53 protein-coding genes, 1 other RNA gene and 9 pseudogenes (2 of these 63 cut by a window edge) are annotated in these 56,323 nt (G+C 61.7%); 33 read left to right on the forward strand and 30 right to left on the reverse strand.

What is annotated here, in order from left to right; translation table 11 throughout:
* The 3 genes from RS901_RS33805 to RS901_RS33815 form a co-directional block, all read right to left on the reverse strand.
* A protein-coding gene (locus RS901_RS33805) for a glutamine amidotransferase (protein WP_316154992.1) crosses the window boundary here: on the reverse strand, positions 1 to 748 show its 5' portion. The gene continues 5 nt to the left of window position 1, outside the view; 748 of the gene's 753 nt are visible here — the first part of the coding sequence; the start codon lies at positions 746 to 748; the stop codon falls past the left edge of the window.
* Between the two features lie 99 nt (positions 749 to 847).
* Positions 848 to 1,726 (reverse strand): LysR family transcriptional regulator, encoded by an 879-nt coding sequence (locus RS901_RS33810; RefSeq protein WP_316154993.1) that lies wholly within the window; start codon positions 1,724 to 1,726, stop codon positions 848 to 850.
* 70 nt (positions 1,727 to 1,796) lie between these two features.
* Positions 1,797 to 3,275, reverse strand: coding sequence for an MFS transporter (locus tag RS901_RS33815; RefSeq protein WP_316154994.1), 1,479 nt, complete (start codon positions 3,273 to 3,275; stop codon positions 1,797 to 1,799).
* Positions 3,276 to 3,437: 162 nt separating this feature from the next.
* Between RS901_RS33815 and RS901_RS33820 the strand changes: the two genes are divergently transcribed.
* Entirely contained in the window at positions 3,438 to 3,905 is a 468-nt protein-coding gene (locus RS901_RS33820) for a 2,4'-dihydroxyacetophenone dioxygenase family protein (protein WP_316154995.1), read from the forward strand.
* Positions 3,906 to 3,919: 14 nt separating this feature from the next.
* On the opposite strand, the gene RS901_RS33825 is transcribed toward RS901_RS33820, so the two are convergent.
* Positions 3,920 to 4,594, reverse strand: a complete 675-nt coding sequence (locus RS901_RS33825) for a Crp/Fnr family transcriptional regulator (RefSeq protein ID WP_316154996.1) — start codon at positions 4,592 to 4,594, stop codon at positions 3,920 to 3,922.
* Between the two features lie 203 nt (positions 4,595 to 4,797).
* Between RS901_RS33825 and RS901_RS33830 the strand changes: the two genes are divergently transcribed.
* Positions 4,798 to 5,835 (forward strand): LacI family DNA-binding transcriptional regulator, encoded by a 1,038-nt coding sequence (locus RS901_RS33830; RefSeq protein ID WP_316154997.1) that lies wholly within the window; start codon positions 4,798 to 4,800, stop codon positions 5,833 to 5,835.
* Here the strand turns inward: RS901_RS33830 and RS901_RS33835 are convergent.
* Positions 5,832 to 6,335 carry a carboxymuconolactone decarboxylase family protein gene (locus RS901_RS33835; protein ID WP_316154998.1) on the reverse strand — a complete coding sequence of 168 codons (504 nt, stop codon included), beginning with the start codon at positions 6,333 to 6,335 and terminating at the stop codon, positions 5,832 to 5,834. The genes RS901_RS33830 and RS901_RS33835 overlap by 4 nt on opposite strands.
* A gap of 54 nt (positions 6,336 to 6,389) precedes the next feature.
* Between RS901_RS33835 and RS901_RS33840 the strand changes: the two genes are divergently transcribed.
* From RS901_RS33840 to RS901_RS33895, 11 genes are all read left to right on the forward strand, one after another.
* Positions 6,390 to 7,490 carry a tripartite tricarboxylate transporter substrate binding protein gene (locus tag RS901_RS33840; protein ID WP_316154999.1) on the forward strand — a complete coding sequence of 367 codons (1,101 nt, stop codon included), beginning with the start codon at positions 6,390 to 6,392 and terminating at the stop codon, positions 7,488 to 7,490.
* Positions 7,491 to 7,494: 4 nt separating this feature from the next.
* Positions 7,495 to 8,271: an SDR family oxidoreductase gene (locus RS901_RS33845; RefSeq protein ID WP_316155000.1), complete on the forward strand. Its 777-nt coding sequence runs from the start codon at positions 7,495 to 7,497 to the stop codon at positions 8,269 to 8,271.
* Between the two features lie 100 nt (positions 8,272 to 8,371).
* Entirely contained in the window at positions 8,372 to 8,902 is a 531-nt protein-coding gene (locus RS901_RS33850) for a VOC family protein (protein ID WP_316155001.1), read from the forward strand.
* Positions 8,903 to 8,933: 31 nt separating this feature from the next.
* A complete protein-coding gene (locus tag RS901_RS33855) occupies positions 8,934 to 9,440 on the forward strand; it encodes a 2,4'-dihydroxyacetophenone dioxygenase family protein (protein ID WP_316155002.1) in 507 nt (168 codons plus the stop codon).
* Between the two features lie 84 nt (positions 9,441 to 9,524).
* Positions 9,525 to 10,526 carry an aldo/keto reductase gene (locus RS901_RS33860; protein WP_316155003.1) on the forward strand — a complete coding sequence of 334 codons (1,002 nt, stop codon included), beginning with the start codon at positions 9,525 to 9,527 and terminating at the stop codon, positions 10,524 to 10,526.
* Between the two features lie 42 nt (positions 10,527 to 10,568).
* Complete coding sequence (locus RS901_RS33865; protein ID WP_316155004.1) at positions 10,569 to 11,546, forward strand: tripartite tricarboxylate transporter substrate binding protein; 978 nt, start codon at positions 10,569 to 10,571, stop codon at positions 11,544 to 11,546.
* Between the two features lie 124 nt (positions 11,547 to 11,670).
* Positions 11,671 to 12,624 (forward strand): Bug family tripartite tricarboxylate transporter substrate binding protein, encoded by a 954-nt coding sequence (locus tag RS901_RS33870; protein WP_316155005.1) that lies wholly within the window; start codon positions 11,671 to 11,673, stop codon positions 12,622 to 12,624.
* 123 nt (positions 12,625 to 12,747) lie between these two features.
* The gene (locus tag RS901_RS33875; protein ID WP_425476457.1) at positions 12,748 to 13,596 is read left to right on the forward strand and encodes an SDR family NAD(P)-dependent oxidoreductase; all 849 of its coding nucleotides are present in this window, start codon (positions 12,748 to 12,750) and stop codon (positions 13,594 to 13,596) included.
* Between the two features lie 769 nt (positions 13,597 to 14,365).
* A complete protein-coding gene (locus RS901_RS33885) occupies positions 14,366 to 15,376 on the forward strand; it encodes a CAP domain-containing protein (RefSeq protein ID WP_316155006.1) in 1,011 nt (336 codons plus the stop codon).
* Between the two features lie 197 nt (positions 15,377 to 15,573).
* Complete coding sequence (locus RS901_RS33890) at positions 15,574 to 15,849, forward strand: alpha/beta fold hydrolase (protein WP_316155007.1); 276 nt, start codon at positions 15,574 to 15,576, stop codon at positions 15,847 to 15,849.
* Entirely contained in the window at positions 15,843 to 16,232 is a 390-nt protein-coding gene (locus tag RS901_RS33895) for an alpha/beta hydrolase (protein WP_316155008.1), read from the forward strand. Before RS901_RS33890 ends, RS901_RS33895 begins: the two co-directional genes overlap by 7 nt.
* A gap of 401 nt (positions 16,233 to 16,633) precedes the next feature.
* Here RS901_RS33895 and RS901_RS33900 read toward each other — a convergent pair whose 3' ends face one another.
* A complete protein-coding gene (locus tag RS901_RS33900) occupies positions 16,634 to 17,521 on the reverse strand; it encodes a LysR family transcriptional regulator (RefSeq protein WP_316157355.1) in 888 nt (295 codons plus the stop codon).
* A gap of 135 nt (positions 17,522 to 17,656) precedes the next feature.
* Between RS901_RS33900 and RS901_RS33905 the strand changes: the two genes are divergently transcribed.
* Positions 17,657 to 18,646 carry an SLAC1 anion channel family protein gene (locus tag RS901_RS33905; RefSeq protein WP_316155009.1) on the forward strand — a complete coding sequence of 330 codons (990 nt, stop codon included), beginning with the start codon at positions 17,657 to 17,659 and terminating at the stop codon, positions 18,644 to 18,646.
* Positions 18,647 to 19,574: 928 nt separating this feature from the next.
* On the opposite strand, the pseudogene RS901_RS33910 reads toward RS901_RS33905, so the two are convergent.
* The 4 genes and pseudogenes from RS901_RS33910 to RS901_RS33925 all read right to left on the reverse strand — a co-directional run.
* Positions 19,575 to 19,817: pseudogene (locus tag RS901_RS33910) on the reverse strand (phasin family protein); the annotation flags it as partial.
* A 299-nt stretch (positions 19,818 to 20,116) separates the two neighbouring features.
* Positions 20,117 to 20,476, reverse strand: a transfer-messenger RNA (tmRNA) gene (ssrA, locus tag RS901_RS33915).
* A 72-nt stretch (positions 20,477 to 20,548) separates the two neighbouring features.
* A pseudogene (locus RS901_RS33920) lies at positions 20,549 to 20,803 on the reverse strand (transposase); the annotation flags it as partial.
* Positions 20,804 to 20,933: 130 nt separating this feature from the next.
* A complete protein-coding gene (locus tag RS901_RS33925) occupies positions 20,934 to 21,617 on the reverse strand; it encodes a hypothetical protein (protein WP_316155010.1) in 684 nt (227 codons plus the stop codon).
* 550 nt (positions 21,618 to 22,167) lie between these two features.
* Here RS901_RS33925 and RS901_RS33930 point away from each other — a divergent pair.
* Positions 22,168 to 22,326: pseudogene (locus tag RS901_RS33930) on the forward strand (DUF4158 domain-containing protein); the annotation flags it as partial.
* A gap of 277 nt (positions 22,327 to 22,603) precedes the next feature.
* Here the strand turns inward: RS901_RS33930 and RS901_RS33935 are convergent.
* On the reverse strand, positions 22,604 to 22,951 hold the full coding sequence (locus RS901_RS33935) for a cupredoxin family copper-binding protein (RefSeq protein ID WP_316155011.1): 348 nt from the start codon (positions 22,949 to 22,951) through the stop codon (positions 22,604 to 22,606).
* A gap of 36 nt (positions 22,952 to 22,987) precedes the next feature.
* Positions 22,988 to 23,932 (reverse strand): metallophosphoesterase family protein, encoded by a 945-nt coding sequence (locus RS901_RS33940; RefSeq protein ID WP_316155012.1) that lies wholly within the window; start codon positions 23,930 to 23,932, stop codon positions 22,988 to 22,990.
* Between the two features lie 232 nt (positions 23,933 to 24,164).
* On the opposite strand from RS901_RS33940, the gene RS901_RS33945 reads away from it, so the two are divergent.
* Together RS901_RS33945 and RS901_RS38950 are read left to right on the forward strand one after the other, a co-directional pair.
* A complete protein-coding gene (locus RS901_RS33945) occupies positions 24,165 to 25,862 on the forward strand; it encodes an adenylate/guanylate cyclase domain-containing protein (protein ID WP_316155013.1) in 1,698 nt (565 codons plus the stop codon).
* 9 nt (positions 25,863 to 25,871) lie between these two features.
* Positions 25,872 to 25,976 carry a hypothetical protein gene (locus RS901_RS38950; RefSeq protein WP_410054247.1) on the forward strand — a complete coding sequence of 35 codons (105 nt, stop codon included), beginning with the start codon at positions 25,872 to 25,874 and terminating at the stop codon, positions 25,974 to 25,976.
* Between the two features lie 75 nt (positions 25,977 to 26,051).
* Here the strand turns inward: RS901_RS38950 and RS901_RS33950 are convergent, their stop codons facing one another.
* The 8 genes and pseudogenes from RS901_RS33950 to RS901_RS33985 all read right to left on the reverse strand — a co-directional run bounded on the left by RS901_RS33950 (position 26,052) and on the right by RS901_RS33985 (position 31,256).
* Positions 26,052 to 26,279 (reverse strand): hypothetical protein, encoded by a 228-nt coding sequence (locus RS901_RS33950; protein ID WP_316155014.1) that lies wholly within the window; start codon positions 26,277 to 26,279, stop codon positions 26,052 to 26,054.
* A gap of 156 nt (positions 26,280 to 26,435) precedes the next feature.
* Positions 26,436 to 27,098 carry an anti-sigma factor family protein gene (locus RS901_RS33955; RefSeq protein ID WP_410054207.1) on the reverse strand — a complete coding sequence of 221 codons (663 nt, stop codon included), beginning with the start codon at positions 27,096 to 27,098 and terminating at the stop codon, positions 26,436 to 26,438.
* Positions 27,099 to 27,105: 7 nt separating this feature from the next.
* Positions 27,106 to 27,723, reverse strand: a complete 618-nt coding sequence (locus RS901_RS33960) for an RNA polymerase sigma factor (RefSeq protein WP_316155016.1) — start codon at positions 27,721 to 27,723, stop codon at positions 27,106 to 27,108.
* Positions 27,724 to 27,889: 166 nt separating this feature from the next.
* Entirely contained in the window at positions 27,890 to 28,411 is a 522-nt protein-coding gene (locus RS901_RS33965; RefSeq protein WP_316155017.1) for a dethiobiotin synthetase, read from the reverse strand.
* A 692-nt stretch (positions 28,412 to 29,103) separates the two neighbouring features.
* Positions 29,104 to 29,256: a hypothetical protein gene (locus RS901_RS33970; RefSeq protein ID WP_316155018.1), complete on the reverse strand. Its 153-nt coding sequence runs from the start codon at positions 29,254 to 29,256 to the stop codon at positions 29,104 to 29,106.
* Positions 29,257 to 29,390: 134 nt separating this feature from the next.
* Positions 29,391 to 30,235 (reverse strand): annotated as a pseudogene (locus tag RS901_RS33975) (IS3 family transposase); the annotation flags it as partial.
* Positions 30,236 to 30,432: 197 nt separating this feature from the next.
* Positions 30,433 to 30,660 (reverse strand): annotated as a pseudogene (locus RS901_RS33980) (ISKra4-like element ISBte1 family transposase); the annotation flags it as partial.
* Positions 30,594 to 31,256, reverse strand: coding sequence for a peptidase (locus RS901_RS33985; protein ID WP_316155019.1), 663 nt, complete (start codon positions 31,254 to 31,256; stop codon positions 30,594 to 30,596). The pseudogene RS901_RS33980 and the gene RS901_RS33985, both read right to left, overlap by 67 nt.
* Before the next feature lie 837 nt (positions 31,257 to 32,093).
* On the opposite strand from RS901_RS33985, the gene RS901_RS33990 reads away from it, so the two are divergent.
* The 4 genes and pseudogenes from RS901_RS33990 (at position 32,094) to RS901_RS34005 (ending at position 33,815) form a co-directional block, all read left to right on the forward strand.
* A complete protein-coding gene (locus RS901_RS33990) occupies positions 32,094 to 32,579 on the forward strand; it encodes a hypothetical protein (RefSeq protein ID WP_316155020.1) in 486 nt (161 codons plus the stop codon).
* A gap of 146 nt (positions 32,580 to 32,725) precedes the next feature.
* Positions 32,726 to 32,884: a hypothetical protein gene (locus tag RS901_RS33995; RefSeq protein WP_316155021.1), complete on the forward strand. Its 159-nt coding sequence runs from the start codon at positions 32,726 to 32,728 to the stop codon at positions 32,882 to 32,884.
* 153 nt (positions 32,885 to 33,037) lie between these two features.
* Positions 33,038 to 33,121, forward strand: a pseudogene (locus RS901_RS34000) (IS5/IS1182 family transposase); the annotation flags it as partial.
* A pseudogene (locus RS901_RS34005) lies at positions 33,120 to 33,815 on the forward strand (MBL fold metallo-hydrolase). The pseudogenes RS901_RS34000 and RS901_RS34005, both read left to right, overlap by 2 nt.
* A 26-nt stretch (positions 33,816 to 33,841) precedes the next feature.
* Here RS901_RS34005 and RS901_RS34010 read toward each other — a convergent pair.
* Entirely contained in the window at positions 33,842 to 34,993 is a 1,152-nt protein-coding gene (locus tag RS901_RS34010; RefSeq protein ID WP_316155022.1) for a citrate synthase family protein, read from the reverse strand.
* Between the two features lie 108 nt (positions 34,994 to 35,101).
* Here RS901_RS34010 and RS901_RS34015 point away from each other — a divergent pair, with 108 nt between their 5' ends.
* The 4 genes from RS901_RS34015 (at position 35,102) to RS901_RS34030 (ending at position 39,891) form a co-directional block, all read left to right on the forward strand.
* The gene (locus RS901_RS34015; protein WP_316155023.1) at positions 35,102 to 36,055 is read left to right on the forward strand and encodes a 2-hydroxyacid dehydrogenase; all 954 of its coding nucleotides are present in this window, start codon (positions 35,102 to 35,104) and stop codon (positions 36,053 to 36,055) included.
* Positions 36,056 to 36,192: 137 nt separating this feature from the next.
* The gene (locus RS901_RS34020) at positions 36,193 to 36,951 is read left to right on the forward strand and encodes an SDR family oxidoreductase (RefSeq protein ID WP_316155024.1); all 759 of its coding nucleotides are present in this window, start codon (positions 36,193 to 36,195) and stop codon (positions 36,949 to 36,951) included.
* An 84-nt stretch (positions 36,952 to 37,035) separates the two neighbouring features.
* Positions 37,036 to 38,010, forward strand: coding sequence for a tripartite tricarboxylate transporter substrate binding protein (locus tag RS901_RS34025; RefSeq protein WP_316155025.1), 975 nt, complete (start codon positions 37,036 to 37,038; stop codon positions 38,008 to 38,010).
* A gap of 528 nt (positions 38,011 to 38,538) precedes the next feature.
* On the forward strand, positions 38,539 to 39,891 hold the full coding sequence (locus tag RS901_RS34030) for a dicarboxylate/amino acid:cation symporter (protein WP_316157356.1): 1,353 nt from the start codon (positions 38,539 to 38,541) through the stop codon (positions 39,889 to 39,891).
* A gap of 119 nt (positions 39,892 to 40,010) precedes the next feature.
* On the opposite strand, the gene RS901_RS34035 is transcribed toward RS901_RS34030, so the two are convergent.
* The 3 genes and pseudogenes from RS901_RS34035 to RS901_RS34045 form a co-directional block, all read right to left on the reverse strand.
* Complete coding sequence (locus RS901_RS34035) at positions 40,011 to 40,169, reverse strand: hypothetical protein (protein WP_316155026.1); 159 nt, start codon at positions 40,167 to 40,169, stop codon at positions 40,011 to 40,013.
* A 103-nt stretch (positions 40,170 to 40,272) separates the two neighbouring features.
* A pseudogene (locus RS901_RS34040) lies at positions 40,273 to 40,524 on the reverse strand (H-NS family nucleoid-associated regulatory protein).
* Between the two features lie 17 nt (positions 40,525 to 40,541).
* A pseudogene (locus RS901_RS34045) lies at positions 40,542 to 41,600 on the reverse strand (DNA-binding protein).
* 196 nt (positions 41,601 to 41,796) lie between these two features.
* Between RS901_RS34045 and RS901_RS34050 the strand changes: the two are divergent.
* From RS901_RS34050 to oiaK, 6 genes are all read left to right on the forward strand, one after another.
* A complete protein-coding gene (locus RS901_RS34050) occupies positions 41,797 to 42,120 on the forward strand; it encodes a hypothetical protein (RefSeq protein WP_316155027.1) in 324 nt (107 codons plus the stop codon).
* 183 nt (positions 42,121 to 42,303) lie between these two features.
* Positions 42,304 to 43,032, forward strand: coding sequence for a transcriptional regulator NanR (locus tag RS901_RS34055; RefSeq protein ID WP_316155028.1), 729 nt, complete (start codon positions 42,304 to 42,306; stop codon positions 43,030 to 43,032).
* 371 nt (positions 43,033 to 43,403) lie between these two features.
* A complete protein-coding gene (locus RS901_RS34060) occupies positions 43,404 to 44,675 on the forward strand; it encodes an MFS transporter (RefSeq protein WP_316157357.1) in 1,272 nt (423 codons plus the stop codon).
* A gap of 48 nt (positions 44,676 to 44,723) precedes the next feature.
* Positions 44,724 to 45,554 carry a D-apionate oxidoisomerase gene (apnO, locus tag RS901_RS34065; protein ID WP_316155029.1) on the forward strand — a complete coding sequence of 277 codons (831 nt, stop codon included), beginning with the start codon at positions 44,724 to 44,726 and terminating at the stop codon, positions 45,552 to 45,554.
* A gap of 77 nt (positions 45,555 to 45,631) precedes the next feature.
* Positions 45,632 to 46,876 (forward strand): ribulose-bisphosphate carboxylase large subunit family protein, encoded by a 1,245-nt coding sequence (locus RS901_RS34070; RefSeq protein WP_316155030.1) that lies wholly within the window; start codon positions 45,632 to 45,634, stop codon positions 46,874 to 46,876.
* Positions 46,873 to 48,267 carry a 3-oxo-isoapionate kinase OiaK gene (gene oiaK / locus RS901_RS34075; RefSeq protein WP_316155031.1) on the forward strand — a complete coding sequence of 465 codons (1,395 nt, stop codon included), beginning with the start codon at positions 46,873 to 46,875 and terminating at the stop codon, positions 48,265 to 48,267. The genes RS901_RS34070 and oiaK overlap by 4 nt, the downstream gene beginning before the upstream one ends.
* 268 nt (positions 48,268 to 48,535) lie before the next feature.
* On the opposite strand, the gene RS901_RS34080 is transcribed toward oiaK, so the two are convergent.
* Together RS901_RS34080 and RS901_RS34085 are read right to left on the reverse strand one after the other, a co-directional pair.
* Positions 48,536 to 49,459, reverse strand: coding sequence for an oxidoreductase (locus tag RS901_RS34080; protein WP_316155032.1), 924 nt, complete (start codon positions 49,457 to 49,459; stop codon positions 48,536 to 48,538).
* A 181-nt stretch (positions 49,460 to 49,640) separates the two neighbouring features.
* On the reverse strand, positions 49,641 to 50,483 hold the full coding sequence (locus RS901_RS34085; protein WP_316155033.1) for an SDR family NAD(P)-dependent oxidoreductase: 843 nt from the start codon (positions 50,481 to 50,483) through the stop codon (positions 49,641 to 49,643).
* A 119-nt stretch (positions 50,484 to 50,602) separates the two neighbouring features.
* On the opposite strand from RS901_RS34085, the gene RS901_RS34090 reads away from it, so the two are divergent.
* The gene (locus RS901_RS34090) at positions 50,603 to 51,196 is read left to right on the forward strand and encodes a TetR/AcrR family transcriptional regulator (protein WP_316155034.1); all 594 of its coding nucleotides are present in this window, start codon (positions 50,603 to 50,605) and stop codon (positions 51,194 to 51,196) included.
* Between the two features lie 574 nt (positions 51,197 to 51,770).
* Positions 51,771 to 53,099 carry a TAXI family TRAP transporter solute-binding subunit gene (locus RS901_RS34095; protein WP_316155035.1) on the forward strand — a complete coding sequence of 443 codons (1,329 nt, stop codon included), beginning with the start codon at positions 51,771 to 51,773 and terminating at the stop codon, positions 53,097 to 53,099.
* A gap of 376 nt (positions 53,100 to 53,475) precedes the next feature.
* Here RS901_RS34095 and RS901_RS34100 read toward each other — a convergent pair whose 3' ends face one another.
* The 4 genes from RS901_RS34100 to RS901_RS34115 all read right to left on the reverse strand — a co-directional run.
* Entirely contained in the window at positions 53,476 to 54,447 is a 972-nt protein-coding gene (locus tag RS901_RS34100) for a tripartite tricarboxylate transporter substrate binding protein (RefSeq protein WP_316155036.1), read from the reverse strand.
* 77 nt (positions 54,448 to 54,524) lie between these two features.
* On the reverse strand, positions 54,525 to 55,577 hold the full coding sequence (locus RS901_RS34105) for a 3-keto-5-aminohexanoate cleavage protein (RefSeq protein ID WP_316157358.1): 1,053 nt from the start codon (positions 55,575 to 55,577) through the stop codon (positions 54,525 to 54,527).
* 68 nt (positions 55,578 to 55,645) lie between these two features.
* Positions 55,646 to 56,194: an RBBP9/YdeN family alpha/beta hydrolase gene (locus RS901_RS34110; RefSeq protein WP_316157359.1), complete on the reverse strand. Its 549-nt coding sequence runs from the start codon at positions 56,192 to 56,194 to the stop codon at positions 55,646 to 55,648.
* A 39-nt stretch (positions 56,195 to 56,233) separates the two neighbouring features.
* Positions 56,234 to 56,323, reverse strand: partial view of a TauD/TfdA dioxygenase family protein gene (locus tag RS901_RS34115; protein ID WP_316155037.1) — the 3' portion only. It continues 759 nt past the right edge of the window; the window shows 90 of its 849 coding nt (coding positions 760–849); its start codon lies beyond the right edge, outside the window; the stop codon is at positions 56,234 to 56,236.

The raw sequence follows: 56,323 nt of genomic DNA on the forward strand, positions 1-56,323 counted from the left end.
CGGCAGTGAGGGCTGGCGCTTCGCACGCGTAGCGCTTGAGGAAGCGCCTGAGAAGGCCCTGAGCAAAGGGGGTCTCTTCCAGCGCACTCAACACCGCCTCGGGATCTCGGCCTTCGCTGCGCAACATCGCGGCGCGATGCGTCACGCAGGCGGCCGAAATGCTCGGCGTGAACTCGGGATGGAACTGGGTCGACACCGCATGAGGACCGTAGCGCAGAATTTGATGCGCGTCATGTGACGATCTGGCCAGCACTGCAGCGCCGGACGGCGGCTTCAGCACAGTTTGCAGATGCGTGAGGTGTGCCTTGAAGCGCGAAGGCAGAAGACCAGCAAGCGGGTCAGACTTTGCACAGGGAAGCAACGCTATCTCCTGGCAGCCCACTTCGAGGCCGGCAGGATGATAGCCAACCTCTCCATCCAGGGCGTGCGCCATCACCTGGTGTCCGTAGCAAATGCCGAACATCGGCATGCCGATGTCCATAGCCCGCCGAATCCAGTCCGCAGTCGCTTCGCTCCAACCAAGTCGGTCAGTAACCATCGCCCAGGAGCCGGTGATAATCGCCGCTCTATGCGCCCCCGGTTCGGGCAGGGATTCACCCTCGAACACGCGGACGATCTCCATATCGTTGGCTTGCTGGCCCAGCGCTTGCCTGAACCAGGCTGGCAAATCCCCTTCGCGCTTGCGAATGTCTTCAGGCGGCGTACCTGCCTGGATGAGAAGAACGGGCTTGGGTGACTGGGGAGGCATCTGAATCGCCGTGGAAAAGCCTCAGTCTAGGTTCGTCTGATGATCTTGAAAATTGAATTATTGAGAACCTCATTCTCGAAACGAGAACTGGCATCACCGTCAGGAGCGGCGTCGCTTATTGGCCGACAGCCTGGGTAATAGGCTCATGAGCGCTTGCAGAGGTGGACTCGCGTCGCCGGACCACACCAGATGCGTCCGATTGATACGAAGTTTGCCGGGCAGCGGGTGGCGCTGCACCTCAGTCCCGAGAACTGCCCGGTCCAGCATCTCTGCGGAGATGATGCCAACGCCCGTGGCTGCCGCGACGCACGCGACGATCGCATGATATGAGCCGAACTCCAATATCCTTCCGGGTGTGACGCCTTCCGCTGCCAGCCATTCGGTCAGCCGACGACGGTAGGAACAGCCATGCGGGAACACTACGATCGTCTTGCCGTCGAGGTCTTGAGCGCCACGGATCCTGGAGTCGCCCTTGGCGGAGATCAAGGTCAACTCTTCGTCATAAACCGGCAGGCTGGAGAGCCGTCCCAACTCGAAGGGCTCCGCCACGAAAGCCGCGTCTATCTCATGTCGATCCAGCATGCGCAACAGTACGTCCGTAATGCCAGACTGCAGTTCGATCGACATTTCCGGAAACTGAAGATGGAAGGAAGACAGCAGTGGCGGCAGCCGAGCGCCAGCGGTGCTCTCAAGCGAACCCAGCCTCAATGTGCCTCGCACGGCGCCGCTGGCGACCTCCTGCTCGGCGAGGTCCGCCATTTCCAGTAGTCGATCCGCATGCCCAAGCAGGATTCGCCCGGACTCCGTGAGCGTCAGAGTGCGCCCCTGGCGCCGAAACAGCGATACACCCAGCCTGTCCTCAAGCTGCTTCATACGGGTGGTGACGTTGGATGGCACGCGGTTAAGCCGACTGGCTGCCCGCGCTATCCCGCCCTCCCGAACGACGCACCGGAAGATGTGAAGGTCATCCAGATCCATATTTCTCATTTTGAGAATGATAGCCAGCGACCTTTCATATTTCAAGCCAATGACCCCAGTGCCGCTGAGGCTAGTGCGCCTCGGAAAGAGGCGTCGGACGGTGATAGGCCCGATGTGTACGGAATGTCCACAGAAAGACAACTGCCGCCACGATGAGCGCGGAACTCAAGAAGAGGTACAGGCTGACGATGAAGCCACCCGTAGCGGACTTGATCGCGCCAACTGCGGCAGGTGCGACGATGCCCGCCGTCGCTGCTACCGTACTGATCAACGCGATACCTCCGGCTGTACTGCGCCCACTCAGAACAGTACTCGGCATCGACCACACGACGACATAGGCTAGGGATGTCCCTGCAGAGCTGAGTGCGAGGCAAAGAATTGCAGCACCGGGCCTGGTGGGGAACAGCGTCGTCAGCATAAGACCCGTCGCTGCAACGATTGCGGCCACTGCGAAATGCCACCTGCGCTCCCCTGTCCGATCCGAATGACGACCCAGCACGATTGCGGAAGTCACGCCCGCGATCGCCGGGATCGCGGAGTAGAGACCGACCTGCATGATCGTAAGACCCATTCCCTTCAGTATGGTTGGCTTCCAGAATGCGAGCGCATAGATGCCTAGCAGTACGAGAAAGGCCACGATTCCAAGCGCCCAGACTCGCGCATCCTTGATGACGTCGCGAAGCCCAGCGCCGTGCCCGGCGGTTGTGGCACTTACCGCGCCGAGTAACTCGCCAATGCGCGCCTTCTCCTGTGTACTCAGCCAGGGCGCGTCAATGGGGCGATTTGGCAGGATGAGAAATGCTGCGATACCCAGGGCGATGCAGGGTATTCCTTCAAGGATATAGAGCCATTGCCAGCCGTGCAGGCCTGACGTGCCGTCCAGATACGTCATGATCGCGCCTGCCGTCGGCCCCGCGACAATCGGGGCAACGCTGAAGGACATGAAGAAGATCGCCGTCACCTGCGCCAGGCGCTGCTGGGGAAACCAGAGCGTCAAGTAGTAGAGCACTCCAGGAGCGAAGCCCGCTTCAAAGACGCCAACGAGAAAACGCAGGACATAAAACTGCGTCGGGGTACGCACGAACACCATCGCCGCAGAGGCGATCCCCCAAAGACACAGTATGCGCAACAGCGTGCCACGCACACCGATTCGCGCCATGAGCATGTTGCTCGGTACTTCGAAAAGCGCGTATCCGACAAAGAAGACGCTCGCACCCAGCCCGAAGACCGCATCGCTGAACTGCAGGATTTCCTTCATCTGCAACTGGGCATATCCGACATTGGTTCGGTCGAGATAGTTGAACACGTAGCAGACGCACAGGATCGGCATGAGACGCCACATGATTTTCCTGAATATCTTGTCATCCGTACTCGAGGAACGTAAGGGCCTTCCAGAGCTTTGCATCGTATGTCTCCATTCTTCTGTGGGCCGCTTCTTGTTCTTTGGGCCCGTATGCCGATTATCGACATTCAGAGAAGACTGGACTGTCGCCTTTGGGCGTTTCAGCGTGAGGGATTTCCCCTTGTCGTTCGCTGCGAGCACCACCATGGACGCTCGCTCCCGGGAAAGCACTGACGCGGAACTGCCAAGGCGCGACAGATTTCCGCGCTGCACGTCACCATAATTCCGCTCACAACAGAATCATCGACACCCTGCAGGAGACAAGACGCAATGCCACTTCCGGAAGTTACTACTCACCAGGACCGCTTGTTGACGGTCAACATCAACGTTGAACCCGCACTCCCCACGGAGAGCGAAGGCGTGACCATCACGCCGTTATTTCTGGATCGGGAGCATGGCATCTGGGTGCTCTACGGGCGCTTCGAACCCGGCACCCAGCTTCCAGCGCATTTTCATACGGGGACAGTGCATTTCTTCACCACGAAGGGCGCCTGGAACTATCTCGAGTACCCCGAGGATCCGCAGACCGCCGGCAGCTATCTTTATGAACCCGGTGGCTCGATCCATACGTTCGCCGTGCCGTCGAATGCCACCGAAGCGGCGGAAGGCTTCATGGTGGTCCATGGCGCCAACATCAACTTCGTGGACGGCGAGTATCAAAGCATCATGGACGCGGGTGCCATCGAGGAATCCATCTTGAATGCAGTGCGAGCCGGCATGATTGGCATGCCGACATACATCCGCCCCAAGGGTGGTGCGAAGCTCTCGCGTGATTGACCAGTGGAAGACCGCTAGGCCAAGTCCTGCAACGCGCCTTGGTCTAGCAACGTCACGGTGCCGTACTCCAGGCGCAGAATCTTCTTGGCTTCCCACTCCTTGAGCTGACGGTTGACGCTTTGCCGCGATACGCCAAGCATGTGGCTCAGTTCCTCCTGGGAAATGCGCAGCGATACTGGATCACCGTGGCGCACGGTCTGACCGTGGATTGCCGTTGCCGCGATCAACCTTCTTGCCAGCCTGACCGGCAAGGTCAAAAGTATGGTCTCGTCGATCCAGTCGAGCGCCAGCCGAAGACGCTGACTGACCAGCCGTGTCAGTTCCAGCAGGAATTCGGGACGTTCCGCGACGAGTCGATGGAACACCGCAGCAGCAACCACAAGCACGTCCGTCGTCTCGGTGGCCCGCGTGTCATAGGGATGTGGTGTTCCGGAGAACAGCGATACCTCGCCGAACCATTGGCCAGCTTCATACATGCCAATGACTGCCTCCCGGCCATTGGGACCGGAGACACTTACGCGGAGTCGCCCCTGCTCGATGCAGTAGAAAGCGTCCGGCGGCGATCCATGTGCGAACAGGATGCCCCCGCGCTGGACCCGTCTTTCACTGGCCATTGATCGCAGTTCTGCATCAAAGCCTGGTGAGAGGGCGCCCCATTGGTTTGACGTCACGTCCTGGTCCCCTTCCATAAGCGTCGCCCCTTTTTGGTGTCATCGGCGACCGTAGCAGTGGATTCTAAAAACGTTATTAGTACAACGCAACCATGCTTGATGGTTTGCAGCCCACAAAGTGGCGAAAGCCATACCCGAACAACCTGGTGAGTTTTGCTTTGAAAGTCGACCTGGCGGGCTGGCTTACAATGGGTGCCCTGCCATGGCCCTGCCGACCCAACATGCCCGCTGAGAAAAAGCGAATCACAGTGCTCGATGTAGCCCGTCATGCGGGCGTGTCGCAGGGCACCGTCTCAAGGGTCATTACAGGGAAGAACTGGGTTTCCGAAGAGGCCCGCCAGCTCGTGGAGGCCTCGGTCCGCGAACTCGGCTATGTTCCGAATCCTATGGCGCAGGGACTGAAGAGTCAGCGTTCGAACACGGTCGCGGCGCTGGTCTCCGACATTTCCAACCCGCTGCACGGTGTATTCCTGGCTGCAGCCGAAGAAGTGCTCGATGAAGCGGGCTACCTCCTTTTCGTGTCGAGCACGCACAGCCAGCCGGAGCGCGAGGTCGCCCTGCTGAACGCCTATGGGTCGGGGCGGGTCGATGGACTGATCGTTGCGCATGCGGATGAAAGCAACAAGAAGGTGGCGCAGGTCCTGAAGGCTACCAAGTTGCCGATTGTCTTCCACGATCGAGAAAGCAATGGTCTGGGAGATGCCGTCATCGTCGATCACATGAGCGGCGCCCTGGAGGCAATGCGCTACCTGATTGGCCTTGGCCACAAACGTATTGCTGTGCTGACCCCGGCGTCGAAGATCCGGCCCGGACGCGAGCGACTGCGTGGTTATGAAATGGCGCTGAAGGAAGCCCGCATACCGCTGGATCCCATGCTGATTGCCGAACTGGATGCCTCCAGCCAGGAAGCCTATAGCCAGACGCGCGCGCTACTGGAACATAAGCACCGCCCTACCGCCATCATCTGCCTGGGAACAGGCATGCTGGCCGGCGTGCTTTCCGGGATCGCGTCTTCGGGACTGAGAGTACCCGAAGAGATTTCCATCATCGGTATCGGTGACACGGATCTTGCACGCCTCCACACGCCTCCGATCACCTCCCTCAAATGGGATATCGGGGAGTGCGGAAGGATTGCCGCGCGTATGCTGGTGGCGCGCCTTCGTGGCACGTCCAAAGCCGGACTGCAAGCGGAGACGATTCGGGTACCGGTGGAACTGATGATTCGGCACTCCTGCGCGCCTCCGCGCGCCCGCTACTAGCGCTCGATGACGATCTCGAACGTGCGCAGGTAGTTGCACACGAGCTGGTAGAAGCCCACCGTCATGACAATATCCATGAGTCCCTTGTAGCCAAACCTGGCTACGGCATCCCTACGTTCGTCGCCGACCAGTTCGTGATTGTTCACAATACTGTCCGTCCACGTGATGAGCGAGCGCTCCTCGTCCGTCAGTCCCTCGGCATCGGCACCCAGCCTGGCGCCGCTGATCCCCGCCTCCGACAGGCCAGCAGCCCGAGCCAGGCGCTCGTGGTGAAACAGCTCGTACGGCGCGTCATAAAGATTTCCAACCCGCAGGATCACTAGTTCGCGCAACGGACCCGGCAGCGTATTGCTGCGGAGGATCCCTTCGGCAAGGGAGAAGTAGCCGGGCGCCATGTTCGGCGAGTGGAACAGCATCTTGAAGACGTTGAGAGGCTTTCGCTCCACCACCTCCTGCCATTCCTTTGCGACAGCCGTCATATCAGGGTACGGAATCGTCATTTCTTCTCCTCGGTATTTGATGTGGATGGGTGACCAGGCGCCCAAGAAGTCCGCTTGTCTGCGCAGATCCTCTTGAAAACGACTAATAACGATATTAGTATGGAAGCCATGCCGCTGGCTAGTGGTCATCCACTGCAGGCGAAGCAGACCAAAATATTCGGAGACAGTCTTATGATGAATCGCCGCAGGTTCCTGGCTACGCTCGCCGTTGCCGGAACCTCTCCTTTGCCAACTCTGGCCGGCGCAGCCAATGGCGCCTTTCCCACCAAGCCGGTCACGCTCGTCGTGCCGAACCCTCCCGGAGGTGCTTCGGACGTGATGGCTCGGCTCATTGGTACCGGCCTCTCGCAGATGTGGGGCCAGCCAGTCGTCGTCGAGAATCGTGCAGGCGCTGGCGGCAGCATTGGAGCCGAATACGTTGCACGGTCTGCCGGCAATGGGTACACGCTGCTGATGGGTGGCATTGCGTCTCATGCGATCAACCCCGCCCTCTACAAGAACATCAAGTACGACCCGCTTCGCGATTTCACAGCGCTGACATTGGTGGGAACGCTGGCCAATGTGCTGCTCGCCCACCCGAGCTTCCCAGCTGACAACCTCACGCAGATGATCGACCTGGTGCGAGCGAACCCCAACAAGTATTCGTACGCTTCCGTGGGCAATGGCACCTCTCCGCATCTTTCAGGGGAACTCTTCTGCGAGATGACCGGATTGAAGATGGTCCACGTGCCATACAAAGGCAGTGCGGCTGCCCTGAATGATCTGCTTGCCGGGCAGATTCAGCTCGGCTTTGACAACCTGTCAGCGGGGATCCCCTTCATCAAGGAGAAGAAGCTGAAGGCGCTTGCCGTCACCACAAAGACTCGGTCGCCCTTGTTACCGTCAGTGCCAACGATCGCGGAGTCTGGCGTGCCAGGTTATGACCTGACCTCCTGGGCTGGCCTCTTTGCGCCTGCCCGGCTTCCTGCAGCCGTTGCGCAGAAGATCAGCACCGATGTGGCGACCATTCTTCGCAAGCCCGACGTCGCAGAGAAGTTGCTCGCGCTCGGGGTGACTGCCGCGCCGAACACGCTCACTGAATTCGCAGCCTTCCTGACAAGCGAAGTGAAAAAGTACCGATCGCTGTCGCAGAAAGCCAACCTTCACATCGGATAACGCCATGCAACGAAAACTTGAAGGCCGTATCGCGGTGGTGATTGGCGGCGGCAATCCGCCGCAAGGTCTGAGCAACGGCGGCGCCGCGGCGCAATGCTATGCAAGGGACGGCGCTATCGTTGTATGCGTGGACATGGACGTCGCTGCCGCCCAGCGGACCGTGGACAACATCGTCGAAGCGGGCGGGAAGGCCGTTGCCGCGCAAGCCAACGCCGCAAATCTGGAAGACATCGTCGCCCTCAAGAATCTCACGATCGAGCGCTACGGTCGGGTCGACATCCTTCACAACAACGTTGGGACCGAACACGTCTGCGAGCTGGAAGAGATCACAGAGGAAGCATGGGATCGCATCCACGACATCAATCTCAAGAGTGTCCTGTTTGCGTGCCAGCAGTTCATCCCCCTGATGGTCAGGCAAGGCGGTGGATCTGTCGTGAACATCTCGTCGACCGCCAGTATTCGCCCCAGCCCCACAACGTTCTATCTCTCGTACAACACGTCGAAGGCAGCGGTGAATCACATGACCCGGGTCCTCGCCCGGCGCTATGCCAGGGACCAGGTACGCGTCAACGTCATCCTGCCGGGGATGATTCGCACGGCGCATGCAACAAAGCTCTATGCGGACCCCGTTCAAGCGAACATCGACCGCGATGCGCGCTGCCCGATGGGACGTCAGGGTACGCCCGAGGATATCGGGAATGCCGCCGCGTTCCTGGCCAGCGACGACGCCAGGTACATCACCGGTATCGAGCTTCGGGTCGACGGCGCCCTCTCCCTCTAAAACCCTTCCGAATGGCTCCCGACCGCACGCCCCAGTCGTGCGGCAGGGGTTCATTCGCCCTCGCTTCACCCATTCAATCATCTGTTCGGAGTGCATACACATGAGCAAAATCTACGGCGGAATTCACCAGATCGGCTACATCGTCAAGGATATCGAGAAGGCCATGGAACACTGGTCGCGCGTACTCGGCGTTGGCCCCTGGTTCTACCGTGAAGACGCGACACCGTCCGTCTTTACCTACTACGGCAAGGAATCCACGCCGCCGAAGATTTCGATTGCGGTGGCCAACTCCGACTTCATCCAGCTTGAGTTGATCCAGCAGCACGACGACGCGCCGTCCCTGTATCGCGATTCGCTCAAGGCAGCCGGTGGCGACTGCATGCAGCACGTCGCGTTCTGGACGGAGGACCACTACGACGAGCTTCGCGCACAGTTGATCGAAGCCGGTTACGTGGAGGGTCACGCGGGCCAGATGGGTCAACGCGGCCGTTTCACCTACCTGGTCCACAAGGATCTGCCGAGCTGCGTCATCGAGATCTCTGAAACGCGTGGCGGCAAGGGCGAGTACTTCAAGAAAGTCGCCGAGGCCGCCCAGGAATGGGACGGCAAGGTAGCAATCATCCGCGTCTAAGTCGAAATAATCAGTCCCTCCCGGAGTTAGCATGTCCCTCCCAAAAGTCGTCACACACCAAGATCGCCTGCTTACCGTCAACATCAATGACGCTACCGAGTTCCCCGGCTCGGAACTTGGCTCGACGATCATTCCTCTCTTCCTCGATCGCGAGAACGGCATCTGGGTGCTTTACGGAAAATTCGAACCGGGCGCGCAACTGCCACCCCACTTCCATACCGGTACCGTTCACTTCTTTACGACGAAGGGCCAGTGGAACTACGTGGAGTATCCGGACGATCCTCAAACGGCAGGTAGCTACCTGTACGAGCCGGGTGGATCCGTGCACAGCTTCTCGGTTCCCGCCGATGCGAAGGAGGCGGCCGAAGGTTTCATGGTCGTCTACGGGGCAAACATCATCTTCAAGGATGGCGAGTTCGACAGTGTCCGCGATGCCGGCGCCATCGAGGCCGGCATCCTGGCAGCGGCGGAGCGAGCCGGCATGCCCATTCCCAGGTACATCCGCCCAGCAGGGGGCGCAAGGTTTTCGAACGACTGAGACCGTTCGATTCGTCAATCGGGCATGCCGCCGCTGTGCGGCATGCCATACGTCGTACCGCCACTCGCAACGGAGAATTTCACAATGGAAGGTGAGAACTTGGATGAAGTCCGCAGACTTGGGCGATCGAATCTAGCCTCGGCGCCTATCGCACTGGGCTGTTACTCCATGAGCAGTGCTTATGGAAAACGCGATGACTCAGAGTCACTCGCGGTTATTCAGAAAGCACTGGGTCGAGGCCTCAACTTCATCGACACGGCGGACTTCTATGGCTGGGGACACAACGAGCAACTGGTTGCCAAAGCCCTGAAGGGCCGCCGGGATGAAGCCATTGTTTCGACCAAGTTCGGTTATGTCCAGACGGACAGTGGATTCGGAGTCTGCGGAACACCCGAATACGTGCGACAAGCCTGCGACGCGTCGCTGAAGCGCTTGGGAATCGACCAGATCGACATCTACTTTCAACACCGGGTTGACCCCAATGTGCCGATCGAGGAAACCGTCGGCGCGATGGAGGAATTGGTCCACGCGGGCAAGGTGAAGGCGCTGGGGCTCTGCGAAGTCTCGCAGCGAACGCTTCGACGCGCCTGCGGCACGTATCCGATTGCCGCCATCCAATGCGAATACTCGCTGTGGACGAAGGATGTCGAGGCCGAGTTGCTTAAGGAGTGCGATGCGCTGCAAGTCACGCTCATGGCCTTCTCCCCACTGGGTCGCGGCATGCTCACCGGTCATATCCGTTCGCTGGACGATCTGGCCCAGGATGATGTCCGTCGGAAGTATCCAAGGTTCTCGGCAGAGAACTTCGCATGGAACCTGGCTTTGGTGGACCAACTCGCAGCCATCGCGACAGCCAAGGGCTGCACGCTCGCACAACTCTCGTTGGCGTGGCTCATTCGAAAGAACCCACGCGTCGTTGCCATCTGTGGCGCCGACACTCTGCCATTTCTCGATGAGAACCTTGGCGCGTTGGCGGTCGACTTCACCGAATCTGAAGTAGCAACGGTGGGCGATCTATTCTCACCCGAGAAGGTTGCTGGCGACCGGTACAACGCAGCGGTCATGGCCATGCTGGACCGCACTTGACGGGGGCCACCCGTGACGAACCACCACCACGTAGGCAGTACCATGAAACAAGTCATCAAGCACATCGCAGTCATCGCGGCAGGCGTCGCAATTCTTGGCGGATCCGGGCTTGCCGCAGCCGACACCTATCCATCCAGGCCCATCACTCTTGTCGTTCCCTTTGCCCCGGGCGGCGTGACCGATAGCGCAGCGCGATTGATCGGCAAGAGCCTTGGCACTCGTCTCGGTCAGCCTGTGGTGGTGGAAAACCGTGCCGGCGGCGGCGGCGCAGTCGCGACGGAGTATGTGGGGCGATCCAAGGCTGACGGCTACACGTTGCTATTTGGATCGCGCGTGACGCAGATTACGAACCCGCTGATCAACAAGACCCGGCTACCCACCGACAAGGATTTCACCGCGATCTATACGGTATGCGACGCCCCGGCCATTATCGTCACCAACGCGAAGAGCCCATTCAAGGACGTCAGGGAACTCGTCACATACGCGCAGAAGAATCCTGGCAAGGTCAACCTCGCCACCGCTGGCAACGGCACGGCAGCGCACCTTGCGGCCCTGGTCTTCATGGAGATCACGAAAACCAACCTGACGCACGTGCCATATCGCGGAAGCTCCCCAGCCATTCAGGACCTGCTTGCGGGCAATGTCGACATAGCGTTCGACTATCCGTCTTCCACGCTAGGCTTCATTCGGGCTGGATCGTTGCGTGCGCTTGCCTCGCTCAGCGAAAAGCGCCTCACGGTACTGCCGAACGTTCCGTCGATTTCAGAGGCGGGCGTCAAAGGCGCGGAGAGCGCAAGCTGGCTTGCCGTCTTTGCTCCCGCCAAGACCCCGGCGGATATCAGCGCCCGGCTGACGACGGTAATGGGCCAGGTTATGAACGAGCCCGAGGTACAGCAACGGCTCAATGAGCTGGGTACCGTTCCGATGGCAATCGGCGGAAAGGACCTCCAGACGCTGATGAACCGCGAAACGGTCCGCTGGCGCGAAGTCGTGTCCAGGACTCCGATCACGACCGATTAAGGGGCTTTTCCTGGGGCCGGCGGGAAAGTCGGATCGTTTGCGCGTCCTGGAACCGGCCATGCCCGGCCCACCCAACATTGCATACCAATAAGGCCGCCTCAATTCGGCCAAGAGAGGGGACAGAATGAAGCAGGTCATCGCAGTAGCTATCTTCGCAATAACGACAATCGCTCATGCCAGCACATCAGATAGTTATCCAGTGAAACCGATTCGCATGCTACTACCATATGGCGCCGGTGGCGGTGGCGACGTCGTGGGTAGACTACTTGCCGATCGCATGGCGCTCCAGCTCAAGCAGCCAATCGTCGTGGAAAACAAGCCCGGCGCGGCCGGGACGATCGGCACACGCGCAGTGGCAGTGTCACCTCCGGATGGTTACACCATCATGATCGGCGGGATGTCGTCACATACCCTGGCTCCAGCAACCTATACAAAGCTTCCCTATGATCCGATCCGGGACTTTGCCAGCCTCGGGCAGATCGGAACGTCCGCCCTGGTCGTGGTGGCCGCCAACAGTTTTCCGGCAGGCAATCTGGCTGAGCTGCGCATGGTGGCAAGACATTCCCCCGTACAGTATGCAAGCTGGGGTCAGGGATCGGGCGGGCACTTCTGCGGCGAAATCCTGCGGCAAAAAGGCGGAATCCCGCTTCAGCACATCCCCTACAAGGGGACCAGTCAAATCATCACCGACATCCTTGGTGGACACATTTCTCTGGGCGTCGTGGACATGGTGACAGCCACTCCATTCGTGAAGGAGGGCAAGATCAAGGCGCTGGCCGTCTGTACGCAACGTTCCCCGAGCATGCCGCAGGTTGCCAGCTACAGGGAACAAGGCATCGATTTCGACAGAGTGCAGAACTGGGTCATGTATGCCCCAGCGGGAACCCCCAGGCCAATTGTCGAAAAACTATCGAATGCGCTCAAGGTCGTGTTGAAGGAGAAGCCTGTGATCGACAAACTGCTCAGCCTCGGGGTAACTGTCGACTATGTTCCGGGCGAACAGCAACAGGCAACCAATGCCAACGACATCCCGATCTGGAAGGCTATCGCGACAGAATCCAATATTCATCTGGACTAGTCCGTTTCATCGGATCGCGACGTCACCGAATCTTAAAGCTGGCATGTGCCTTCGTCCCCACGCAGGACGACCATCGCCCTCAATTTATCGAAATCACAGAGAATGACTTCCAAAGGATATTCATTGAAAAAACGTCTCGATAACAAGACGGCGCTCGTCATTGGTGCTGGTTCCCGTGGGCCAGGCTGGGGTAACGACAAGGCAAGTTCGGTTCTATTTTCCCGCGAAGGTGCGCGGGTCGTATGCGTTGACATCAATGCAGAGGCGGCCGCCGAAACTGCCGAACTCATACGCAAGGAAGGCGGTCACGCGATTGCATTGCAGGCGGACGCGAGTAACAGTTCAGATGTTCCCAATCTCGTTGGCAAGACGATTGAGGCCTTCGGAAACGTCGACGTCCTCTACAACAACGTTGGCGTTGCGGCACCTGGAAGCGTTGTGGACGTATCCGAGGAAGATTGGGATCGAGTCTTCGCCATCAACGTCAGATCGTTCTTTTTAACGATGAAGCACGTGATTCCGCTAATGATCGCGAACGGAGGCGGCTCGATTGTCAACATGTCATCCTCAGCGGCCTTGCGCCATACTGGCACGGCATACGCCACTTACTACGCCACCAAAGCTGCCGTAAGCCATCTCACACGGACCACTGCAGTGGACTTCGCAGATCAGGGTATTCGCGTAAATGCAGTCGTGCCAGGCTACATAATGACCCCCATGGTAGAGACTGTTGACGGGCAGCGTCGACCTCCGGAACAATTGAAATCGCTACGGGCTGCTCGCAGCGCTCAGATTCCAAGTGGGCCGGCAAGGCGACGCTTGGGATGTTGCCGAAGCGGTCTTGTATCTGGCATCGGATGCTGCACGCTACGTCACCGGGACGGAACTTGTTGTGGACGGCGGGCTTACTTTAAAAATGTAAGCCTTGGTGCTACTGTGGGCAATTGGTGCCTGACAAGGAGAGTGGCCTGAAATAGGAGTATTTCCCAAACGAAATGTTCGGTTGTCCATTCGTCGCAGCTCCACACGCACAGTGTCCTGGATGGAATGTATTTCCGACACCCCGCCTCGGCCTCAGCGCCTGCCTCGATCTGCCGTTAGAAAGGTTTCGCTTCGAAACCACTTCAGCGCTTTTTTCGGGTGAGTGGAGTGCCCTGCGCCGCTCACCCCTTTCTCTGGATGCATTCCTGACGATGCGAGGGGCGACACTGCTGGCGGAACACAAGAGCGTCCGAATATAGGGGTTGACCGCAGGACACCATCCGAGCCCGCGAGCGATGTGCCAAGGTGAGCATTTCGCCTTTAACATGGTTGGGCATGATTGGGCGACCTCTGCCAGCACCAGCGTCATTAGCTAACTGAGGTTACCGTCTGATATCGGTTCAACAAAAGTCATTCGGTTCATCGCAACTGAGAGGCTGCTTTGGGTCCGACATGCGACCGTCGTTCCCCCGCAGGTCCGCGATGACCTTCCTTATCTTGGGCCGCCCCCCAATGGCAGGGTCGAACACTAATACTCAGATCGCGCTTCATGGGCACCTGGACAGCCTCCAGGTTCTTGCATCTGTTTGAGCGCGGACGGTGCGCCCTACCCACGCCCCCCAAGCTTGCCGCCCGCAGGCGCGCATGCTCGTGTGCACGAATCTTCGCACTTTCACGTTAAGCCTCCGGGAGCGGATTTGCCAGGGTCCCACGCGGATCCTGAGCCCTGCTTGTACAGACCTAAAACAACCGGAAAAACGTGAGAAAGAGCCTCTTCGCAGTCGCCGCGACGTCTGCCTTCGTCGCGGTCTGCGCCCGCATTGATAGCGCAGGTGCCACCCCTCCAACGATCGCCTCAAACCTGCCGAGCACGCCGACCATCAGCAAGCAGCTCTCTTCTTCTGCTCGGACCTCAATCACGCACAAATCCACTTACTTCCGAACCGACCCGCGCCTCGAATTCTTCAACGCTGTCAACGCCTTGCGCGTCGCAATGGGTGTAGGTGCGTTGCGGCAAGACCCCGCCCTGGACGCTGCGGCTGAAAACCACCTGGAGTATATGAAGCTCAACGCAGTGATGAGCCACACGGAGATCCCTGGGAATCCGGGTTTCACTAGCCCCGATCCGTACCACCAGGTGCTTGCTGTGGGCGGCTCGCACAAACAATGGGTCGGACAGAATGCTTACAATGGCGAGATCGGCCGCTGTCTTGCCTCGATGGCGAACTCGGTTTACCACTTGCAGGGGATTACCAGCAATCAGGAGACCATCGGCCTGGCCATGCGTGATAACTACTGCGTGGCGAACTTTGGCGTGGTGACCGCAGCCGGGACCGGCGGCTATGGCCTGGCCCAATGGGGCGGCCAACAGCTGCCTCCCGGCACTGGCGCCTACTACCCAGCCAACAATGCCGACGTCCACGGCTTGTTCGTTCCTGGTGACGAGATCCCGAATCCGGCGCCCGATCTGGCCACCGCCGGTCCCCCGATCATGTTCCGGGTCAACGTGGAAAAGCCATCCGACGTGTTGACGGTTTCAAACTTCACCCTAACGGGGCCAGGCGGCAATTCCGTGCCGGCTCGCATCTTGGTGCCTGCCGAATCCAAGGCTGGCTCGGTTGCTTCGGCTATCGCGGACGCGAGCCTGTATCGAGGCGTGGTTTTCCTGCTCCCCACGCAGCCCATCGCTGCCGGCACATACATAGCGACCTTCGTCGGTGCGCGAAATAGTGTGGCCATCAACCAGTCCTGGCGCTTTACGGCGTATTGATCAGCCTCTTTCGCGTCCAGGGGGGCGAGGACTCATCAAACGTTGCCCCCCTGCCTTCCTTGAGAGATCTTGTGGACCGCCTGCGCCAGCGTTAGCGCTCGTCAGGCAGGCACGGCCGCACTAATATGAATCTCGACCGCGCGATGGTCGACTCGCTCGACCTCTCCTTCGCGTCGTGCTGAACCCGGAGAAGCAACGTGCCATACGTAACGTCCGACGGTGTCTCGATCCACTACAAGGTCAACGGCCAGGGTTCGCCCGTGCTTCTTCTGGCGGGGCTTGCGGGAGCAGGCGCATCCTGGGGCCCACAGATCGATCTTTTCGCCGAGCATTACCAAGTGATCGTACCTGACCATCGCGGCACCGGTGGGTCCGAGCACACCGCACGCGATATGACGATTACGCAACACGCGCGGGACATGGCGCAGGCCATCGACGCGGTCGTCAGTTCGATATGCGGCGACGCATGCTGACCGATTCCGGCCTGCGCGCGTCCACCGAGGCAAACGCACTATTCCTCTTCGATCCGAGGTTTATTCGCGAGCATCCGGAGCAGGTGCAGGCGTGGGTCAACACTGCATCGGCAGTCACGTTCGAACCGAAGATCGACTTCGCCCGGATCGACATGATCGTAGGGCACGACGCCTTTGATGATCTCCCGTCGATCACGACGCCAACGCTGGTGCTGGTAGGCAAGCGCGACTTCTGCGCCCCGCCGCACTTCTCCGCTGAGCTTGCCGAGCGGATTCCAGGCGCCAAGTTTGCCATCTTGGACGGTGGTCACTTCATCTTCCTGGAAAAACCCGCTCTGCAGCACGACACGATTGAAGCGTTCATCGTCAAGCACGAACGATGAAGAGCTCGGCTCACTAACGGAAGGCGGGCGCTTCCCGTTAGTGAGATTGCGCGAACCGGCCCTTATTTGGCCGCGCCCCGCGATCGACAGAGGCCCCGCCGCTCGGTGCAATCTCAACGCGCGGCGGTTCCCGGCTGCAGATTCAATCGGTCGACCAATGGCCGGCGACTGGCCGAATACCGCGCGGTTGGGGCCATTCATATGTCGATCCAGGAAAGACGATATCGGCTACCCAGGAGCAAAGCTGGACCATGCTTTCTATTAGTAAGCGGGAAGATGAATTGGCCCTGAGGCTTGCGTGGAGTGCAATGTTGGCTTTGGTGAAAGCAGTGCGTGCCCGGCTCGGCACGCCCGAGGCGGTGACCTAGATATCTGCGGGCCTCGAGCAAAGCATAAGCCCATTAGACGTCTAGTTCCTTCAACCGAGCCTTCAATCGTGGCCCGGCGAAATCAAGAAATGCGCGCAACTTCAGCGGCAGAATCCCCTGCCCAGGGTGAACTAGGCTGATGGGCCACGGTGCTGGCTCGAACGCTTCGAGCGTGGTCTTGACCGCACCGGCACGCATCGCGTCCGCCATCTGGTAGGACAGCACGCGAGTGAGGCCGACCCCGGCCACCGCCGCGTCGATTGCGGCTTCGGCAGTGCTCACGACAAGCCGCGAGCGGATGGGCACCTCCACCTCCGCCTTGCCCGACAGGAAAGTCCAGACTTGCCTGGATGCAATCTGGTCCATGGTGATGCATGCATGGCCGGCTAGCTCAAGGGGGGTCGTCGGCGTGCCATTTTCAGCGAAGTAGGCTGGGCTCGCGCATACCACCCGACGCGTTGTACCAATCCGCGTCGCGATGAAACTGCTGTCGGGTAGTTCAGCGATCCGCACTGCGACGTCGACTTGCTCTTCAAGAAGATGCATCACACGGTCGGTCAGCACCATCCGCACATCGATGTCCGGGTAAGTCTTGAGGAATTCCGCGACCACCGGCAACAAGTGCAAGCGTCCGAAGACGATGGGCGCAGTAATGACAAGTTCACCTTTAGGAACCGCGTATTCCCCCGACGCGGCACGCTCTGCTTCTCCAACTTCATCGAGAATGCGCCGGCACGCGGCGACATAGGACTGTCCGGCTTCTGTGAGCGCAAGTCGCCGGGTGGAGCGATGCAGGAGTCGGGTTTTCAGGTGTGACTCCAGTTCTGCGACCTTGCGGCTGACCGTTGCAAGCGGAATCTCGAGCTGCCGGGCAGCTGCAGAAAAACTGCCTGCGTCGACCACGGCTACCAGGATCGACATGGATTCGAAACGATCGGCCACGTTCTCATTTTTTGGGAGGATGATTCCTAATAATTGCAGATTATCTTTCTGGTTGGAAGCACCTACTATCCCGGCATTCCCCGGCGAACGCGTCGAGAATCTGGAGAATGTGCTGTGTCAACACTATCGAGTACCCAAGCGCAGGCTTTGCAACGAAACGCTTCCATCAAAAACTTGCCCGTCAACCTGTTTGCGTCCGTGATGGGCATTGCCGGACTCTCGATCGCGTGGCGCCAGGCCAGCCAGGAATTTGGGGTAACTCCACTGATATCCGCGGCAGCCGGGATCCTCGCTATCATCGTGTTCCTGGTGCTGAGCGCGGGATATCTCGTCAAGGCAATCCAACATCCGGACGCGGTCCGCGGTGAGTTCCGACATCCCGTCGCTGGCAACTTCTTCGGCACGATCACGATCGCTATCCTGCTGCTCTCCTCGGTCGTTGCTCAACTTAGCCAGCCGCTCGCCGAAGTCATTTGGATAGTGGGCACAATTGCGACGATCGCGCTCTGTTTCACGATTGCGAGCCGGCTGCTGCAGGGCAAGATTGACGCTGCACACGCGGTTCCTGCCTGGTTTATCCCCGGAGTCGCCACTTTGGATATCGCGGTTGCAGGTGGAAGCATGCCAATGCCGTGGGCCCATGAAGTCAACATGTTCGCACTGGCCGTTGGAACGATGATTGCCCTCTTGTTCTTTACGATGATCATGTCGCGAATGATTCATCACGAGCCCCTGCCCGCCGGCATGGTTCCTTCCCTGTTGATCCTGATGGCACCCTTCGAAGTGGGCTTTCTCGCCTACACCAACTTTACGCAACGCGTCGACACTTTCTCCGGCTTGCTGTTCTACTTCGGCCTCTTCATATTCCTTACGCTGGCGCCTAAAGTATTTCGCAAGGGAATTCCGTTCGCTTCCGGTTGGTGGGCCATCAGCTTTCCGATGGCGGCCCTCGCGAGTGCCGCGCTGAAATACTCGATGTTCGTCCAGGCCTGGCCCGTGACGGTGATTGCGATCATCCTCCTCGCCATGCTGAGCATCGCGATCGTGGTTCTCCTTGTCAGAACCCTGCACATGCTTATTAATGGGAAGCTGCTCGCCGGTTGAAGCAGTGACTGGCAACCTGCTCCAGAGCCGGTTGTGAGCCTCAAGCCTTGGCCTTGTCTAGCGTAAGCACAATCCAGCCGTCGAAGCTGAAAGCGACCCCCGAAGCCATCATGGTCTGCACGAAACCGAGTGGGGCAAATGGCAATCTCAAGTGCTCAAGCCCGCTGAATGTTCAGACTGGCCACGGCCCTGGCGCGCTCGCCGACGAACGTCTCCCATTGGGGCCAGCCGGCGCCGACCTTGGCGTCCCCGAGCAGCGCATAGCCATCGATTGTCCGAAGAAGTCAGGCAGGTCAGTAATCGGCGGCCTACGCCGTCTCGGCTTCCCGCTCGCGGGCTTCGGCGGAGGTGCTGGCGCCGGCGCAAGCCTGATCAAGGGGCCGAGGGACCGGCTTCGCCGCGGCCTCAGCCGGCTCGGCCTGCTCCAAAGATGTTGCCGTCATCGGGCAAGCTGGCTTAGGAGACGGACGCAGCCACGCCATCAACGCCGCCCACCGCTCGTTGAGGCGGGGGTGAAGCGACAAGGTCGTCGGGGTGTGCTGCTGGGCCGTTTTCTCTCGCGGGCGATCCAGATCATGAACGCGGTAACACATGGGATACCTCCTTCCGGAAGGTGGAGACGAAAACTCGTCCCCACAAGCATCGCTGCATTCCGGGCGATCACTTCCAGTATGGTGCGTGCATGCGCCGGTCGCCACCCGATTTGTGATGAAGCAGGGGCGACGCCGGCAGTGAACCGCGACGCCGCGTTCGATAGGAACGACAGCCACGGCCCGAGTGGACCACCGCGGCAAGGGAGGCGAGCGCTCTCCGAAAAAGTGAGAGGGCTCTCGACCTTCGTCGAGAGCCCTTCGCGCGTTAGAAGCAACAGGGCATCAACACTTTCGCCGAGCGCCACGCCCGGCTTGAGAGTGTCGCCGCAGCAGGATTAGGCTGCTGTGGGAGCCTTCTTGGAGGCAGTACTCTTCGCGCCGGCTTGCTGGGCAGCATTCGTTGCCACCGTGGCGGCGGCCTCGAGGTTGGATTCTGCAATTTCCACCGCCTGCGCGGCCGCCTGCTCCACTGACTCGTACGTATTGTCGGCGGCTGCAATAGCCGACTTCACGATCGCCACCACTGACTCCGAGCCGGCCGGCGCATTCTTGGCGAGGTTGTCAACGGTCTCGCGCACTGTTGGAGCCAACAGTTCACTGCCAGGCCTGCGTCTGCATTAGCTTCTGGGGCTAAAAGTCGATCACCCCGATATCCTCTCCCTAGTCGCCATGATGCCAGAAACGTAATACAGGAATCACTTTCCAACGATACCTAGCCGACCGGCGAACCCGTGGCGCTGCACCGCCCACGATTGCAACGAACCATTCTGGATTCATCTCAATCAATGCAAACATAGCGGGGACCAGATTGCCATTTGCCGTCGTGATCGAGCATTCCTCAGTATTCGCATGCTGCCATCGATGCCAAGCCCTCAAATGAACAAGGGCCCCCGAAGGAGCCCTTGTCAGTAACTTTTCTGTTTCGAGGTCAGTTACAACCCAAGGCGGCTGTTAGGCGGCCAATGCGAACTTTTCGTCGTTAGCATTTACTTCGATTTAGTTTTAACGTCTTCTCTGACGGGTTGCCTCACGACCCTATCTCCCCCTGTCGAAACCAGGTCAGGCCCATCAGAAGCGCACTACCCGTGCAATGTGCTTCTGGTGGACCTGGGCGGAATCGAACCGCCGTCCAGAAGGCCTTCAAGAAGAAGGTTCACAACCATTATCGGGAACCTTGCGGCACCCGACCCTGCAGATTCTACGCCTCCTGCCGGCAGCGTCAAGGCAGTTTGCGTGCGGCTCTGCAAGGACCCGTAATTCGGCTGCGCAGCCCCGTCGGGCAGCGCTGGCGCGAGCGTAGTCCGGCCCGGTTGGCCAACCACCCGTAACTGCGGATATGCTTGAAGCCGTCGGGCAGGACATGCAGGAAGCGACGGATGAACTCATCGGCCGTGAGTGTCATCGTCTTGCACGCGGCCTCCTGTCGGTAGTCCTTCCGGCGGAACGTGACCTCGTGGCCGTCGAAGCTCAGGAGGCGGTGATTGGAGATCGCGACCCGATGCGTGTAGCGGCCCAGATAGTCGAGCACCTGCCGGGCGCCGCAGAAGGGAGGTTTCGCGTAGAGGGCTGCTACGCAGCTCGGCCAAGTCGGCCTGTAGGAGACTGCGCCAAAATGGTAGCGAACTCCCTGACTCCCGCTCTTCGCATCGAGATCCGTGCCATGTGAGTTCAGTGCGGCGTACAGCGAAACGAGTTCATGCGCGTCTCGCGCGCGGGCCGGCTTTGGCGTGTTCGATCGCCGTAAATGTTTCAGAGTCCAGCACTGCCTGGGCGTCGGACGAAATGGCAAACAGTTTGCCGTCGATGTCATGGACGTGTAACTGCTCATGGGTGACAGCATCCGTCACCAGCGCGCGGCCGGTCAGGCGCAGGGCGGCTTGGAGATGTGATTGTCCCGAGACAATTCGGCAATTACGTCCTTCTGATTGTCTCACCACCGCGTCAGTGGGGATCTCGTTGAGCTCGATAGTGCCGAATCCGGGGAGCGACATTTTCTCGATGCGATTCTTGATGCAGGCGACCATCACGGCCGCGCCGGGGCGCTCGGTTGTTGCAAGTCGTTCATATTGACCGAGGAGGATCTTGGCCTTCTCGATTGAGGGCGTCGTATAGACAAAGGATTGGATGGCGGTCGGCGGGCGAGTCAACCGGGTCGCCATGATCGCGAATGCCCAGTCCCTTTTGTACTTGCAGTGTGGGCAAACCCAGCCGTATTTGGTGGCAATCAGGATGCCAGGGGCGCCACCTTCGACTCCGTGGCGATGATCGGCGCTGCTCCTGCAGATGAAGGCGCGCAGAACCGGGCCGCCGAGGCCGACTTGGTTCTCGTTGAGCTTCTGGACCTGATCGTCAGTGAACGGTGCGCGAATGTAACTCATGGCATTTGGCACGGCAGCTTCCGCGTGGCGTGGCTATCGCCGCGCAGCCGGCACCCGGGACACTCGGGATTCCGCCCGGCGGCTAACAGAAACGCTGGGCGCCAAAACGCACTGCGGCCGCCTCCTTCCAGTTTATGCCCGGGAGAAAGTCTATGTTGCTTTTGGCCGGGCCCGAACCCATTTTGTGCTGCTCGACCTCAATCCATTCCCAGGAATGGCCGGAATTGCGGTCTCCCGAACTGGCGCTGCAGGCGCAGTACCCCAACCCGCGCACGCTGGGCGCAGCGGGCATCTGGGGGTCTCCTTGATTTTGCTGCAGTTTACCGGGGTAGCGGTCCCTAGCATCCATGCGGGTTTCCAGGCAACGGCGAGGTAAATATTCAGATGAATCAATGGGTTGCTGTCTGCCATTATCCGGCGATTCGGTTGCTCCATACGGCACTTTTGCGCTTCGCACGTTGCGCCGCAGTCTCATTGCCGCTAATCTCCGCAGTCCATCTCACGCTTGGGAGAAAGCGCGATGTAGCACTGGCAACTGACGTACCCCGGCATGCGGCAGATTCCGCGAGAACTCACCGAGTTCGAGTTGACCACGTTCTTCACCTACTCTCCCAAAGAACGGGCCCTGATCGACGCCCGGCGCAGCCACCTGTACCGTCTTGCCGTCGCCGTCCATATCGGCTTCGTCCTCATGACCGGGCGCACGCTCCCGTTCCGCTGCGCGGTCCTGCCAGCTATCTCGAGGTCATCAATGCCTCGCTATACGCCGCGAACTACTCAGGGTCGGTGATCTCCATCTGACCGATCCACTTTGCGGCCAGCAAACCTGGTCGGGCGTTTTCCGGTGAGCGCCCTTACGCCTTCCTGCTGGTCCTCGCTCCCGCCCGTTTCCCGAATGAAGATGGCTTCCATCGAAAGCTGCTGCTCCAGGGCATGACGTCCCAACTCGATTGCGCAGTGAACGACGCGAAGCCTGTAGAGCGCACCTACTGGACGGTGATTGTCGCCTTCATATGCGGGTGTATCCCGCAGAAGATCTTGTAGACACCCGGTTTATCGAACCTGAACTTGTACGTGTCGTTCTGATCGAGCGCGCTGGAGTGGAACAGACCGGCGTCGTTGACAACCGTGTGCGGTTCGCCATCGAGATTTTTCCAGGTCACGGTCGAGCCAGCTTTGACCGTGAGCGACATCGGCGAGAACGTGAAGTTCTTCACAGCGACGGCATTAGTCTCCTGCGCTTGCGCAACGGAGAACTCGAAAGCCAATGCCGCCATGAGCATCCCGACCCCGAGGGGGACGACACAGACGCGGCGAAGGATAGTCGTTAGCATGATTTGGGTCCTGGTTGGTGAGCCGTGTGTTGCAATTCAGGCCAGCGTCGTGTCGGCTAGCGTCATTGCTAGCGGGTGACGCATGACCTTGATGCTGGTCACGCCAAGCATTCTGGGAAGCTGATCGCTCGGCACCGTCAGCGGCATGGGTCCGGGACCATTGCCGGCCGTCGGTTGCGGATATGCCGTCGAGCGCGCCGTATGGAAGGTGATATTGCCTTCCACCTTCGACACAATCTGGTGGATATGGCCGTTCAAGACAGTGACCGAACCGAAACGCTTCAGATAGCTCATTGCCTCGCCGGCATCCCCGGTGCCCCAACCCCACGGTTGGTAGATTGTCCACATTGGCATGTGAGCGAAGACGACGATCGGTGTGCTGGCTGAGCGCCCCTTCAGATCCGCTTTCAGCCAGGCGAGCTGATCGTCGCCCAGGCCCCCCAAACCGTTTGGCTTGAAATGCATCACGTTGACCAGGGCGATAAAGTGGACGCCACTGTGGTCAAAGCTGTAGTAGCCCTTATTGCCCGAGGCCTGACCAAAACGGTTGAAGTATTCCGTCCCAGTCCCGTCGGTCACATCATGCTCGCCAGGCACGGTGTGCAACTCGGTGATACTCAGGCCCGACATCAATTGGGCCGCGTGGTCGAACTCTTCCGCCCTGGAAAGATGCGTTATGTCGCCCGTGTGAATCGTCAGCGCCGGCTTGACCGGCATGGCGTTGACGTAGTCGATGGTTTGCCTGAGCGTGCCTGCGACGTCAGGATTGGCTTCCTTATTGAAGCCAATATGGGTGTCGCTGATCTGCAGGAAAAGGGGGACGCCCGCGGCAACTGACGGGCCCTTCCCCGTGGCGGCAAGGGCCAGTTCCACCGGCGCAAAAACACCGCCGGACAGGACGAAGACGGTGCCCGCACCACCGAAAGCGAGACACTTCAACGCGCCGCGGCGCGACGGATCGGATGGAAGATCTGACGACATGATGCCCTCACGATTAGGGTTGGAGAGGCAGATCGCCGGACTATCCGGCGGGCCTCTCGATTGGGTTCAAGTGCTAGACTGTCAGGCCATCCGTTTTATTCCACCGTAAGCACCGCACTGGGTCGGCCAGGCAGCAGGATGCGCACGCAGGTCCGTCATGAAGCCGTCCAGTTCAGCTTCGCCGGCACTGGTCAACGCCCAGTAGTTCACTCCTGCGCTTGGAGAGTCGAGCATGTCGCGCTTTCCCTATCTTCAACGATTGCGGCCGGCGGGTGTGCGAACGGTCCGGCTGGCCACCGGACTGGTGTTGTTCACTTACGTAGGCACGCACCTCCTTAATCACTCGCTGGGGAATATCTCGCTCGCATGGCTGGAGCGTGATCTGCTTGTGCAGAAGTTCATCTGGCAGGGATGGCTTGGAACGGCCGTGCTTTACAGCGCGCTGGTGACGCATTTCTTCCTGGGTCTGTGGGCTCTGTACGAACGGCGCTCGCTGAACTGGACGCCAGGTGAGGTGGCGCAGCTTGTCCTCGGCTTGTGCATACCGCCGCTGCTGGCCAACCATGTTGTCAACACGCGGGTCGCGTTTGCCGCGTTCGGCCTGGACAAGGGTTACGCACAGTTGCTGTACTCGTTCTGGATCGCTTCACCGTTCTTCGGTCGTGTGCAGCTGTTGCTGTTGGTGGTTGCCTGGCTGCATGGGTGTTACGGCATCTGGTTCTGGTTGCGGTTGAAGCCATGGTTTGCGGCGTGGCGGAGCGTGCTGCTAAGCGTCGCCGTGCTGCTCCCGGTGCTCGCGCTGCTAGGCTTCCTGCAGGGCGGACGGGAAGTGGTCGCGCTTGCACAGGATCCTGTCTGGCGCGCCGCCGCGACGCGGCCAACGATCATCGGAACGGATCCGCAAAATCTCTGGCTCACTGAGCTGCGCAACGACTTCTTGCTCTTCGATGGTGGCGCTCTGCTGCTGGTGCTCGCGGCGCGGCTGGTGCGCACGGTGCGGGAGCGCCGGGTCGGGCGGCTCTGCGTTCTGTATCCGGACGGCCGAAAGGTCTTCGCGCCACTCGGATTTTCGGTTCTCGAGGCCAGCCGCTTGGCCGGTGTTCCCCATGCCAGCACCTGCGGCGGCCGCGCCCGATGCACGTTGTGCCGGATACGCGTGCTCAGCGACGTGCCACTGCCCGCGCCGGCCGAGGCAGAGCGGCGCGTTCTGGAGCGGCTGGGAGCGGATTCGCAGACAGTGCGCCTCGCCTGCCAGTTGCGGCCGACCCATGACCTCTCCGTGTGGCCACTGGTGCCACCGGCTGCATCCGCGGCCTTCTTGCAACGGCGCCAGTGGGACGTGATGCCGCAAGAGCGATTCGCGGCGTTCATGTTCGTGGATATGCGAGATTCCACAACCCTCGCGGCGGCACAACTACCGTTCGACAGCCTGTTCGTGGTCAGCCGCTTCCTGAGTGCGGTCTGCTCCGCGGTGGTTCAGGCGGGCGGCGTGCCAAACCAGTTCCTGGGGGACGCAGTGCTTGCGATCTTTGGCTTGAGCGGCGAGCCGACCGCCGCTTGTCGTCAGGCGCTATGCGCGGTGCCGCTGGTGGCAGCCAGCATTGATGAACTCAACGATGCGCTCGAGCAGCAGCTGCAGACCAGGATCCGGTTTGGCATTGGATTGCACTGCGGCCGGGCGGTAATGGGACAGATTGGTTTTCGCGAGCATATTGCGTTCACTGCGATTGGTGACCCGTTGAACGTAGCCTCGAGACTTGAGCAGTTGACAAAAGAACTCGCTTGCGAGGCCATCGTTTCAGAACAGGTCTTCCAGCATGCCGGCGTTCTGGCCGCCGGGCTGCCGCAGCTTTCCGCACGCCTGCGAGGCCGTGATGACCCGGTGACTGTCCGCGTGCTGTCCAAGGCGGCGCGGATGCCTCGCGCCTGATCACGCCCTCTGCGGTACGGCAACCCTCACCGGGACCGGGAGGGACTCATTTTCGAGGATCCGGACGGGTACAGGGTGGTACTTCAGCAGGAGGCCCGGAAAGATGGTCTCTGAGGGCTTGGCGATGGGCACGCCGCACAGGAACCCACGACAGCGGTTACCGTGCGGCAGCGGCACAAAAGCAGCATTTCAGGCGTGAGCGCCATCGGTGAACGGATCGCGCGGGTCCGTGACCTTCTCGCCGTCCGTGAAGACATCGAACTTGTCTGCCTTCGCGCCGTCGGTGAACGGATCGCGGGGCCCGGCAACGTGGGTACTGCAGTCGGCGCACGTATTTTCGGTGCGGCCAGCGAAGGCATAGGATTGGGCTGCGAAGGATGCCAGCGCAGCGGCGGCCAGTGGAATCATGAATTTCATGACAATCTCCAGAAGTAAGTCCAGGGTGCCGAGGCACAGAGCGTGTCGCCACGGAGGCTGTGCCTTGGGGCTGCACGACGCTCTGTCTCGGTGGCGATCCAGGATCCCCGCGGAACAGGTGCGTCGTGCACCAGTAAAACGCTGGCGGCGCGCGGTTTATTCCTGCTCGCCTTGCGTGCCCCGAAGCGCTTGTACAAAGGCGTGCAGGTGCGCGGGCTCCGCATCGGTGATGGCCCAGAAGTTCATGCCGTCCTGGTGCCAGCGGGCAACCGCGTATCCGTCAGTGGAATAGCTTGCCGGTACCGATGCGCCGTTCGTCGCCGGCAGGATGTAGAGATCGATCGGATGCTTCTGGTAGCGGTAGATCAGTACGCCAACGGTGCGGCGGTCGATATAGTCCACCCGGCCGCCTTCCAGCGGGAAGCCCTTCGCCTCGAGGTCGATGACCGGCGGCGCATAGTCGAGCCGGCCGTTAAACCAAGGCTTGACCGTGTGCTGGTCAGTCGAGACCACATCGATCGGGTGCTGCGACAACAGCGCGCGCACGTGGCTCGATACGATCGCCTGCCCCAGTGCATCGGCCTGCGGCGGCCTCACCAGGATGAGCGCGCCGAACACCAGCGCCGAGGCCGCCACCCCGGCAAGACCGCCGCCCGCCCACGCCAGCGCGCCGCCGGAGGAAAGCGTTGGCCAGGTAAAGCGGGCCATGCGGGGCCGCGGTTCGCGCGGCAGTCCGGCCAGCACACGCGCAGGCAGATGCGCCGGCGCGCGGTGATAGAGCGATCCGTCGCGCAGCATGCCGTGCAGCGAGTTTTCCATCGCATCATCATTCATGATTCGCTCCCATCGAATGGCCCCGCACCGGCACCTCGCGAAGCGCGTTGCTGTCGATGCTGCCGCGCACCCTGGCCTGCTCGACGCGCACCGCTGCACAGAGCAGGTGACGTGCGCGCGCCAGGCGCGACATCACGGTGCCGATCGGAATGTCGGCAACCACGGCGATATCGCGATAGCTCATGTCTTCGAGCTCGCGCAGGACAAGCACTTCGCGATAGACGACTGGCAACCGTTCGAGCGCGCGGTGGACCAGTTGCACTTCGTCGTGGCGCACAGCCAGCATTTCTGGATTGCTGCCGATATCGTCGATCCATCCCGGCAGTCGTTCGTCGCCATGCAGCGTGTCGTCGTAGGGCGTGCCATCGGCTGCATTGCGCCGCCTGCGCCATTCGCTGAACCACGTGTTCCTGACGATTGCCAGGAGCCATGCGCGCGCACTATCGCCGTTGAAGCTGTCAAAGAACCGGTATGCGCGAAGGTAGGCATCCTGCACGATATCGTCCGCATCGCTTGCGCTGCCGCTCAGCCAGCGCGCCAGGTTGTAGGCTGCATCCAGATGCGGCAACGCCACTTCCGCGAAGCGGCTGGACTTATCGGTTGTAATCACGGTGCTCTCCTGTTCCTGGCCTGTGTAAAACCGCCTGACACCGAGATTTATTCCCGGCGCTGCGAATATTTTTCGAAGTTCGTTCCGGGAATAGAACGCGACGCCATGGGGTATACGGGGCCGGAGTACAGCGCCAGGACGAGCCCATGGCGCGCGTGGGCGTCGTCTATGACACCGTCAGGAAATCCGGAATCACCTGGGTGAGGCGCAGGACGCCAGCCGGATCAAAGTAGAAGTTCATCGTCGCGTACTCCATGCCATCTTGCGCGAACCGGTAGCCCCAGACCTCGCGGTGCATGCGCGGAAAGCGACTGATCTCAGCAGGCTTCCCAAAGCGAGTCAGGACATCGCGCGTGGTCCATTCGCCGATCCTGGCCCGGCCGAACTCCTCTGCGCTCAGCATCTGCCGGACGCTGACGACCTGCCCGTCGGGACCGATGTCGGCGGCCCATCTGGTCTCGCCCGGCGCGGGATAGAGCCAGCGTCGCGCGCCATCGGGAAATTGATAGATCTCGCGCGGCGGACCCAGCCGGGCCTGAAGCTCTGCCTCGCTGGCGCCTGGCGCCACAGATTGCCATTTCGGGCTCGCGCAGCCGGCTGCCAAGGCAACTGCAGCCAGCATGAGAAGCTGGCTTGCAAGGCGCGGGCGTGGCAGCCGGGTGGGCTTTATCGAAAGATGGGAAATCATGATGAGTCTCCGTCAGGAATCATTGAGTGAGTTGCCGGCCGGGATGCGCAAGCGCAGCACCGGGACGTGATGCCGAGGGCCAGCATTGCTGATATGCCTTCCGGAGCTTTACAGCACCCAGCAGCGCCGAGCTGCCGCGCTGCCTTCCGGTTCATGGAGATTCTGCTTCGGGCGTCCGCCACTGCGCGCCGGCACCTGTATAACTGCAACGCGAAGGAAGTTATTCGAGCGAACTCGGCCTATATCGCAGCCTGGAGCGGCCCGATCAACTGGTATCGCAATGTTTGTGGCGGGCGCGCTCGACGGCGTCATCCAGATGGCAGCTAACGAGTTCGACACGCTGGCGATACACGTACCGCGGCTCACACGCAAGACACTGGTGCCGGACGCGGGCCATTGGATCCAGCAGGAACGTCCCGCTCCGCCATGGCTTCATGCCATTCAAATTCCGGGACGAATTCCTGACCGCGTAGACACCTGGCGTCGAGACGCTCTACAGTCTCCACGTCATCCTGGCGCAACGCGCTGCGCTACGGCGCGACGCCGGCGCAAGTCCTGCAGGTGATGCAGATCGTCAGCTGCGTGGGCATGCAGAGCTTCCTGCTGGGCGTGCCGCACTTGCGGACCGTCGCCGCATGACTATGTTGCCGCACTGTGGGTGCGGCCGCACCCACGGCCTCAGCACTAGGGCACTAAGGCTCGGTGTTGACATCGCGTAGCAGCACCATCAGGTCGACCGCCGCGTCCTTGAGTTCCGGGACCATGTGATTCCTGATGGCGAAGAACGTGGCGAGCTCGAACTCGCTCAGTTCGCGCGGGATCTGCCGCATTCCAAGATAGGCCAACCGCCAGTGATCCATCGCGCTTTCTCCCAAGCGTGAGACGGACTGCGGAGGTTAGCGGCAATGAGACGGAGGCGCAACGTGCGGAGCACAAAAGTGCCGCATTGAGCAGCTCATCAGCCGCTTGAAGGCAGTCCCGGCCTGCGTCGGAACCGCGCCATCGTCAGCGCGTCGGTCACGATGTCCGCCGTCATGCGCGGCTTAATCGACCAACCGACGACTTCCCGGTTGAAGAGGTCCAGCAGGACCGCCAGATTCAGCCAGCCTTCGTCGGTCCAGATGTACGTGATGTCCGAGGTGAACACCTGGCTCGGCGCCGTCGGCGTGAAGTTGCGTGCCAGCAGACTTTCTGCAACCGGCAGCTTGTGCTTCGAGTCCGTCGTCACCCTGTAGCGCCGTTTGTGACGGGCCCGGATACCGTTGTCGCGCATGAGCCGCTCAACCCGGTTCTTGCTGGCCGGTAAGCTGCGCGAGCGGATTTCCGCCGTCATGCGCGGCGAGCCATAGGCGCACTTGACCTCTGCGTGAATGGTCCGGATCAACGCCAGCAACTGCCCGTCACTCAGGCGCCGGCGCTGCAGCGTGCCGCCGCGCTTCCATGCCCGATAGCCGTTCAGACTGACAGACAGGACCTCGCACAGCGCCGACAACGGATAGTGTCGACGCTGCGATTCAATCCAGGCGAACTTCACAGGAGGTCCTTCGCGAAGAACGCCGCCGCTTTTTTTGCGATTTCAAGTTCCATCTGCAGGCGCTTGTTCTCAGCTCTGAGGCGCGACAGCTCCATCTGTTCCGGCGTCACCACCTTCGCCCCTGCGCCTCCCAGCTTACCGGCCTCTGCGGCCTTGATCCAATTGCGCGGCGTCTGCTCCGACATGCCCAACCCGCGGGCCACGGCGCCCAACCCTTGCCCGTCTTTCACCCGCTGCACGGCCCCTGTCTTGAACTCCGCCGTGTACGCTTGTTTTGGGATCTTGAACATCTTTTCTTTCCTTCCTTTGGGTCGAGTTTACACACGACCTACTGGAAGGCGAAATTCCGGGGGAACCTCAGACTAAGGCGTGGAATGAGCCATATGGATGATTTGGAGGCGAGCTTGTCGATCCCATATCGGGTTACCACTTCCTCCCGGCCCGTCTCGTTGGCCTTACTTGGAGACCGCACAAAAACGGGGGCTGACTAAAGCGGCAAGGCGGTTGCCTCCTTCGCCGGCGAGGAGGGATACCATCGTTCAATGTACGACCAGAGCTTGTTGAGCACAGTAGTCCGGATATTTAGAAGTGCGTGCGCGTGCCGCAGCCGCCAGGCCATCTGTTGCCGTTTGACTAACTGCTTGCTGGTCACCTGGTTGACGGCCGACTCGACAAAGCCCGAAGCAATGGGCTCCCCGTGACTATAGCGGTCACCGAGGCAACCAGCCGCTCCCATTGGAGCCACCATGATGGTCGCATCGCGGCGCCGGGCGAGCGGCACGGCTGCGCGCGCTCCGCATCGGCCAACACTTCCGCTTGTGGCGCGGGCTGCGCAAAGACTGCATATCCGCTGTACTGGTCCAGCAGTTCGTCACGACTAACTTCCTGCTCTCCGCCGCCCCAACCTGACAGTGCGACGAGAAACCGTCCGTGCTCACAGCGCTGCAGCAGTACGCAAGGTCTGCTCTTGCCTAACAACAGGATGGCCGGCACGGAGGTGTCCGGGATCTCGTCGAGGTCCCGCTCCACCAGCCAGGTCGACAAGCCGGCGCGCGCCGCCACGGCCGAGAGCAGCGGCAACGTCAGACGCTGCCCCTCCAGTGGCAGCCCTTCTAGCAGAACTTCAGACGGAACGGGCCGGTGCAAGGCCCGGTTCAGCAACATTAGGCTGCCCAGCATCGGATCGTCCGCACCCGGCACCTGGTTCATCGCAGCAGGCGGCTCCCAGCGGCCAGCCATGACATACAGGTCGGAAGTGTTGGGATGCGTGGTGGGTATCGTCTTGATTTCCTGTGCCCGCCGCCATGGCATTGATACACGCCCTACCTCTGGTGCCGGCGCCCCGCATAGCGCAAGACCAACTGACTCGTACCGCCCGTACGGATTCCCCTCACCCATGATTCCCCCCGGTTTCAGTGGTGTGAAATTTGTGTCGCCCAGCGCCGAACCCGCTGCGCCGCCGGCCGCTGCGCGATCCGATGCTCCTTGTGGCCCTTGTGCTTGCCGCGATTGCCATGCTTGTAGTCGTCGGCATAGGTGTTGCGCGACGCATTGGTTTGCCGGTTTTTGTTGCCCCGTTTGGTTGGGCCATTATGACCAGCATGCGCGACAGCCTGAAGGTAGCGGGCGGGATGGCACCATGCCCATACCCACGCTGGCCGGCTGCAGCCGATGCTCCGCGGCGCCGACGCAGTCGCCTACTTCGTTGCACGGAGATCAGGATGTCTGACGGCCGACCTCAATCACACATGGTTTGCCTTCAACATTCTCGATACGAGGTAAGGCGCCCGCAGCGATATGCTGCCTGACCGCAGCCAGCAGTTCAGCAGCATCCCATTGCCCCTGCTCGATGGGACCTAAAGCATCGCCAGTGACTGTGAATCGCCCGCCACAGGCAGCGCAGCGGTACATACGGGCACCACGCAGACGATCGTTGGGGTCAAGCCAGCGTCGCGCCAGTGCAGCGCATAGTACGCAAGGAACGGTTGCGATTGTGCCCACAATATGACCCCCCGGTCGACTGCCCCACCGGCCTGACGGCCAGGCTAGCGCATTGCAACATGTTGTCAGTGTTCAACTGAGGACAACGCTGAATTCTGGCGCTTGCCTCATGCCCTAACCAGGCGCCCAGCGCAAGGAGAGCGAAGTATGCCGGTATACATTTGGCCACCCACCCCAAGGGCGACCACCTCTTCAAGAATTTGTGCCCGTTCCAGCCACGGCACCCATACTTCGGGCGTCACCATCAGCCACAGCAGACAGCTGGCGCGCCAAGCCCAGGGACAAAAGTGCGCATGGCAGATCCTTCCCAATCGCGCCAACCTAGACATAAGTTTCATTGAAGAAACGTCCCCTGGCGAGATTGAAACGTTTGCTATGCAACAGAGCCATCAGACTCTTTCCGCAGTCCGAAGGCTTTCCTTGGGCAACGCCACAAAAGGTTCGCTGCCTGCACGGTCAGACCGCATCATTCGCGACTGCCTCGATTGGACCAAGGTCTGCGCCAAAGATCAGGCCGGCAATATTCTGCTCATCGCCATGAAGAGGATCGGATCGGCGTGGATAAACCAGCGCCGGCTGCAGCCTATTCAGGCTTTCGTTCGGGTGGCGGAAACGCATGGAAAAACGGTGTGAGCGATGCCGAACAGAATTGGCGCATTGTGGTGTGTCAATGTTTCTAAAAAGAAACGGGTCGGGTCCGAATTATTAAACGCCGCTGCTCGCTGCGGCTATGCCCCGCGGGAATGCGGACCCAAGTCGACATATAGCGAGGAGGCTTTGTGAGTGACAATCTGAAGGTGAGTTTTCTGGTCTTGGCTGCGCTGGCGGCTGTCATTTATGTCTCGGGAAAAGCAATGGGCATGGATTTGAGCATTGCCGACATGGCGAGGCAACTCGTGCAGCTAGGCACTGATCTGCTGCACCGGCTGTTGCTCTAAGCAGCTAAGCTGAAAGGTAGACTCTGCTTTCTGCGCGGCGGCGGATGCGGTGATGCCGTGGCCAGCGCGCGCCGCTGCAGGCGCCACGCTGTGCCACCTGTCAGTCCTTAGAGCCCGTTTGAAAAATCGTCGCAGATGTGATCTAACGTTCGGATGTGGAAAAAAGAACATCGAGAACGGCAGGCAAGAATGGCGGCCAAGACAAAGCGATATCCGAGCGACCTGACAGACGTAGATTGCGGACCGCATCTATCGCATCTCCACTCCTGTCCAGATCCCCGGGGCTGGTGGATTCTCTTTCAACCAGTACCTGATCGACGACGACGAGCCGCTGCTATTTCATACCGGTCTGCGCCGGCTGTTTCCGGTCGTCAGCGAAGCCGTCGAGCGGATCATGCCAATCGGTCATCTGCGCTATGTCGGTTTCTCGCATTTCGAGGCTGATGAGTGCGGCGCGCTCATGAGTTTCTCGCGGCCGCGCCGCGAGCGGAGTTACTGTGCGGCCAGATCGCAGCCATGACCCCTGCCGACCGCCCACCTCGCGCGCTGGATGATGGCGAGACGATCTCGCTCGGGCAGCACCGGGTGCGCTGGCTAGATACACCGCATCTACCGCATGCATGGGAGTGCGGGTTCCTCATGGACGTCGGCGACGCTGCTCTGTTGGGACTTGTTTACCCAGGGCGGCTCGCACCCCCCGCTGCTTACCGAGAGTGACATCCTCGAGCCGAGCGAGGCGTTCCGTCGCAAGATGGACTACTTCTCGCACACCAGGAACGCCCGTGCAATGCTGGAGCGTCTCGCTGCATTGCAGCCCACAACGCTCGCCTGCATGCACGGCAGTGCCTGGCGCGGCGATGGCGCGGCCTTGTTGCGCGCGCTGGCCGACAGCGTCGAACGCGGCCAGGCTTTCGCCCCCGGTGGTTCGTGAGTGAGGCGGCCCGGCGCGGTCGCGAGTCAGCCTTCGGCCGCTCTTTCAGGCGTTTTCCCGACATAACGTCCTCTCGGACGTATTACTTGCCCCACACCCAGTTGCTCCAGGCTATGCGCCAACAGGCCGATGCTCCGTGCCGTGGCGAACATCCCAAAGGCTGCGTCGTCAGGTAGCCCGTAGTGGGTAACCAGGGCCGCCAGGGCAACATCGATATTGGGTTGCAAGCCGGTCAGGCGGGTCGCCTTCTCGATAAAACGGGCGATGACTTCGGGGGGGTCGAACAGGGCCAACAGCGCGGCCGCGCGCGGATCGCCTCCGGGATAGAGGTGATGCCCAAAGCCAGCCAAGGGCAAGCCAGCGGACAGATGGTGGGCGATCACTTGATCCTCGCCCTGTCGGTCCAGTTCATTGAATAGCGCCTTCACGCGGCCTGAGGCGTCGCCATGCAACGGACCGGACAGTGTGGTCAAGCCGGACAGGAGGCAGGCCGGCAGGGATGCCCCGGTGGACGCGGCAATGCGCGCGGCAAAGGCGGAGCTCGTCAACTCGTGGTCGACCAGAAGCACCATTGCGGTACGCAGGAGATCCGCCACCTGCGGGGATTGCTTCCACCCTTGCGCAAAGCGCAAGTGCAACGGCTGTTGTCCCGCATGCGCACCGAAGCTATTGGCCAACTGGCCCACCAGGCTTTGGCATTCGTAGTGCAACACGCGGATCATGCGCCCATGGGTGGAGTGGCCCGTGGCGGCCAGCTCGGCCAACGCCCTGAACGCCGCAACACGTCCGGGCTTCCCGCAACGGGCAGTCGATGAAAAGTCGACGGGTTGCTCGGCATTCCAGAGCAAGCGCGCAACGTCTTCCAGGCTCGCCGAGCCAGCCAGCATCACCGCGTCCTGACCGCGGTAGTACAGCCGCTCCCGCACAAACGTGGAGAGCGCAGTGGGGATGCTCGGCTCCGCCCCGAACAGCGTATTGGTCGCGAGCGTCTCAAACTTGCGCCCGGCCTGCTTGCGCCTGGCGAGGTTCGCCACATCTTCGGCCCGATACAGGCTGCGGCGCGTGTCCGCCGGATCTGATGTGACTTCCAGCTTGCCGCGGCTGACGTAGGCATAGATCGTCTGCGGCCTGACGCCAAGGCGTTTGCACGCCTCCTCCATCGATATCCAGGATCCCATGATGAGTGGTGGAGCAAATTTATATTGATTTTATATATCAAGATTGCCTAGCCAATCAACTTATACCTACCATGCAGTCAACCTTTCACAACCTGACTGCATCCAGAGATGAAGCCACAGATCCTGCAACTCAATCCCATCCTGATCCCGGTGGCCAATGACGAACTCGCCACACGCTATCAGGTTCACAAATTCTTCGAGATTACGGACCAGGGCGCCTGGCTGCGGCAGCATGGCGCGGCCATCGAGGCCGTCATTACCGGTGGGCACACCGGGATCTCGCGGGCGATGCTGGAACAGTTGCCGGCGCTGAAGGTGGTGGCCGTCAACGGCGTCGGGACGGATGCGGTGGATCTTGCCTACTGCCGTGAACGCGCCCTGCCCGTCACCGCCACCCTGGGTGCGCTGACCGAAGACGTGGCAGACCTGGCCATCGGCCTGCTGATCGCGGCCTGCCGCAATATCTGCGCCGGCGACCGCTTTGTGCGCGACGGCCAATGGGAGCTGCACCCCCAGCCCAGCGCCATCCCCCTCGCCCGGCGATTCAGCGGCATGCACGTCGGTATCGTAGGCATGGGGCGAGTCGGCCGTGCGGTCGCAACGCGGGCCGCTGCCTTTGGCTGTCTCATCCGCTATACCGACCTGCACAGCATGGACGACGTGACACATGAGTTCGTGGCAGAACTGCGCCAGCTCGCGCACGACAGCGATGCACTGGTGCTGTGCGCGGCTGCCGACAAGGCCGAGGGCATCGTCGATGCCGCGGTGCTGGCTGCACTCGGCCCCCGCGGCTATCTCGTCAACGTGGCACGTGGCCGACTGGTCAACGAGGCTGATCTCGCCGAAGCCATCGCCGCCGGCCGGATCGCGGGCGCCGCGCTGGACGTATTCGTAGATGAGCCTCGCGTTCCACTGACGCTACGCCAGTCCGATCGCACGACGCTGCAGGCTCACCGCGCCAGCGCCACCTGGGAAACCCGTACCGCCATGGCGCAGATGGTGCTCGACAGCGTCGCCCAGGCGCTGGCCGGCAGCCGCCCCATCATGAGCCTGACCACCTGAGCGCTGGGTCAATCACTGACACCAGAAATGACCAGCTTCGTTTTCCCACCATGGCCACGCCTGCCCTCCCCGTCTGCGGCCGCGCGGCGCAGTTCCTCATCTGATTTTCGTTTCCACCTCATTGCAGGAGACCGTCCTTGAACGCTTCCCGAAAGATCGCCCTCGTTACGGGTGCTGGCAGCGGCGTAGGCCGCCTTACCGCGATCGGCTTGCTCGACGACGGCTGGACGGTCGTGCTGGCCGGCCGTCGCGGCGCTCCCTTGCAAGCGCTGGCCGCCGAAGCCGCCGCGCGCGGACAGACCGCGGTGGCCATGCCTGCAGACGTGACCGACCCGCAACGCGTGCAGGCCTTGTTCGACGCGATCGAACGCGAGTTCGGGCGACTGGACTTGCTTTTCAATAACGCGGGTGTCAATGCACCGGCTATGCCGATGGACGAGCTGCCGCTGGACAACTGGTTCAACGTCATCAACACCAACGTCACCGGCGTCTATCTCTGCGCGCGTGCGGCCTTCGGACTCATGCGCCGTCAATCGCCGCAGGGCGGGCGCATCATCAACAACGGCTCCATCTCGGCGCATGCGCCGCGTCCCTACACGGCGCCTTACACCGCCAGCAAGCACGCCGTCACGGGCCTCACCAAGGCACTGGCACTGGACGGGCGCGCCTTCAACATCGTTGCGAGCCAGATCGACATCGGCAACGCGTTGACCGACCTGTCCGAGCGCATGACGCGAGGCGTCTTGCAGGCCAACGGAACGATCGCACCCGAGCCCATGATGGACGCCAGCCACGTCGCCAATGCCGTGCGTCATATGGCCTCCCTGCCACTGGACGCCAACGTGCTGACCATGACCGTCATGGCCAGTGCCATGCCATTCGTCGGGCGCGGCTGACATTGATCGGCACCCTTGCACTGATGGCAAAGGCGTGCATCACGAGAGTTGACACGAGTTAACCAGAAACAAACGGAGACAACGATGCAGTTCATTACCCTGATCAAGACATTGGTCGTCCCCGCCGCGCTGCTCATCGCACCCGGCCTGGCATCGGCACAGAATTACCCGACGCGACCCGTCACCATCATCGTCCCCGCGCCGGCGGGGGGTGGCATCGACCTGATCGCCAGGGTCGTCGGCGAAAAGCTTTCAGTCAGGCTTGGCCAACCGTTCATCGTCGAGAACCGTCCGGGCGCGTCTAACAACCTGGGCACCGCGGTGCTGGCCAACGCCAAGCCCGATGGATACACCATCGGCATCGTGGGCGGCAGCCACAACATCAACAAATTCCTCTTCAGGAACCTGGGGTGGGATCCGCAGAAGAGCTTCGAGCCCATCGTCTACACTCATGAGATCCCGCTCGTGTTTGCGGTCTACCCGAGACTCCCAATCAAGACGGTACCTGAGCTTGTCACCTGGATGAAGGCCAATCCGGGCGAGTCCAAGGTTGCCACTTCAGGCCGTGGCAGCGCGCAGGAAATGGCCGCCGAAATGTTCCGCATGCTAAGCAGGGCGCCCGTGCTGCTGGTGCCCTACAAGGGGTCGTCCGCCGCCCATCCCGACCTGATCGCCGGACGGACCACGCTCTACATCGACACCATCAGCGCCATCCAGGAGCAGGTCAAATCCGGCAACGTCCGCGCCATCGCGGTATCCACCCACAGCCGCTCCAAGGCTCTGCCCAATGTGCCAACTGCTGAAGAGCAAGGCCTCAAAGGCTATGACGCCAATACCAATGGCGGCTTCCTGGCCCCCGCGGGAACGCCCAAGGAGATCATTGCCAAGCTCAATGCCGAGATCAATGCTGCGCTGAAATTACCCGAGGTGCGCGCCAAGCTGGAAGCGGCAGGGATCGAGGTCAAGGGCGGCACGTCACAGGAATACGCGGCGTTGATCAAGTCTGACCTGGCAAAGTGGGGGAAAGTCATCAAGGAAGCGGGAATCCAGCCGGAATAGTGGTTACCCTGGGAAACAGGATAGTTGGAAGCGTGTCAGTCGTCCCGCTTGCCACGCGTTGCGCCATTCAACGTCGCCAACGCGTGGCCGGCGAAGTGATTTTCAGAACCGATACCAGGCCAGCATTCATTTCCGCAACGTGGAGCGTTTCCAGTCCACATTGGTGCCTGCGATCCGCATCACAAACAGGCAGGCGCCCAAAAGCCCGGTCGGCCACTGGGCCAAGCCGTAACAGTGAGGGGGGTGCGAAGTTCACTTTTTTCAGCGGAGTGTTTCAGTTAGTTAACCGAATTGTCGAGCTTCTCGATTCTGCTGTTTCCCCTTCCGCGGTGTCGCGTTTGAGCAGCATACTTCTTGGCGCCGTGCATCCCGTGCATATACTGACAGCGTCGTCGACCGTTCGTCGCATCGCCAACATGACGACGGTCGCGAGGGCCGATGCCAGCGCGCAGCATGCTCAGGCATATACATACGGGTGACTCGACCGGGAATCCGGTCGCCAGCGGTGAACCAGCAATGGAGACGATGATGGAAACAGGCGATCATTCGAAGCCGTTCTATAAATCCCTCTACGCGCAGGTTATCACCGCCATTGTCCTCGGTGTCCTCCTTGGCCACTTTTATCCGCAGGCCGGCGAGGCGATGAAGCCGTTGGGGGATGGCTTCATCAAACTGATCAAGATGATCATTGCGCCGATCATCTTCTGCACGGTCGTGGTGGGCATCGCCGGCATGGAAGACATGAAAAAAGTCGGCAAGACCGGCGGGCTGGCGCTGCTGTACTTTGAGGTCGTGAGCAGCATTGCGCTATTGGTTGGCCTGTTGATCATCAACATCGTCAAACCCGGCGCCGGCATGAACGTCGACGTATCCACCCTCGATACGAAAGGCATCGCCGCCTATACCGAGCCCGGCAAGATGCAAGGCACGGTCGACTTCCTGCTGCACGTGATCCCGAACACGGTGGTGGATGCCTTTGCCAAAGGCGAGATCCTGCAGGTGCTGCTGTTCGCAGTCATGTTCGGCTTCGCGCTGCACAAGTTCGGTGGCCGCGGCACGCTGGTGTTCGACTTTATCGAGAAGTTTTCCCACGTGCTGTTCACCATCGTGGGGTACATCATGAAGGTCGCGCCGATTGGCGCCTTTGGCGCCATGGCTTTCACGATCGGCAAGTACGGCGTGAGCTCGCTGCTGCAGCTCGGCCAACTGATGGCGACCTTCTACGCCACCTGCCTGGTGTTCATCTTTGTCGTGCTGGGCACCATCGCGCGGCTGCATGGCTTCTCGATCTGGAAGTTCATCAAGTACATCAAAGAGGAACTGCTGATCGTGCTGGGCACGTCGTCATCCGAGTCCGTACTGCCGCGGATGATGGCCAAGCTGGAAAACCTGGGCGCCAGAAAGTCTGTCGTCGGACTGGTGATCCCGACCGGCTACTCCTTCAACCTGGATGGCACATCCATCTACCTGACCATGGCGGCGGTGTTCATCGCCCAGGCAACCAACACCGACATGAGCCTGACGCAGCAAATCACCCTGCTCGCCGTGCTGCTGCTAACCTCAAAGGGCGCCGCGGGCGTCACCGGGAGTGGCTTCATTGTGCTTGCAGCTACGCTTTCGGCGGTGGGGCATGTTCCGGTGGCGGGGCTTGCCCTGATCCTCGGCATTGACCGTTTTATGTCAGAAGCGCGCGCCCTGACCAACCTGATTGGCAACGGCGTGGCCACGGTGGTGGTGGCGAAATGGACCGGCGACCTCGATATCGAACGGATGCGCCGCAGGCTTGATAATGAGTCGGACGTTGAGGCCGATGAACCGGAAGTGGTGCTCGATCAGGTCGGGACCCATATGCCTGTCGCCGACACCACGGCGACCCGGTAGACCAAACGGATCCCGGCGCTGAGCCGGGCCCGAAAAACGCGCAGGTCAGAATTAAACGGCGCGCAGTTGCACGTTGAAGGCCATCTCCTACGCTGCATCCATTGCGGACAGATTATCGGTCACTGGCCGGAAAATCTGGCCGGCCTGCGCTCGATGAAATGCGCAACCCCCTCCGTAAAGTCCTCGCTCCGGATACTTTCGAACATCTCGGCATTGGCGATCTGCGTGGCTTCGGCCAATGACTGGAACGGTTGCTCCCACAGTTGCCGCTTCATCACGCGGATGGATCGGGGAATTGGCCCCGGATTTCGCGCAGTCGCGCAGAGAAAGGTGTGTTTGCACCAGTCTAGTTGCGACGCGAGGCTTCATGATGGATTGTCCCTATTCGACTCGGAAAAACTCCAACGTCTGCCCCGCATTGACCGCGCGCCGCAGCCAGTCGGGCATCTCGCCCTGCCCGTCCCAACTCAGCCCCGCGGCATTGCGGTAGCAGACCGGGCGCGGGACTGGCGGCGGTGGAGGCGGCGGATCAAATCACCCCGCCGCCTCCAGTTCTTCCATGGTCAGCCCGTAGTCGACCATCTGGGCCTGGATCCAGCGGATCGCGTCCGCCCGCTCACTTTTCTTTGTCATCGTTGCCTTGGTCGCGGTCATTTGGGGGTGAGGGACGCATCAGTCGCATCCCGTCCATCACTCTGTTCTTCCTTCGCGCTCGGCGCCGGGCCACCGTCCTTGCGCCGCCGCTCGCCACCACCGTCGCGTCCGGGTGGCGCCACCCGCAATTCTGCCAGCAGCTGGCGCGCCAGCGCCGCTTCGCCTTCGGCCCGCTCGGCCCGGCGCTGAGCCGCGGCCAACTCCGCCCCCTCCAGGTTGCTGGCTGACTGGCGCTGTGCCTGCCCGGCGGTTGCGAGCCGGTCGATCAGCACCGCGGCCAGCGCTTCGAGCCAGGCGCGGGCCTCGGCCTGCGCCACCGCCGCATCGCGCGCCTCGCTCCGCGCGGTCGCCGGTTCGCCGCGCAGCTCTTCGGCCGTGCGCTCGCTCTGCTGGCGGGCGGTGCGCTCCGCGTCCAGTTCTGCGCGCGCCGCTCGCTGTCCTCAGCCCATTTCCGGGCAATGACGGCCTGCGCGCGCGCGCCAGCTCCGTCGAGAATTGGGTACACAGTTCGGCCAGCTGGCGGCCCGCGGCCTCCAGTTCCGCCCGCCCAGCGTCGAGTCGCGCCTGAGTCGCGGCGTGCGCCTGCCGCTCGGCAGTCAGCGCTACCTGGTTTTCCGCGAGCGCCCTGCCCGCCTCGGCCAGTTTGGCCGCGATCGCCGCCGCTTCCGCGCGCGACCGCGGTCTCGGCGCGCGCCGCATCGCGCTCGGCCTCGGCGGCGCTGGCCGCTTCGCGCGCCTCGGCGCGCAACGTGGCCAACTCGCCGGGGCCGCCTCGTTCGCGGCCTGCCAGATCGTCCGGACCGCCTCGGCGGCGATCTGCTTGAGCGGCTCCGGCAGGTCCCGGTGTTCGATGGTGACGCGCGTACGCCCGCGCAGTTCCTGCACCCCTGCAGCACTTCCGCCGGCGTGCCCATGCTGCCCTTGCGCACTAGGCTGTAGAGCTTGTTGGCGGTGGGCGTGACGCCGTAACGGAAGAACCGCAGGCCGCAGACCTCGCGGTACAGCGCGCGGGTTTCGGGGAAGCGGCGGCGCAATTCCGCGACATCGGCGGCCAGGTGGACTTGATCTGTCGATGCAACGGCTCGGCGCCGGCCTCCATTGCAACTGTTTGAGGTGCCAGACCAAACCGCTGAAATACCCTCGAAGCATCTCCCGGCGGCCCTCCCCTAACGGCTCGCCTAGTGGGCGTGAAGACTGCGCCAAAGCGGGGGCGAACTCCCTGACACTCGAGTCGAGGGTAGGCGACGGGCGATGCGGCAATGGCTGTTACTGTTCGTCGACTACATGGCCAACAAACAGATCCAGGCGGGCGTGCTCAACTACATGACGGGCGGCAGCGACAGGCTGTGCATGTTATCCGGTGATGTACTCGATAATGCGTTGGCAACGCTGATCGCGCGAGCAAAACAGAGCGGCGAGATTGTGCTCGCAGTCGAGCCGATCGACCTGTTGTGCGCTGTCGCTGGCATTGCAAGCTTCGGAGCTGACCTCGATGGGGAGGTGAGCGCGAAACGTCTTGTTGACATCATGATCGCCGGCTTACGGAATGGGACGAGCACCGGCGGCCGATGGTAAATCTGCTTGGCGCCATGGCGAGGTGTGCCCAGCATTGTTAGGCGTCCAGGCCGCCGCCTGGCAACGCTCGATATGGGCATCGTCTTGATGCCTGAGGAAATCGTCGCCGACAACAGACAGACAGCAGATCCATTCCGCTGTTCATGCCATCATATGGTCTGATGACATCAAGATCAGTTGGACATGGCAACAAGCGAACCCATTCAACGACGCCGGCTATTTGAAGACGTGCTGGACAGGCTCACCGAGCGCATCCGCAACGGCGAGATTGCCCCAGGCGAGCAGCTTCCCGCCGAGCGCGATCTCATGGAGTACTACGGTGTGGGTCGTCCCGCCATCCGCGAGGCGCTCCAGGCGCTGGAACGCGCCGGGATCATTGAAATTGCGCATGGCGAGCGCGCGCGTGTCGTCATCCCTACCCCGCAACGCCTGATCCAGCAGATCGGAGCCGGTGCACAACACCTGCTGCGCTCTGACCCGGACTCGCTGGAGCACCTGAAAGGCGCGCGCGTGTTCCTAGAATGCGGGATGGCACAACTCGCCGCCGCCAATGCGACCCCTGACGACATCGAACGCCTGCAAGCTCGCCTGGAAGAACAGCGCCAGGCCCGGGACGACTCGGCGCTTTTCCTGACGCGCGACATGGCCTTCCACTGTGAACTGGCACGCATCAGCGGAAATCCCATCTTCCCGGCCATCGTCCAGGCCCTGTTCGAGTGGGCGCGCGAATACTACCGGGGCATCGTGCGAGCCCCCGGCGCCGAGGAACTGACGCTCGCGGAACACCAACGCGTCATTGATGCAGTGGCCGCCCATGATGGCGATGCGGCTGCGCGCGCCATGCGCGAGCACCTCACGCGTGCCAACGCGCTGTACCGGACCCTGAAGGGCGAAGCGGCGGATATCTCGTAGCCGCCGCATTCATCTTCCATCACCTGGTGACAGCGTTCGCCAGTTCAGGCCGGCTTGTTGAAGCCGGCCTGCCATGTCCCTCGGGTTGGTTCCCGCCAATACCGGTCCTGGCGTTTCGCCGCCTTCCTTAAGCGCTCTTCTCGCCCCATCCTTGCGTCTCGCGTAAACCCCAACGAAATGCTACTTGGCGTGATGGTGTACTCATCATACCATTACACCATGACAGCAGCAGAAGACTGCATCGAGACGTCGCCGGCGACCGTGCCTGCGTCCGACCTACAGGAGACAACGTGGAAAACACTGGAACCACCGCCGTCGAGCGGTCCGCGATTCGCAAGGTATCGCTTCGGCTCGTACCGTTCATTGCGTTGATGTTCTTCATCAACTTCCTGGACCGGACCGCTATCTCATTTGCCGGCCCCAACGGCATGACGAAGGACCTGGGCCTGACCGCCGCGCAGTTCGGCTTTGCTGCTGGGGTGTTCTTCGTCGGATACATCCTGCTGGAAATTCCCAGCAACCTCGCGCTGCACAAATACGGCGCCCGCCGCTGGCTGGCGCGCATCATGGTGACCTGGGGCATCGTCGCCATCCTGTTCACCTGGGTCAGCAGCATCGAAGGCCTGTACCTGCTGCGTTTCCTGCTGGGCGTGGCGGAGGCCGGGTTCTTTCCCGGCGCCATTCTCTTCCTGAGCATGTGGGTGCCGGCGCGCCATCGCTGCCACGTGCTGGCGCTGTTCTACCTGGCGCAGCCCCTCACCATCGTCATCGGCGCGCCCGTTGCCGCGCTGCTGATCGAGGCGCACGGCCTGTTCGGGCTGGCGGGCTGGCGCATCATGTTCTTCGGTGTGGCGGTGCCGGCGATCGTGATTGGCGTGATCACGTGGTTCTACCTGGCCGACAAGCCCGCACATGCCAAATGGCTGACCGCGGCCGAGCGCGACTGGCTCAGCGCTGAACTGGACAAGGAAGAAACGACCAAGCCCCACTCGCATGGCCGCATGGCTGGCCAGGCGTTGCGCGACGGCCGCGTCTGGGTCCTGGCGCTGACCTATTTCGGCCTGATCTACGGGCTTTATGCCCTGGCGTTCTTCCTGCCCACCATCATCGGCGGCTTCGAAGCGCAATACGGCACCAAGTTCGACGTCTTCCAGAAGGGCTGGATCACCGCCATCCCCTATCTCCCGGCGGCGCTCGCACTGTTCCTGTGGAGCCGCGATGCGACCCGGCGTGGCGTGCGGCCGTGGCATGTGGGCGTGCCCGCGCTGATCGGCGCCCTCAGCATCCCCGTGGCGCTGTACATGCAATCACCTGCCGCGACTGTGGCTGTGATCACCGTGACGGCCTGCGCCATTTTCGCCGCCCTGCCCAACTTCTGGTCGATCCCGGCTCGCTTCCTTTCTGGTGCCGGCGCCGCAGCAGGTATTGCGCTCATCAACACCATCGGCAACTTTGCCGGCTTCGCCGCCCCGTTCGTGACCGGCACGGTCAAGGACGCGACGGGCTCCTACCAAGTGCCCATGTTCATCGTCGGCGGCTTCATGCTGCTTTCCGCGGTGCTCGTCTTTGCCATCTCCGCCTGGGAGAAGCAGGCCGCGCCAGAGCGAAACGGCATGCTGGAACCGAAGGCCAACCTGAAATGAACTCGCAGTGCATCGGTATCGCGATGCCTGCCCAACTGGAGAACCAGCATGAAAGAGAAGATCGCCCTGTTTGGCGCCGGCGGCAAGATGGGCGTACGCCTGGCCAAGAACCTGCTCAAGTCGGATTATCGCGTCAGCCACGTTGAGGTGAGCGAGGTCGGCAAGAAGCGCCTGAAGGACGAACTCGGCGTCGAATGCGTGAGCACCGGAGCTGCACTGGACAATGTCGATGTGGTGATCCTGGCCGTGCCCGATACCATCATCGGCAAGATCGCGGCCCAGATCGCCCCGCAACTGAGGCCCGGCACCATGGTCATGACGCTCGATGCCGCCGCCCCGTTCGCGGGCCACCTGCCCGACCGGCCGGACCTGACCTATTTCGTCGCCCACCCCTGCCACCCGTTGATCTTCAACGACGAGACCGACCCCGAGGCGCGCCGCGATTATTTCGGCGGCGGTACCGCGAAGCAGTCGATCACCAGCGCGCTGATGCAGGGCCCCGAGGAAGCATTCGACCTTGGGGAAGCCGTGGCGAAAGTGATCTATGCCCCGATTCTCCGCTCCTATCGCCTGACCGTCGACCAGATGGCATTGCTGGAGCCGGGCCTGTCGGAGACGATCTGCGCCACGCTGCTCCAAGTGATGCGCGAAGCGATGGACGAAACCGTGCGCCGCGGCGTGCCGAAGGAAGCGGCGCGCGACTTCCTGCTCGGTCACATGAACATCCTCGGCGCGGTCATCTTTAACGAAATCCCCGGCGCCTTCTCCGATGCCTGCAACAAGGCCATCGAGTTTGGCAAACCGCGCCTGATGCGCGACGACTGGATCAAGGTCTTCGACCGCGAAGAGATTGCCGAGAGCATCCGTCGCATTACCTGACCCCACGGCCAACCAAAGCGAGCAGTGCTGCCAGGCCGACCGGCAGCAGGAACCAAGAGCAAGAGCAGGAGCAAGCAGTGAGCGAACGAATCTACGCCAGCTACTGGCTGGAAACCGGCGACGACCCCCGGCGCGCGGCCGAGGTCATCGCCGGTGAGCAGTCGAGCGGCACCTTCATCGCGTTGCCGAACGAGACGCCCGAACTCAAAAAGCGCTCGGGAGCGCGCGTCGAGCGCCTCGAAGTCCTGGAGACGGTCGACAAGCCGAGCTTGCCAGGCGGCATGCCCTCCGATGTTTATCACCGCTGCGCGCTGCAGATCTCGTGGCCGCTCGAGAATCTCGGCCCGTCGCTGCCAAACCTGATGTCCACCATCGCGGGCAATCTCTTCGAGCTCCGGCAGGTCAGCGGACTGCGCATCACCGACCTGCAACTGCCGGCTTCGTTTGCCCGGGCGTACCAGGGGCCGGCCTTCGGCATCGATGGCACACGGAAGCTCGCCGGTGTCTCGACCGGTCCGCTGATCGGCACCATCATCAAGCCGAGTGTCGGGCTCTCCGTCGAGCAGACGGCGCAGCAGGTCCGGGAACTGGTGGCCGGTGGCATCGACTTCATCAAGGACGATGAACTGCAGTCGGATGGCAGCTTCTGCCCCTTCGACGAGCGCGTGACCGCGGTCATGCGCGTGGTCAACGAGGAAGCGCAGCGCAGCGGCCGCAAGGCGATGGTCGCGTTCAACCTGACCGGTGACCTGGACCAGATGAAGCGCCGGCACGACCATGTGCTGGCACAAGGCGGAACGTGTGTCATGGTCTGCCTCAACTCGATTGGCATCATCGGGCTGCAGGAGCTGCGCCGGCACAGCCAACTGCCCATTCATGCCCACCGGGCGGGTTGGGGCTACCTGTCGCGCAGTCCCGCGCTCGGCTGGGACTATGCCCCGTGGCAGAAGATCTGGCGGCTCGCCGGCGCCGACCATCTGCACGTGAACGGCTTGCGCAACAAGTTCAGCGAAGCGGACGAAAGCGTCATCGCCGCGGCAAAAGCGGTGCTCGCGCCAGTCATGCCCGAGGCAGCCATGCCGGCCCTGCCGGTCTTCAGCTCGGGCCAGACCGGCCTGCAGGCCGAGGACACCTACCGGGCCCTGGGGACGACAGACCTGATCCACACTGCGGGCGGCGGCATCTTCGGCCATCCGGCAGGCGTTTCCGCAGGGGTTGAAGCCTTACGCGAAGCGTGGGTCGCCGCGGTCAACGAGACACCGCTGGCCCGGCATGCGGCCACCAGCAGCGCGTTGCGCCAGGCCCTGGAGTTCTGGCGATGAACGCGTCCACAACCGCCAGCCTGCCTCCAGGTCTGCTGCTGACCTACTATGGGGACGACTTCACCGGCTCCACCGATGCCATGGAAGTCATGGCAGCGGCTGGCATTCCGACCGTGCTGTGCCTGGAGCCGCCCACCGCCGAACTGCTGGAGCGCTTCCCTGAGGTGCGCTGCATCGGCCTTGCCGGTTCCGCGCGCGGGCGTAGTCCCGAGTGGATGGAAACAGAATTGCCGAAGGCCTTCGCCAGCCTGAAGCAGCTTGGGGCGCCGGTTCTGCAGTACAAGATCTGCTCGACCTTCGATTCCTCGCCAACCATCGGCTCGATCGGCAAGGCCATCGATCTGGGCGTACAGACAGCCGGCGGTCGATGGGTACCGATGGTGGTTGGAGCGCCGCGGTTGAAACGCTATCAGTTGTTCGGCAACCTGTTTGCCGCCATCGACGGCGATGGCTATCGGCTCGACCGCCATCCGACTATGTCGCGTCACCCTGTCACGCCGATGGCCGAGGCCGACTTGCGCGTGCACCTGCGCCAGCAGACGACGCGCCCGACTGCGCTGGTCGACATGGTGCAGCTACAAGCGGGGACGGGATCCGAGCGAGTTGCCGCTACCGCCGCCCACGACAATCATGAAGCACCGGTCGTGCTGATCGACGTGCTGGACGATGCAACCCTGCTCGCGGCGGGCCAGCTGGTCTGGGAAGGCAAAGGCAGCGGTGTATTCACGGCCTCGTCGTCCGGATTGCAATATGCACTGACCGCGTACTGGCGCCAGCGCGACTGGATTCCGCAGCAGACTGGCCTGCCTGCCGCCATCCCCGCATCGGTCATCGCTGTGGTGAGCGGAAGCTGCTCTCCAGTGACGGCCGCACAGATCGAGTGGGCCGCCCGCAATGGCTTTACCACCGAACGCCTGGACCTCAGGAAGATCTTGTGCGCCGAGACGGCGCAAGCAGAGATCGAGCGTGTGGTCGAGCTGGCCTGCGGCAGCATCCGGCAGGGCATCAGCCCGGTCGTCTACAGCGCCATGGGACCGGACGACCCGGCCGTCATCGGCTTCGACGCGCTCGCACGAGACGCTGGCCGGACCCGGGCCGATGCCGCGCGGTTGGTCGGGCCCACTCTGGCGGAGGTTATGAAACGCCTGCTTGATCGCACCGAACTCAGGCGAGTGGTTGTGGCAGGCGGCGACAGTTCCGGGGAGGTGGCCAGCATGCTCGGCATCTCGGCGCTGGCGGCCGAAGCCGTCATGGCACCGGGCGCCCCCCTTTGCCGCGCTTATTCGCGTTTGCCGCAGCGGGACGGACTGGAAATTATCCTCAAGGGTGGACAAATTGGCGACGATTCGTTCTTTGGCAAGGCTTTGACTGGTGGTTCATTCAACGGCTGACGGAGGTCGCTTCTCGGCCGGGAAGCGACGATCGGCTCCCCCTCAGATGGCCGTTGTCGGCCAGCAGCAGCCCTTCCAGAGATAGTCGGATCGGCCATTCAGATGACTGCTTTACTCGGATACCTGCTGGACAGCCTAAGCGTGCAATTCGGCCGGAGCGGTCTGTCGCCCCATCAACCCTGAGCGTCTGGTTGGCTATATACCTGCCATTTCTCTGTTACCGGCACCGAACGTCGGCTTTCTGCTCCGGGGGAACGCGTACTTCCGCTCAGTTCACTGATGGCAGGCCTGGATCGATGCCGGTCATCGCAATGGACTGATCCCAAAGGCGACGCGCAAGCACGGGGTCTTGTGCGACTGCAGATCGAGACGCTTCGCCCGAAACACCTCTCACCCCGCGAAAACCGATCGGACCGTAATAGGCGCCGGGCTTCACGGGGCCGGTCGCGCCTTGCAGCGCGGGCCAGGCGCCCTTGTCTGCGCTGTTGAGCAGGACCCCGACGAGTGGGTTGAGTATCTGCAGCGGCCCCATGTAACGCCCCAGGTTGGTCGAAGCCATCCCCGGGTGGCAGCCCACCGCCGTGACCGGCGAGCCGGCAGCGCGCAGACGCCTGTCCAGCTCGAAGAAGAACAGCGCATTGGCCAGCTTACTGGCCGCATAGCGCTTCATTCGGTTGTAGCTTTTCTCGGCATTGAGATCGTCCCAGTCGATCTGTGCGCCGTTGTGCGCCACGCTGGAGGTCGTGACGACCCGCGAGCCCGGCGTGCCGCTCAACTTGGGCAGCAGCAGGGCGGTCAGGGCGAAGCAACCCAGGTGATTGACACCGAACTGCAGCTCGAAGCCCTGCTTGGTACGCATCAGCGGCGGCGTCATCACGCCGGCGTTGTTGATGAGCCCGTCCAGGCGCGGCTCACGGGCCGCGCGCTCGGCCGCGGCCCTGATACTGGCCAGGTCCGCGAAGTCGATAGGCAGGAAGGCCAGGTCCGCACGCGGCGTGACTTGCTTGATGCGCGCTATCGCCTCCTGAGCCTTCGCCTCGTCCCGGCAGGCGAGAAGCACGCGCGCGCCACGCTGCGCCAGGACCCGCGTGACCTCAAAGCCGATGCCCGTATTGGCGCCGGTGACGACGAAGCATTTGCCGGATTGATCCGGCACATCGGCTTCGGTGAAGCCCGTGGATTTCTTCAACATGACGACGCCTTTTAGTGCGAGAGCAAGTTCAACGGCCTGGCCTCTCTCGTCGAAGACCAGGGGATCAAGGTTCGGAATGCTTGCAGCCGCCTCATTTCAGGCGCCTGCGGCAGTTGTGCCAACACCACCAAGGAGGATTAGAGCGGCTCGGGGCGCCGCTGCCACCTTGCTGAGGCACCCGTCACTGGGTGGCCTCGCGCGTGGTGGCCGTCGACTTGTCCCGCCAAGCGTCGAGATCGGCCATGAGGGAACTCTGGCGCTGCTCGATGGCGCCAATGGCGTCTGCGCCCACAGGCAGGTGGACAGGCGGTAGCTCCGCGCCCGCGACCTCGACCAGCAGCCGACCCAACGCTGCAGGGTCGCCCATTTGGTTGTGGTTGGCCTGCTGGACGAAAGCGCCCAACCCTTCGCGCAGGGCGTCATAGTCGGCGATCGTGTGGGTGGGATGGGCCTGCACGGAGGAGCCGTCCAGGAAGTCCGTGCGGAAATAGCCTGGCGCTACGTTCGTGACCTTGATGCCGAACGAGCTCAACTCGAACGCCAGGGATTCCGTAAACCCCGAGACGGCGAACTTGGCGGTCGAGTACATCGCAGCGCCGCCGACATACCCTGCAAGGGAGGAAATGCAGAAGATGTGTCCGGCGCGCTGCTGGCGCATGACGGGGAGCACGGCGCGGGTGACGCGAATGAGCCCGAACACATTGGTCTCGAACGCGGCGCGCAGTTGTGCCTCTTCGGTCTCCTCGAACAACGTCAGCAGGCCATAGCCCGCGTTGTTGACAAGGACGTCGATGCGACCGAACTTGGCGGCGGCCGCATCGACCGCGGCCCGGTAAGCCGCCTCATCGGGGTTCGAGACATCGAGCGGTAGCACCAGAAGACGCTTGGCGTGCTCGGGGCTCTGCGCGCCGAACACACCGCTGCGCGTCGTCGCCACGACCGAATGACCCGCCGCGAGTGCGGCACCCGCAATGGCCCGGCCGAGTCCGCGCGACGCGCCGGTGATGAACCATACCTGTGACATGAGAGGTTCCTTACCAAGCCCTCCAGGCACATTGCGCAGCCCGACGGGAGGGTTTAACATGAGGCTGCCTCCGGATAATAAGCGGATGGTGCCTCCGAATGCAACAGGAATGAGATCGAGTGTCTGAAAAAATTACGAAGCGCAAACTCCGCGCTGATGGCGAGCGCAATCGGCAGCGCTTGTTGGACGTCGCCCGAGTGGCATTTGCCGAACGGGGCATGTCCGCCAGCCTGGAGGACATCGCGCGCACGGCGGGCCTGGGCATCGGGACCCTGTATCGGCATTTCCCGACGCGCGAGATGCTGGTCGACGAGATCTACCGCGAGCAGGGCGAGCAACTCACAGCGGCCGCCGTAGAACTGAGCCAGCGCCACACGCCCATCGAGGCCCTGCGTGAATGGTTGTTGTCGTTCATCCAGTCCCTGGAGAACAAACAGATCATGGCCGGCGTGCTCGCATGCATGTCCGACGGCGGGGAGGAATACTGCGCGTTGTCCGGAGAAGCGCTGGTGACGGCCCTGGAGGGCCTGCTGGATGCGGCAGTCAAGGCGGGAGAGATTAGTGGAGAAGTGAAGGCCCTGGACCTGCTGTGTGCCATCACCGGCATCGCCAGCTTTAGCCCGGAGGCTGATTGGGGGGCCAGTGCCAAACGGCTCTTGGACGTGCTCATGGCAGGTCTGACCGCGGCACCCGCGACGAAGCGCTCAGGCTGAAGGGGGAAGCCATCCCGGCAGCTAGTCGCCTAGATGGCCGTGCAGTCGTGCCGTTGCTGAGCGCGTTGAGGTAGGCGAGCAAACGAACATGCAGGAAGCTGTCGATGAGCAGCGCCCCCATCGCTGTCAGCCCCAAGGACAGGCCCCGCAGGTGGTTTGAGCTGAAGGCGAAGAACAGCACTGCTGCCCATGAGTATTCGAGCCGAGTGGCCGCCCCGCTCGGATACCAGCCTCTGAATCCTCGAAAGATCGGGCGGCAGCTATGGGTCGGTTTGCGCCGACAAGCCGTGGACTGGTAGTTGACGCGTGTCGGCCATTTGCCTCCCATCTGACTCGTGTCAATGGACTCTGGTGTGCAGTCATCGCAAAGGTTCGGACTTGTGGGTCTGGGCAGACAATCCGTCGGTGCTGACGCCGGCCGGCATATGCCGCCTCTCCCACAGTCGCCGGCTTCGCGACAGGACAATCTGATATCGTATGGCGCCCAAGTCTTGCGACACAGAAGAAAACCTGACAAGAGAGCCAAGTAATGCCCAGGCCCAACCCAGCGCTCCGACGCAGCCAGAAGGCGCCCATGACGCCGATGCGCCGGCGCTTTGTCATCACCGGCGCCATCCTGCTGGTCGCCGCACTGGGCTGGGGCGTGGCGGTCGTCGTCGAACCCGCCATCCAGCGCACCATCGTGATCACGACCGGCGCGGACAAGGGCATCTACCGCGGCTTTGCGGATCGCTATGCCCCCCTCCTCAAAACCGACGGCATCACGCTCGAGATCCGCAGTTCCGCCGGATCGGTCGAGAATTATTCGAGGCTGACGGAACCCAACAGCGAGTACGATGTCGGCTTCATCCAGTCGGGCACCACCACCCCGAAGGAAACCGACCACCTGCAGACCATCGCCGCCGTTTCCTACGAACCGATCTGGGTGTTCTATCGCGCCAAGGCCACGATCGACCGGCTGGCACAACTGCGCGGCAAGCGGATCTCGATCGGCGTGCCCGGCAGCGGCCTGCTCAATGTCTCGCGCGTATTGCTCAACCATAGTGGTGTCAACGCGAGCAACAGCATGCTGCTGGAAATGGACGCCAGCCAGGCCTATCAAAGCCTGCGCGATGGCCAGCTCGACGCCGCCTTCTTCATCGGCAGGCCGGATGCCGACATGCAGCAGAAGCTGCTGAACAGCGACCTGAAGCTGATGAATTTCGCCCAGGCTGACGCCCTGGTACAGAGGTTCCCCGCGCTCTCCAAGCTCACCTTCCCGCGCGCATCGACCAGCATCGCCAAGGATCTTCCGCAGGCGGATGTCACGCTGCTGGCCGCCACGGCCCTGCTGGTCTCAAAGGACACCCTCCACCCCGCCCTGGTCTACCTACTGTTGGAGGCCGCCCGGTCTGTGCATGGCGGCGAGGACTACTTCACGCGGCTGGGCACGTTTCCCAACCTGAATACGAGTGAGTTTCCGGTCTCGGACGAGAGCACGCGCTACTTCAAGTCCGGACGCCCCTTCCTGCAGCGCTACCTGCCTTTCTGGCTCGCCAGCTTCATCGAGCGGCGCCTGCTGATCCTGCTGCCCTTCATGGCTTTGCTGCTCGGCTTGCTGCAAGCATTGCCGCGCATGATGGAGGCGCGGTACAAGCACCGGCTCGTAGTCTGGTACCAGGAGATCAAGGCGCTGGAAGATGAAATCTGGAGAAACGGCGAGCCAACCACAGAACAGGTGGCGCAATGGCGCGACGAGATCGAGAGCATCGATGCGCACGCCAGCCAGATACGGCTGCCGCAGCGCTACTTCCAGGAAGTCTACGCCCTCAAGCAGGCGATCGGCGTCGTCAGGGACCGGATTTCCCACGCAGCCGCGAGGGTAAGGAATCCCGTCGGCGACCGGGCCCCGAACCGATCGTGAGAAGCGCCGCCGCCACATCCGCTTGACAACCCGTCGAGCCGACGCCGCAGGTCCCCGGCATAGAACCGGCGTGCGCGGCGCGAACGCTGCTCCCGGGGTCGTCTTCCGCCGGACCCGTTAGGCAGAAGTCGGCCATTTCCGGCCACATGTCCATCGCCTTGCCCCGTCATTCGAACGTCGGCTCCAATCTCAAAAACGGACTTCTGCTGGCGGCCGGTACATTTAGTTCCCCGTCCGCCACAGCCATTTGAAACGTCTTCAAGGCCAACAGCACCGTCATTTAGCCCATCATGCTTCACGCAGCGGTGCCTGAGCGATGCGTTGACGGACGACCAGCTTTCCCCTACAGAGACGTGCCCAGACAATCGAGGCCGCCCTAGTCCGGAACATAGCCGATCTCCTTCAGCTTCTGGGCATGGCGCCGGGACGACTCGCTCAACTGAGCCGCCAGTTCTTCCATGGGTACGCCCAGCGGGGGCTCCATCCCGATCTCCGCAATCTTCTTGCGAAATGCAGGCGACTGCACGATGGCCATGGCCGACTTGCGTAGCTGGGCGCTGACATCGGGCGACGTGCCGGAGGCAATCCATAGTCCGATCCATACGACTTGCGTCAACTTCGGATAGCCCAGCTCCGCGACGGTAGGAACGCTCGGAAGACTAGAAAGACGCTGAGGCGCGGTGGTTGCAAGGGCCTTCAACCGGTTGGACTTCAGGAATGGCAGCGATGTGGCCGGCCCGTCGAACATGAACTGCACATGCCCACCCATGATGTCAGTCAACGCAGGCGGAGATCCCTTGTACGCGACATGCATCATATCGAGTCCGGCAATCCTGTTCAGTTCTACGCCGAGGATATGAGACTGGGTCCCGAGTCCAAATGATGCGTATTGCGTCTTGCCCCTATTCTGTCTGGCATAGCTAAGCGCTTCCTGGAAAGTGCTCACAGGCACGCTGTTGCCAGCCACGAACACCAGCCCGCTTCGCGCCAGGTCGGTCACCGGCGTCAACGCTTTCAGCGGGTCGACTGACATCTTGATGATGTGGGGGGCTTCTGACGCGAAAGCGTTGGTTCCGATCAGCAGCGTCGATCCGTTCTTCGGCGATTTCAGGAGCTCGCGAATTGCAACGACGCCGCTGCCGCCCGGCAGATTCTCCACGACAGGCACCGCGTTGGGAATGACGGACGGCATTGAACCAGCAAACACCCTGGCGATGGTGTCCACCGTCCCCCCGGCTGGGCCGGTAACAATGATCCGGATCGGCCCCGAATCGGCGGGCGCCGCATGCACATAGACAGACGTAAGGAGCATACCGGCTGCCAGACCGAGCGATCTCCAGATGGACATTCTTGTCTCCAATCGTGATTGCTGGAACCCGCTGGTTCGATGCGCGAGCGGGCCCGGTATTGATCAGTGGTCGCGACTCAGGCCGTCCAGGACGGCTGGCCGGTCCGGCCCTCTTTCCGGTTGGGCAGGTAGCCCACCTTCCTGAGCGTCTCGTCCGTGGTCTCGTACTGCTCTCCGATACGATAGATGCGACGGGCCTCGTCAGCGGTCGCCACTTCCCGGTACAGGCTGCGGGACATGTTCACCAGGCGCTCCACTTGCTGCACGGACGTCATACGCTCTCCCTTGCGGCCCCAAAGCGTGTCTTCGATGCCGCAGCGCGCATGGAAGCCCATTGCGATCGCCATTGTGGTCAGCGGATGGACGTAGCGCATAAAGGACTCCACGGTGAAGACCGCGTTGTCGGGCAAGCGGTTGGCCATTTCCAGCAGGTTGCGCGGATTCGGTCCTTCGGAGCCCCCGCCGAGCTGTACCCAGTTCACCAGCAGCGGCCCTTTGTAGATGCCTCGGCGAATCAGCCGCTCGATGGATTCCATCTTGGCGATCTGGCCGACCATGAAATGCGGCTGGATGCCGGCGGCTTGCAGGCGCTTGAGATGCTCTTCCACAAACACCGGCCCGGCCTCGTAGGACATGTTGCGGTACGCCTCGTACATCGCCGGCTCGGCCATGGACGTCCCCGCGTATTCCTCCGGCGGATGCATCTCAGTGACGTTCATCGTGGCGCTGTTGACCACGATCGTCACCTGGTCCGGCTTGGGACTAAGTTCAGCCAGCATGTGGCGCGTATCGTCGCTCAGCCATTTGGCAGCCGCCCCGTCGCTCTCTGGCGCAAAGGAAATGGAGCCGCCCACCTGCAGAATCATCTTCGGTACGGCTTCGCGCAGGCGGGCAAGGAGTTCGTTGAACATGGACAGCCGCTTGCTGCCTTTGCCATCGGCCTCGCGCACATGCACGTGCAGCACCGTGGCGCCGGCGTTATAGCAATCGACCGCTTTCTGGACCTGTTCATCCATACTCACAGCGATATCGTCCGAGTCGCTGGGCAGCCACTGCGGGCCGTAGGGTGCCACCTGGATGACCAGGGGTTCCTGGTTCTCGGGCAACAGGGAATCATCAAGGAATTGCACGGTTGTCTCCTTGGTTGGAATCTGGATTGAAATGGATGCTGCAACGGGGAACGATGGCCCCCAATCGGTCAGATCAGTTCGCGGATCAGGCCGCGCGCCAGCGGCCATTCGCCAAAGCCGGCGGCAGGATTGAGGTGGCCGACTTCACCAAGGTCGGCGAGGCGACTGCCCCAGTCGTTAGCCATTTCTGTCACCCGCGCGAAGCTGGCCAGCGGATCATTGCGGCTAGCCGCCACGATGCTCGGGAACGGCAGCGCAACGCGGGGAATCGGCAGCCAGCCATTCCGCTCGAGTTCGTCGCGTGGTGTATGCCCGGCCGGCAACGGGGTTTCCATGTCGGGCGGCGTTGCGAGCAAGGCGCCGTGAATCTGGCGATCGCACTGCCTTGCCCAGTGCACGGTCGTCATGACGCCGGAGCTATGGGCGACCAGGATCACGGGGCCGCTGATGCGGGCTAGTACCGCATCAAGCGCCGCCACGCGCGCCGCGCAGCTCAGCCTGTCCCGTTCAAGCGGTGGCACGGAGACGGCATTGGGCAATTGCGCTTCCAGCAGTGTCTGCCAGTGTTCGGCCACGTGATCGCGCAGGCCGGGGACGATCAGAATCGTAGGGTTCATTTCAGGGCATGCCTTGGTTTGGTGGATCACTGTCCCGACTCAGAACGGCTTGCTGCCGATGATTCCGGCTCGCTCCATCTTGCGATGGCAGGGCGGGTAGTCCATGACGGCGTAGTGCTGTGTGGCACT

It is taken from the genome of Cupriavidus sp. BIC8F (assembly GCF_032465815.1).
In the GTDB taxonomy this organism is placed as follows: domain Bacteria; phylum Pseudomonadota; class Gammaproteobacteria; order Burkholderiales; family Burkholderiaceae; genus Cupriavidus; species Cupriavidus necator.

Bases quoted from the DNA above. Each gene is read 5' to 3' on its own strand.
- RS901_RS33810 (WP_316154993.1), bottom strand. From the start codon at position 1,726: ATGGATCTGGATGACCTTCACATCTTCCGGTGCGTCGTTCGGGAGGGC.
- RS901_RS33815 (WP_316154994.1), bottom strand. From the start codon at position 3,275: ATGGTGGTGCTCGCAGCGAACGACAAGGGGAAATCCCTCACGCTGAAA.
- RS901_RS33825 (WP_316154996.1), bottom strand. From the start codon at position 4,594: ATGGAAGGGGACCAGGACGTGACGTCAAACCAATGGGGCGCCCTCTCA.
- RS901_RS33830 (WP_316154997.1), top strand. From the start codon at position 4,798: ATGCCCGCTGAGAAAAAGCGAATCACAGTGCTCGATGTAGCCCGTCAT.
- RS901_RS33835 (WP_316154998.1), bottom strand. From the start codon at position 6,335: ATGACGATTCCGTACCCTGATATGACGGCTGTCGCAAAGGAATGGCAG.
- RS901_RS33845 (WP_316155000.1), top strand. From the start codon at position 7,495: ATGCAACGAAAACTTGAAGGCCGTATCGCGGTGGTGATTGGCGGCGGC.
- RS901_RS33850 (WP_316155001.1), top strand. From the start codon at position 8,372: ATGAGCAAAATCTACGGCGGAATTCACCAGATCGGCTACATCGTCAAG.
- RS901_RS33855 (WP_316155002.1), top strand. From the start codon at position 8,934: ATGTCCCTCCCAAAAGTCGTCACACACCAAGATCGCCTGCTTACCGTC.
- RS901_RS33860 (WP_316155003.1), top strand. From the start codon at position 9,525: ATGGAAGGTGAGAACTTGGATGAAGTCCGCAGACTTGGGCGATCGAAT.
- RS901_RS33865 (WP_316155004.1), top strand. From the start codon at position 10,569: ATGAAACAAGTCATCAAGCACATCGCAGTCATCGCGGCAGGCGTCGCA.
- RS901_RS33870 (WP_316155005.1), top strand. From the start codon at position 11,671: ATGAAGCAGGTCATCGCAGTAGCTATCTTCGCAATAACGACAATCGCT.
- RS901_RS33895 (WP_316155008.1), top strand. From the start codon at position 15,843: ATGCTGACCGATTCCGGCCTGCGCGCGTCCACCGAGGCAAACGCACTA.
- RS901_RS33900 (WP_316157355.1), bottom strand. From the start codon at position 17,521: ATGTCGATCCTGGTAGCCGTGGTCGACGCAGGCAGTTTTTCTGCAGCT.
- RS901_RS33925 (WP_316155010.1), bottom strand. From the start codon at position 21,617: ATGAGTTACATTCGCGCACCGTTCACTGACGATCAGGTCCAGAAGCTC.
- RS901_RS33935 (WP_316155011.1), bottom strand. From the start codon at position 22,951: ATGCTAACGACTATCCTTCGCCGCGTCTGTGTCGTCCCCCTCGGGGTC.
- RS901_RS33940 (WP_316155012.1), bottom strand. From the start codon at position 23,932: ATGTCGTCAGATCTTCCATCCGATCCGTCGCGCCGCGGCGCGTTGAAG.
- RS901_RS33945 (WP_316155013.1), top strand. From the start codon at position 24,165: ATGTCGCGCTTTCCCTATCTTCAACGATTGCGGCCGGCGGGTGTGCGA.
- RS901_RS33950 (WP_316155014.1), bottom strand. From the start codon at position 26,279: ATGAAATTCATGATTCCACTGGCCGCCGCTGCGCTGGCATCCTTCGCA.
- RS901_RS33955 (WP_410054207.1), bottom strand. From the start codon at position 27,098: ATGGAAAACTCGCTGCACGGCATGCTGCGCGACGGATCGCTCTATCAC.
- RS901_RS33965 (WP_316155017.1), bottom strand. From the start codon at position 28,411: ATGATTTCCCATCTTTCGATAAAGCCCACCCGGCTGCCACGCCCGCGC.
- RS901_RS33985 (WP_316155019.1), bottom strand. From the start codon at position 31,256: ATGCCATGGCGGCGGGCACAGGAAATCAAGACGATACCCACCACGCAT.
- RS901_RS33990 (WP_316155020.1), top strand. From the start codon at position 32,094: ATGCCGGTATACATTTGGCCACCCACCCCAAGGGCGACCACCTCTTCA.
- RS901_RS34010 (WP_316155022.1), bottom strand. From the start codon at position 34,993: ATGGGATCCTGGATATCGATGGAGGAGGCGTGCAAACGCCTTGGCGTC.
- RS901_RS34015 (WP_316155023.1), top strand. From the start codon at position 35,102: ATGAAGCCACAGATCCTGCAACTCAATCCCATCCTGATCCCGGTGGCC.
- RS901_RS34025 (WP_316155025.1), top strand. From the start codon at position 37,036: ATGCAGTTCATTACCCTGATCAAGACATTGGTCGTCCCCGCCGCGCTG.
- RS901_RS34030 (WP_316157356.1), top strand. From the start codon at position 38,539: ATGGAAACAGGCGATCATTCGAAGCCGTTCTATAAATCCCTCTACGCG.
- RS901_RS34050 (WP_316155027.1), top strand. From the start codon at position 41,797: ATGCGGCAATGGCTGTTACTGTTCGTCGACTACATGGCCAACAAACAG.
- RS901_RS34055 (WP_316155028.1), top strand. From the start codon at position 42,304: ATGGCAACAAGCGAACCCATTCAACGACGCCGGCTATTTGAAGACGTG.
- RS901_RS34060 (WP_316157357.1), top strand. From the start codon at position 43,404: ATGTTCTTCATCAACTTCCTGGACCGGACCGCTATCTCATTTGCCGGC.
- apnO (WP_316155029.1), top strand. From the start codon at position 44,724: ATGAAAGAGAAGATCGCCCTGTTTGGCGCCGGCGGCAAGATGGGCGTA.
- oiaK (WP_316155031.1), top strand. From the start codon at position 46,873: ATGAACGCGTCCACAACCGCCAGCCTGCCTCCAGGTCTGCTGCTGACC.
- RS901_RS34080 (WP_316155032.1), bottom strand. From the start codon at position 49,459: ATGTTGAAGAAATCCACGGGCTTCACCGAAGCCGATGTGCCGGATCAA.
- RS901_RS34085 (WP_316155033.1), bottom strand. From the start codon at position 50,483: ATGTCACAGGTATGGTTCATCACCGGCGCGTCGCGCGGACTCGGCCGG.
- RS901_RS34095 (WP_316155035.1), top strand. From the start codon at position 51,771: ATGACGCCGATGCGCCGGCGCTTTGTCATCACCGGCGCCATCCTGCTG.
- RS901_RS34100 (WP_316155036.1), bottom strand. From the start codon at position 54,447: ATGTCCATCTGGAGATCGCTCGGTCTGGCAGCCGGTATGCTCCTTACG.
- RS901_RS34110 (WP_316157359.1), bottom strand. From the start codon at position 56,194: ATGAACCCTACGATTCTGATCGTCCCCGGCCTGCGCGATCACGTGGCC.